This window comes from Enterobacter sp. HMSC16D10 (assembly GCF_001807145.1).
Taxonomy (GTDB): domain Bacteria; phylum Pseudomonadota; class Gammaproteobacteria; order Enterobacterales; family Enterobacteriaceae; genus Enterobacter; species Enterobacter roggenkampii.
This window is the reverse complement of the sequence record NZ_KV787905.1, coordinates 30585-88255: the sequence shown is the minus strand read 5'-3', so window position 1 is coordinate 88255 and position 57671 is coordinate 30585. Positions and strand designations below refer to the sequence as shown.

The following is a 57671-nucleotide window of genomic DNA, read 5'->3' as shown; positions in this document are numbered from 1 at the left end:
AGGGGAAATCGAGTTGTCATAACGTTCTGCATAGAGTGAAAACTGGGGCAACGTTAGCCGCCCGAACTTAAACGAATCCTCAACAGGCTGGACTGGAGGGCATTCCAGTCGGCGTTAACCGCACTAATTAACTCTATTCTGCTGTCAGGCGGCGCCACGTTCTGCGTTTCAATGAAGAAATCGTCGCCCTGGCGGTTGATCCGCACCAGTCCGTCCGGCGTGCGCATGATCCCTTTCACGCGATCGACGGGCGCAAGGCGGGCCCACTCCAGAATCCCGATAGTATCGAAAACGGTCTCAGCATCGAAAATCCATCCGCAGGCCTGGTATCCCTGGCCGCTGTTCAGGTTACGACGCCAGCGCTGGTGCTCCGGCAGGCTCAGGGCTGCCAGACCCTGCTTAACCGGATGGCTGTGCGCATGATCCGCGCTGGCAGGCAGCTCGGTGAGGTTCAGACGAGGCAGGTCAAGCAGGGTGCTATCAATATTCCCCTGGGTGGTCTGCACCCGCGTGCGATTGCCGCCAAAATGTTGCCACCACGCCTCCAGCGCGGCCTGGCTTTCAGGCGTGGCGCGATCTTCCTTGTTGGCGACGATAACGTCTGCCGAGGCGAGCTGATCGCGGAAGTTCTCGTTGGCCACCGCCTTGTCATCCAGAAGCTGACGCGGATCGAGCAGGCACAGTGTGGCGCGCAGATCGATCCACGGCTCGTAAACTGGGGCGGTCAGTAAATCGAGGATCTGCTTCGGGTGGCCCAGCCCGGTGGGCTCAATCAGCAGGCGGTCGGGTTTGCCCTGACGCAGCAGGGTATTGAGCCCCACCTGCATCGGCAGGCCATTGACGCAGCACATGCATCCGCCGGGGATCTCTTTAATCATCGCGCCGCTGGATGACAGTAACGCGCCGTCAATGCCCACCTCGCCAAATTCATTGACCAGCACGGCCCACTTCTCGGCCGGATCTTTATTCGCCAGCAGGTGGAGAATTGAGGTGGTTTTACCGCTGCCGAGAAAACCGGTGATGAGGTTGGTTTTGGTCACGTGCGCTCCGGATGAGAATGATGATGCGATAACACTGTTCTCTATCCTGGCGAAAAACGTGACCTGTGAGAAGGGGAAGGGCGAACGGAGGCTTTATCCGTTCGCGTTAAGCGCAACAATCGTTAAATATTTAACGTTTCGATAACAGCCTGACGTGCGCCGTGACGGGTGATGCGCTGATAGGCCTGGCTAACGGCCTCAACAAAAACACGATTGTGCGCGAGATCGTGACCAAACACTTCGCTCAGCCCCAGCAGCGCGGGGACGCGGTCGATGTCGCTGCTGGCGTTGACGATCGTGCGGATTTTATCGCTGAGGGGATCGCGAACGTCAATCGCGTTGCCGCGCTCGTCGGTGCCGCTGACGTAGCGTATCCAGCCTGCCACGCCCAGGGCCAGCAGCGGCCACGGCGTGTATCGCTCAAGATGAACGCGGATCCCGTCCAGCATTCTTTGCGGAAGCTTCTGGCTACCGTCCATCGCGATTTGCCAGGTCCGATGCTGGAGGGCCGGGTTGGCAAAGCGTTCGATTAGGCTATCGGCATACGCGGTGAGGTCGACATCCTTAATCCGTAACGTGGGGGCCTGCTCGTTCAGCATCAGCCGACGGGCGGCTTCTCGGAACGCTGTGTCCTCCATGCATTCATTAATATGCGCGTAGCCGGCAAGATACCCGAGATACGCCAGGAAAGAGTGGCTGCCGTTGAGCATGCGTAATTTCATCTGCTCCCACGGCAGAACATCCTGCACCATCTGGACACCCGCCACTTCCCACTCGGGACGGCCGGCGACAAAATTATCTTCTATTACCCACTGAATGAACGGCTCGCAGCTGATGGCGCACGGATCTTCCACGCCGAGCGCGTCGGTGATTTCCGCCAGCGAGGCCTCCGTCGCGGCGGGAACAATCCTGTCGACCATCGTTCCGGGGAAGCTTACGTGGCTATCGATCCATTCAGATAACCCTGCGGAACGTTTTTGCGCCATGCCCAGCACGGCGTTTTTCACCACGTGCCCGTTGTCCGGGATATTGTCGCAGGAGAGCACGGTAAAGGCAGGCAGGCCGCGCTCGCGGCGGCGGTGGAGCGCTTCGACCAGGATCCCAGGGGCGGAATGTGGCTCTGAGGGGTTTTCAAGGTCGTGGACGATCCGGGGGTTATTCAGGTCGAGTTTCCCGGTCGCGGGATCGATGCAATAGCCTTTCTCTGTGATGGTGAGCGAGACAATCACGACCTGAGGCTCGCAAAATTTCTCAATAATGGCGGGCAGGGAGTCCAGCTTTGCGTTCAGGCATTCATGGACGGCACCGACGATAATCGCTTCATTTCCTTCAGCCCCTTTTTCCAGCACGGTGAACAGATGATCCTGCGCGCGCAGCTGGCTCATCAGCACATCGCCGCTGAAGAGGCTAATCTCACAAATCCCCCAGTCGCCGCCTTTTTCATTCAGCACCCGATTTGTTAACAAGGCCTGGTGCGCACGGTGAAACGCGCCAAAGCCAAAGTGGACGATGCGGGAGCGCAGTTGCTGACGATCGTAGCGCGGTTGCTGAACCCGGGCAGGAAGGGCGGTGGACGCAATTGTCTTCATGAGATACACCTGATTAACCATTAATTAACAATGCCAGTGTAAAGTTATATGACAGCAAATAAAATTGGTGAGCCGTAAATATCCCCGTTATGTGAGTTTGATCAATCAATGTGTGGCGGTGTATTGACCCTTCGCGGTAAACATGTATGGTAGTCGTCATTGTAGTAACGCATATTGGTATAACAACTTAAGAGGGTGAGGCAATGGAACAAACCTGGCGTTGGTACGGGCCGAACGATCCGGTTTCTCTTGATGATGTGCGTCAGGCTGGCGCAACGGGTGTCGTCACGGCGCTGCATCATATTCCTAACGGTCAGGTCTGGCCGGTAGAGGAAATACAGACGCGTCAGGCGCTGCTGGCGGAGAAGGGATTAACCTGGTCTGTGGTAGAAAGCATTCCGGTTCACGAAGACATCAAAACCCATTCCGGAGAGTATCAGACCTGGATTGCCAACTATCAGCAGAGCATCCGTAACCTCGCGGCCTGCGGTATTGATACCGTTTGCTACAACTTCATGCCCATTCTGGACTGGACGCGTACAGACCTCGAATATCAAATGCCGGACGGCTCAAAAGCGCTGCGTTTCGATCAGATTGCCTTTGCGGCATTCGAACTGCACATTCTGAAACGCCCTGGCGCAGAAGCGGATTACACCGCGGAAGAGCAGCAGCAGGCGCGCGCGTGGTTTAACGCCGCCAGTGACGCAGACATCGAAAAGCTGACCCGTAATATTATTGCGGGCCTGCCGGGTGCCGAAGAGGGGTATACGCTGGATCAGTTCCGCGCCCGCCTGGCGGAATACGGCGATATTGATAAGCAGCAGCTGCGTGAAAACATGGCGTATTTCCTGCGCGCTATCGTGCCGGTTGCGGAAGAAGTAGGGGTTCGCCTGGCGGTACATCCGGACGATCCCCCGCGTCCTATCCTCGGCCTGCCGCGTATCGTGTCCACGATTGAAGATATGCAGTGGCTGAAAGAGATGGTCGACAGCATCTATAACGGCTTCACCATGTGTACCGGCTCCTACGGCGTGCGGGCGGATAACGACCTGGTGCGGATGATCGAAACCTTCGGCGATCGTATCCACTTCACGCATCTGCGCGCGACCTGCCGTGAAGAGAATCCAAAAACCTTCCACGAGGCGGCGCACCTGGGCGGCGATGTGAATATGGTCGCGGTGGTAGACGCCATTCTGGCGGAAGAGGCGCGTCGTAAGCAGGCTGGCGATGTGCGTCCTATCCCGTTCCGTCCGGATCACGGACACCAGATGCTGGACGATCTGCGTAAGAAAACCAACCCGGGCTATTCGGCGATTGGCCGTCTTAAAGGGATGGCGGAAGTGCGCGGCGTTGAGCTGGCGCTGAAGATGACGAAGTATCCGGAGCTGCTGTAACCGGAATTGCCGGGTGGCGGCTTCGCCTTACCCAGCCTACAAAAACACAAAAACCGGCTTCTGGGCCGGTTTTTTCGTTTGTCGGGTAAGCGTAGCGCCACCCGACAAACGCCGCAATCAGTCAGCGCGACCCATATAGCGTTTTTCTTCGATATGGATGCGGATTTTCTCGCCAGCAGAGAGGTATTCCGGCACCTGCACAACCAGGCCGGTGGTCAGGGTAGCCGGTTTGTTGCGGGCACTGGCGGATGCGCCTTTGATGCCTGGTGCCGTTTCAACGATTTCCAGATCGACGGTCTGAGGCAGTTCCAGCGCCAACAGCACGCCGTCCCAGGTCAGAACCTGCATGTCTGGCATACCGCCTTCCGGGATGAACAGCAGCTCTTCTTCAATCTGGTCTTTGGTGAAGATATACGGGGTGTAATCTTCTTTGTCCATGAACACATATTCGTTGCCGTCGATGTAGGAGAAATCAACATAGCGACGGGTCAGGGTCACGGTATCGACGATATCGTCCCCTTTAAAGCGCTCTTCCACCTTCAGGCCGGTACGCACATCGGCGAAACGCATTTTGTACAGCGTAGCTGCACCACGGGCGCTTGGTGCCTGAATATCGATATCTTTCACAATCAGCAATTTGCCGTTGTAATTCAGTACCATACCTTTCTTAATTTCGTTCGCTCTTGGCATTGCAGTAATCCTGTTTACGGGAGGTAAAAAATATCGCGCCAAATTACTCGCGCGCGGCCTTTCAGGCAAGAGGAATTCGTGGCTTTTGCTATCAATACACAAAAGGTGTTACTGTGCGCGCGATGCCCGACCGTACGGGCATTCGCCAGCGAAAGAGAGCATTTATGGATTGTCGTCCCGATTGTGGCGCGTGCTGTACTGCACCGTCCATTTCAAGCCCCATTCCAGGAATGCCCGAGGGCAAACCTGCCAATACCCGCTGCGTTCAGCTCTCGGAAACGAACCTGTGCATGATCTTTGGCTCACCGTTGCGCCCGAAGGTCTGCTCCGGGCTTCAGCCCACGGCTGAAATGTGCGGCAGCACGCGAGAGCAGGCGATAACGTACCTTCTTGAGCTGGAAGCGCTCACCGCGCCTTAAACGTCTTTAATCCTCGCCAGGCAGCCCATCGTCAGCGTACACATCACCAGCGCAATCCAGAACACCGTGTGATAGTTCCAGATTTCGGCCACGACACCGGCCATTGAACCGGCAATAATCCAGCCCACGCGGGTGGTATTAGTATAAAGGGTGGTGGCGGAGCCTGCCTGGCCCGGCATCAGATCCTGGAAATAAAGCATGCCTATCCCGGCGAGAATACCAATATAGATAGCGTTCAGCAGCTGTAACGCCAGCAACAGCCCCGGCGTATGTACCGTCAGCATGCCGAGATAGAACAGCAGACCGGCGACGGCGGCGATGCGCATTAAAAAACGTTTCCCGAAGCGCTTTGCGTAATAGCCTGCGATGAGCATGGTCGGGATCTCAAGCCCGGCTGCGGTGCCCATCATGATGCCCGCCAGCTTCTCCGGCAGGTGCAGTTCATTAATGATAAACAGCGGCATATTGATGATATACAGGCTGTTGGTGCCCCACATCAGCGTGCAGATCGCGAACAGGAGCAGGGCATCGCGGCGGTTACGGCGCGGCGCTTCCAGCACACCTGTTGCCACCTTGGGCTCTTTGCGCATGGACGGCAGGAAGAACCACACCAGCGCGCCGCACGCCACAAACGCGACTGCCGCGCTCAGGTACATCACCGTAAAGCCAAAACCCATCGCCAGCGCGTAGGCCAGCGGCGGGCCAATCACCCACGCCAGCGACACCTGTGCACGCAGGACAGAGCTGAACATCACCGCTTCACGTCCGGTATGGTCGGCGTGTTCGCGGGCAAGCGCAAACAGCTGTGGGTTAGCCGTCGAGCCAAAGCTGCTCAGGAATACCCCGACGAAAAGCAGAATGAAGTAGTTGCGGTTCCAGGCAAACAGAACGCAGGCCATGACCCCCAGCAGGCAGCAGAAAACGATCAGGCTTTTACGATCGCCTTTTCTGTCGGATCGCCCCGCCAGAAATTGACTGACCAGGATGCCGATGATGGCGCTTCCGGTAAAAAAGAAGCCAACCAGCGCCGGACGAACATGAACCTCATTGGTCAGAAATAAGCTCAGCGTCGGCGTCTGTAACGCACCGGCAATGCCCGTGAAAAAGGCAACAATCAGGAAGGCCGCTGAAGTCAAGTCAAAGGGCTTTGGCGAGGCAGCCGCAGGGGTGTTATGCATGTTTTATAATTAGCGAGTAGCAGAGAGGGGCGGAGTGTACGCCGTCAGCTAAAAAATAAACAGTGGGTGCGGTCAATGATGCCACGAAAAATCAAAATGGCATTTCAACTTGCATCTCACGCTGCTGACCTTAGCTGAAACTGACTTGCTGAACTTCAGCAAAATTCAGCTCAATGAAGAAGAAATGTGCTGTATCTCTAAATTCTGATATCAGAAAGACGAGTTTACTTGCAAGGTTCAGCAGAAAGCGCAAGACTTTTTGAAACGTTTCAGCGCTATCTTGTTTTAACAAACGGAGCAGGCTAGCGCATTTTTTCTCATTAAAGCTGAAACGATTCAAGTTCAGCAGGAGTGGAGAACCATGTTCCAGTTATCTGTTCAGGATATCCACCCGGGCGCTCAGGCCGGGGATAAAGAAGAGGCTATTCGCCAGGTTGCCGCTGCGCTTGTGCAGGCGGGTAACGTCGCGGACGGCTATGTCAACGGCATGCTGGCCCGCGAGCAGCAGACTTCAACCTTCCTCGGCAATGGCATTGCCATTCCGCACGGTACCACCGACACCCGCGATCAGGTGCTGAAAACCGGCGTTAAGGTGTATCAGTTCCCGCAGGGCGTGCTCTGGGGCGACGGTCAGGTGGCCTATGTGGCCATCGGTATCGCGGCAAGCAGCGATGAACACTTAGGTCTGTTGCGTCAGCTGACGCATGTTCTGAGCGATGACGCGGTGGCTGAACAGCTTAAATCTGCCACCACCGCGGAAGAGCTGCGCGCCTTGCTGATGGGCGAAAAACAGAGTGAAGCGCTGAAACTGGATAATGAAACGCTGACGCTGGATGTGGTTGCTTCCGATCTGGTGACGCTGCAGGCGCTGAACGCGGGTCGTCTGAAAGAAGCCGGCGCGGCGGATGCCACCTTTGTGACGCGCGTGATTAACGATAAGCCGTTGAATCTGGGTCAGGGCATCTGGCTGAACGACAGTGCTGAAGGCAACCTGCGCAGTGCGATTGCCGTGAGCCGTGCTGCCTCGGCATTTGAGGTAGAAGGCGAGCGCGCAGCCATGCTGGTGACCGTCGCGATGGCTGATGAACAGCCGGTTTCCGTGCTGAAGCGTCTTGGCGATCTGCTGCTGAACAACAAAGCTGAAAAACTGCTGAACGCTGATGCGTCCACCGTGTTGGCACTGCTGACCAGTGATGATGCGCTGACGGATGACGTGCTAACCGCGGAGTTCGTGGTGCGTAACGAGCACGGCCTGCATGCCCGTCCGGGCACCATGCTGGTGAATACCATTAAACAATTTGAGAGTGAGATTACCGTGGCGAATCTTGACGGCACGGGCAAACCGGCCAACGGCCGTAGTCTGATGAAAGTGGTCGCGCTGGGCGTGAAGAAAGGCCACCGTCTGCGTTTCACCGCGCAGGGTGCCGATGCTGAACAGGCGCTGAAAGCGATTGGCGATGCCATCGCGGCGGGTCTGGGGGAGGGCGCATAATGAGCAGACGTGTTGCGACTATTACGCTGAACCCGGCTTATGACCTGGTGGGGTTTTGCCCGGAAATTGAGCGCGGCGAAGTTAACCTCGTGCGTACCACCGGCCTGCATGCTGCGGGCAAAGGGATTAACGTCGCGAAAGTGCTCAAGGATCTCGGTATCGATGTCACCGTGGGCGGATTCCTCGGCAAAGACAACCAGGATGGTTTCCAGCAGCTGTTCAGCGAGCTGGGCATTGCCAACCGTTTCCAGGTTGTTCAGGGCCGTACCCGTATCAACGTTAAGCTGACGGAGAAAGACGGTGAAGTGACCGATCTGAACTTCTCTGGCTTCGAAGTGACGCCGTCAGACTGGGAACGCTTTGTCAACGACTCGCTGACCTGGCTGGGCCAGTTCGACATGGTGTGCGTCAGCGGCAGCCTGCCGTCCGGCGTCAGCCCGGAAGCGTTTACCGACTGGATGACGCGCCTGCGCAGCCAGTGCCCATGCATTATTTTTGACAGCAGCCGTGACGCGCTGGTTGCGGGCCTGAAAGCCTCGCCGTGGCTGGTGAAGCCGAATCGCCGCGAACTGGAGATCTGGGCGGGCCGTAAGCTGCCAGAATTAAAAGATGTGATTGACGCTGCCCATGCGCTGCGCGAGCAGGGTATCGCTCACGTGGTGATCTCGCTTGGTGCAGAAGGCGCGTTGTGGGTTAACGCGTCTGGCGAATGGATCGCCAAACCGCCGTCAATGGAGGTTGTGAGTACCGTTGGCGCAGGGGATTCCATGGTTGGCGGACTGATTTATGGTCTGCTGATGCGGGAATCCAGTGAACATACTTTACGTCTTGCCACTGCCGTTGCTGCCCTGGCCGTCAGCCAGAGCAATGTCGGTATTACCGATCGTACCCAGTTAGCCGCGATGATGGCGCGCGTTGACTTAAAACCTTTTAACTAACAGCAGGAGAGGAATAATGAAAACGCTGCTGATCATTGACTCCGGTCTCGGACAGGCACGCGCCTATATGGCGAAGACCTTGCTGGGAGCGGCGGCGAACAAAGCACATCTCGAGATGACTGATAACCCGGGCGATGCCGAACTGGCCATTGTCCTGGGCGACAACATCCCGGCTGACAGTGCGCTGAACGGCAAAAAAGTGTGGCTGGGCGATATTAATCGCGCGGTGGCACATCCGGAACTGTTCCTGAGCGAAGCGAAAGGTCACGCGTCTGTCTACAGCGCGCCTGTCGCGACGGCACCGGCTGTGGCCACGGGCCCGAAACGCATTGTGGCGGTGACGGCCTGCCCGACGGGGGTGGCTCACACCTTTATGGCGGCTGAAGCCATTGAAACCGAAGCAAAAAAACGCGGCTGGTGGGTAAAAGTTGAAACGCGCGGCTCCGTCGGTGCCGGCAATGCCATCACCCCAGAGGAAGTGGCTGAGGCCGATCTGGTGATTGTGGCGGCGGATATCGAAGTGGACCTGGCGAAATTTGCCGGTAAGCCAATGTACCGCACCTCCACCGGCCTGGCGCTGAAAAAGACCGCGCAGGAGTTTGATAAAGCGCTGGTGGAAGCGAAGCCGTATCAGGCAACCGGCGCGCGCCAGACCGCGACGGAAGGGAAGAAAGAGTCCGCAGGCGCCTATCGTCACCTGCTGACCGGCGTGTCTTACATGCTGCCGATGGTGGTCGCGGGCGGTCTGTGTATCGCGCTCTCGTTCGCGTTTGGTATCACGGCGTTTAAAGAAGAAGGAACGCTGGCGGCAGCGCTGATGCAGATCGGCGGGGGCTCAGCCTTCGCCCTGATGGTGCCGGTACTGGCGGGCTTTATTGCCTTCTCCATTGCTGACCGCCCGGGTCTGACCCCGGGTCTTATCGGCGGTATGCTGGCCGTGAGCACCGGTTCTGGCTTTATCGGCGGTATCATCGCGGGCTTCCTCGCCGGTTACGTCGCGAAGCTGATTAGCTCGAAGCTGAAGCTGCCGCAGAGTATGGAAGCGCTGAAGCCGATCCTGATCATCCCGCTGATTTCCAGCCTGGTGGTCGGCCTGGCGATGATTTACCTGATTGGTAAGCCGGTTGCAGGCATCCTGGCGGGTCTGACCCACTGGCTGCAGACCATGGGCACCGCGAACGCGGTTCTGCTGGGTGCAATCCTCGGCGGCATGATGTGTACCGACATGGGGGGGCCTGTGAACAAAGCGGCGTATGCCTTTGGTGTGGGCCTGCTGAGTACCCAAACCTACGCACCAATGGCAGCCATCATGGCGGCAGGCATGGTGCCTCCTCTGGCGCTCGGCCTGGCGACGATTATTGCCCGTCGTAAGTTCGATAAAGCGCAGCAGGAAGGCGGCAAAGCGGCGCTGGTTCTGGGTCTGTGCTTCATCACCGAAGGCGCGATTCCGTTCGCGGCGCGTGACCCAATGCGTGTGCTGCCGTGCTGTATCGCGGGTGGTGCGGTAACGGGTGCGATCTCCATGGCGATTGGCGCAAAACTGATGGCACCACACGGCGGTCTGTTCGTGCTGCTGATCCCTGGCGCCATCACCCCGGTACTGGGTTACCTGCTGGCGATTGTTGCCGGTACGCTGGTGGCGGGCCTCTCTTACGCGGTGCTGAAACGTCCGGAAGCGGAAGTTGTGGCGAAAGCAGCGTAAGCGATAAACAACAAAAAAGCCGGGTCGCATTACGCACCCGGCTTTTTTTATGCCGCCTGTTCAGCGGTTTGCTGTGCCTTCAGCCAGGCAATCTCTTCTGCCCAGATGTCCGGATTGATGGTTTCCAGCACCATCGGAATACCGTCGAAGCGAGCGTCCTGCATGATAAAGCGAAACGCATCGTGGCCAATGTTGCCTTCGCCCAGGCTGTGATGGCGGTCAACGCGGCTACCAAAGGCGCTTTTCGCATCGTTTAAGTGCATTCCACGCAGATATTTAAAGCCCACAATGCGCTCGAACTCATCAAACGTGTTTTTTGTTGCCTCGGTGGTGCGCAGGTCATAACCGGCGGCAAACGCGTGGCAGGTATCAATGCACACGCCGACGCGGGATTTGTCCTCCACGCCGTCGATAATCGCCGCCAGATGTTCGAACTTAAAGCCGAGGTTGCTGCCCTGACCAGCGGTGTTCTCAATCACCGCCGTCACGCCTTTGGTTTTATCCAGAGTGATGTTAATGGACTCGGCAATGCGCGCCAGGCAGGCATCTTCGTCGATCTGCATCAGATGGCTGCCCGGATGGAAGTTCAGCAGCGTCAGCCCCAGCTGTTCGCAGCGCTGCACTTCATCCAGAAACGCTTCGCGGGATTTTTCCAGCGCTTCTTCAACCGGGTGACCGAGGTTGATCAGGTAGCTGTCGTGGGGGAGGATCTGGCCGGGCCCGTAGCGGTATTTCTAACAGGCGGCTTTGAAATCATCAATCACCTCAGCGGTGAGCGGTGCGGCGCGCCACTGGCGCTGATTTTTGGTGAACAGGGCGAAAGCGGTCGCCTCAATTTCGGCGGCGCGAATGGCGGCATTCGCAAGGCCACCTGCAGCGCTAACGTGCGCTCCAACATATTTCATAAAGGGACTCCTGTTAACCCGAAATGCCTATGATAGCGGGTTAACAGGAGAAGGATGTAGTGGTTTATGCCATCAGGCTATGGACCGCGAGGTTAATTGCGCCACCGCCGACAATCAGCCAGATGAAGAGCACCAGCGCCATCAGCAGCGGTTTCGCACCGGCTTTTTTCAGCGCGCTGACGTGCGTGGTCACCCCCAGCGCCGCCATGGCCATCGCCAGCAGTACGGTATCCAGCGTCACCAGCATATCCACCACCGCTTTCGGCAGCAGGTGGAAGGAGATAAAGATAGCGACCACGATGAACAGGATCGCAAACCACGGAATGGTGATTTTGCTCTTCTCGCTGCCGCCAGCCGGTGCCAGCTGTTTAACCCGTGCGGCCAGGAAAATCAGGAACGGCGCCAGCATCATCACGCGCAGCATTTTGGCAATCACCGCCGCGTTTTCGGCGTCCGGGTTAATGGCATGTCCTGCTGCGACCACCTGGGCCACTTCGTGCATGGTCGAGCCGATATAGATGCCGTAGGTTTCCGGGCTAAACCAGTGGGCGACCAGCGGATACATGGCCGGGTAGAGGAAAATCGCCAGCGTACCGAAGATCACCACCGTCGCGACGGCAACCGTTACCTTGCTGGCTTCGGCTTTCACGACCGGTTCCGTGGCCAGCACCGCCGCTGCGCCACAGATACTGCTCCCGGCACCGATCAGCCAGCTGGTTTGCCTGTCCAGGCCAAACACTTTCTGACCGATAAAGCAGGCCAGTAAAAAGGTGCTGGTCAGGGTCAGAACGTCGATGGCGATCCCGCTCGCACCCACATCCGCAATCTGCGAAAAGGTGAGACGAAAGCCATAAAGAATGATCCCAAGACGCAGCAGATGCTGCTTGGCAAAGATCACGCCGCCGTCGCAGGATTTCCAGATATGTGGATAAACGGTGTTACCCACGACCATGCCGAGCAAAATGGCGAGCGTCAGCGCGCTGAAACCTGCGCCTGCGATGGCCGGGATGCTGCCGCCCCATAGCGCGACGGCGGTCACTGCGGCGCTGAGCGCAAGACCCGGCACGAAGTGCCACACTGTACGATGATGTTGTAAGGTGATTTCTGACATAACCTTCTCCTTTGTCTGGCTAAAGGTTACGGCGGTCTGGCTTAAAAATAAAATTGATTATATACTTATAATCAATCTATATAAGTGGTAAGCAACCATGCACATTACTTTGCGTCAGCTGGAAGTGTTTGCCGAGGTGCTGAAAAGCGGCTCGACGACCCAGGCGTCACAAATGCTGGCGCTCTCTCAGTCTGCGGTCAGCGCGGCGTTGACCGATCTTGAAGGACAGCTGGGCGTTCAGCTTTTTGACAGGGTAGGGAAGCGTCTGGTGGTCAACGAACACGGTCGTCTTCTTTATCCACGCGCGCTGGCGCTGCTGGAGCAGGCTATCGAAATCGAACAGCTGTTCCGCGAAGATAACGGCGCGATCCGCGTCTACGCCAGCAGCACTATCGGCAATTACATCCTGCCGGAGGTGATCGCCCGCTATCGTCGGGATTTCCCGACCCTGCCGCTGGAGATGAGCGTGGGCAATAGCCAGGACGTCATCAACGCGGTGATCGACTTCCGCGTGGATATCGGCCTCATCGAGGGGCCCTGCCACAACGTCGATATCATTGCCGAGCCCTGGCTGGAAGACGAGCTGGTGGTGTTTGCGTCCCCGGCCTCGTCATTATTGCAGGGCGAGGTGACGCTGGAGCGGCTGGCGCAGGCGCAGTGGATCCTGCGCGAGCAGGGCTCCGGCACGCGTGAAATTGTCGATTACCTGCTGCTGTCCCATCTGCCGCATTTCCAGCTGGGGATGGAATTGGGGAACTCAGAGGCGATTAAGCACGCGGTGCGCCACGGGCTGGGTATCAGCTGCCTTTCCCGGCGCGTTATTGCCGAACAGCTGGAAACCGGATCGCTGGTGGAAATTCCCGTTCCGCTCCCGAAACTGGTGCGCACGCTGTGGTGCATTCATCATCGCCAGAAACACCTTTCCAGCTCCCTGCAGCGTTTTCTGCGCTATTGCGAAATCTGACATCGTCCCTCACCCCAAAGGGAAGAGGGAAAAATTATGCTTTACTTATAATCCTGGCCGCGTCATGAAGCTCTCTTATAACTGAGTATTTCTGCCGGAAGGAACGCGGATCGTCTGCTACAATCGCGCCTCATTTATTAAATGGACAGCATTTTCATATGGTTTCAGAAATTAAAACCACAGAAGCGCCCACGCTACGTCGTGAACTCAAGGCGCGTCACCTGACGATGATCGCCATTGGCGGCTCCATCGGTACAGGTCTTTTCGTTGCCTCTGGCGCAACGATTTCGGCAGCCGGCCCGGGTGGGGCACTTTTCTCTTATATCCTGATTGGCCTGATGGTGTACTTCCTGATGACCAGTCTCGGCGAACTGGCCGCGTACATGCCGGTATCCGGTTCGTTCTCGACCTACGGTCAAAAATACGTTGAAGAAGGCTTCGGCTTCGCGCTGGGCTGGAACTACTGGTACAACTGGGCGGTCACCATCGCCGTTGACCTTGTCGCCGCACAGCTGGTGATGAACTGGTGGTTCCCGGATACGCCGGGCTGGATCTGGAGCGCCCTGTTCCTGGCCGTCATCTTCCTGCTGAACTACATCTCCGTGCGCGGTTTCGGCGAAGCGGAATACTGGTTCTCTTTGATCAAAGTGGCAACCGTCATCATCTTTATCGTCGTCGGTGTGGCGATGATCGTTGGTATTTTCAAAGGCGCTGAACCTGCGGGCTGGAGTAACTGGACAATAGGCGATGCGCCGTTTGCCGGTGGACTGTCGGCAATGATTGGCGTGGCAATGATTGTCGGCTTCTCCTTCCAGGGAACCGAGCTGATTGGCATTGCTGCCGGTGAGTCAGAGAACCCGGAGAAGAATATTCCGCGCGCGGTTCGTCAGGTCTTCTGGCGTATCCTGCTGTTCTATGTGTTCGCGATCCTGATTATCAGCCTGATCATTCCGTACACCGATCCAAGCCTGCTGCGTAATGACGTCAAAGACATTAGCGTCAGCCCGTTCACGCTGGTCTTCCAGCATGCCGGCCTGCTTTCAGCCGCAGCAGTGATGAACGCCGTTATCCTGACCGCCGTACTTTCTGCCGGTAACTCCGGAATGTACGCGTCCACCCGTATGCTCTACACGCTGGCATGCGACGGTAAAGCGCCGCGTATTTTCGCGAAGCTGTCCCGTGGCGGCGTACCGCGCAACGCACTGTACGCCACAACGGTGATTGCCGGCCTGTGCTTCCTGACCTCTATGTTTGGCAACCAGACGGTGTACCTGTGGCTGCTTAACACCTCCGGGATGACGGGCTTTATTGCCTGGCTGGGGATTGCCATTAGCCACTATCGTTTCCGCCGTGGCTACGTCAAACAGGGTTATGACGTTAATCAGCTGCCGTATCGCTCAGGGTTCTTCCCGCTGGGTCCCATTTTCGCCTTCATTCTGTGCCTGATTATTACGCTGGGACAGAACTATGAAGCGTTCCTGGCGGACACCATTGACTGGGGCGCCGTCACGGCAACCTACATTGGTATTCCGCTGTTCCTCGTCATCTGGTTTGGCTACAAGCTGACGAAAGGAACACACTTCGTTCGCTACAGTGAAATGGAATTCCCGGAACGATTTAAACAATAATCGCACTTCCTCTCTCTTTAGCCCGCTCGTTTGAGCGGGCTTTTTTATTTCCGCCCCCTGTAACAAAGATATATTTCTTAACAATTTAATTGATAATAATTATCGTTTGCTTTATCGTTATCAAAAATAAGCGTGTCACCGACCCACCGGAGATGTGGGCGGCAAGGAAGACGCTGTGAGCAATGATGATTTGATTGAGTTGTATTTACCTCATGGAGATATGGAATGTTTAGGTTGAATCCCTTCGTCAGGGGAGGACTTTGTGCGTCCGCAATGTCCCTGGCCCTGCCTGTTATCGCAGCGGAATCCGGCGACACAATGGTTGTCACGGCTTCCGCGACCGAGCAAAACCTGAAAGACGCACCGGCAAGCATCAGCGTGATTACCCAGGAAGATTTGCAGCGCAAACCCGTTCAGAACCTGAAAGATGTGTTACGGGATGTGCCGGGCGTGCAGCTCACGAGCGAAGGGGACAACCGTAAAGGGGTAAGTATTCGCGGGCTGGACAGCAGCTACACGCTGATCCTGATCGACGGCAAGCGCGTCAATTCCCGTAACGCGGTGTTCCGCCATAATGATTTCGACCTCAACTGGGTGCCGGTTGACGCCATCGAACGAATTGAAGTGGTGCGTGGGCCGATGTCCTCGCTTTATGGCTCCGATGCGCTGGGCGGCGTGGTGAACATTATCACCAAAAAAATCGGCCAGAAATGGACGGGCACCCTGAGCGCTGATTCCACAATTCAGGAACATCGCGATCGTGGTGATACGTACGACGGCCAGTTCTATACCAGCGGTCCGCTGGTGGACGGCCTGCTGGGGCTGAAAGCCTACGGTAGCCTCGCAAAGCGTGAGAAAGACGGTCAGCAGAAGTCCTCTACCACGGCGAGCGGTGAAACACCGCGCATTGAAGGCTTCACCAGCCGCGATGCGAATGTGGAGTTCGCCTGGACGCCGTCTGAAAATCACGACTTTACGGCGGGCTACGGTTTCGACCGTCAGGATCGTGACTCGGATTCCCTCGACAAAAACCGCCTTGAGCGTCAGAACTACTCTCTCAGCCACAACGGCCGCTGGGGCATCGGCAACAGCGAGCTGAAGGTTTACGGCGAGAAGGTGGATAACAAAAACCCGGGCAACAGCAATCCGATCACCTCCGAGAGCAACGCGGTAGACGGGAAATACGTGCTGCCGCTGGGCGACATCAACCAGCTGATGACCTTCGGCGGCGAATGGCGTCACGATAAGCTTAAGGATCCGGTCAACCTGACGGGCGGTTCCGGCAGCAGTACGTCGACAAGCCAGTATGCCCTGTTCCTGGAGGACGAGTGGCGGATTTTTGAACCTCTGGCGCTGACCACCGGCATCCGTATGGATGACCATGATACCTACGGCGACCACTGGAGCCCGCGCGCCTATCTGGTCTACAACGCGACCGATACCGTCACGGTGAAAGGGGGCTGGGCGACCGCGTTTAAAGCGCCGTCACTGCTGCAGCTGAGCCCGGACTGGGTCACCGGCTCGTGCCGCGGTGCCTGTGAGATTGTCGGTAACCCGGATCTGAAGCCGGAAACCAGCGAGAGCTTCGAATTCGGCCTGTACTACAGCGGGGAAGAGGGCTGGTTAGAGGGCGTGCAGGCCAGCGTGACCACCTTCCAGAATAACGTCGATGACCGCATCAGCATCAGCCGTACGGCCAATGCGAAGCAGGCGCAGAGCTACCCTAACTACGTTGGCCTGAATGCGGACGGTGAACCGATATTCCGCTACTACAACGTCAACAAGGCGCGCATCCGCGGGGTGGAGACCGAGCTGAAATTCCCGCTGGCGGACGACTGGAAAGTGACGCTGAACTACACCTACAACGACGGTCGTGATATCAGCAACGGCGGCAACAAGCCGCTGTCCGATCTGCCGTTCCACACGGCCAACGGGACCGTTGACTGGAAGGCGACGCAGGACTGGTCGTTCTATGTTCAGGGCAACTACACCGGTGAGAAACGCGCGCTGACCAGCAGCGACCCAACGCCGGGTGGCTATGTTATCTGGAATACCGGCGCCGCGTGGCAGGCAACCAAAAGCGTGAAGCTGCGCGCGGGCGTGCAGAACCTGCTGGACAAAGATCTGAGCCGCGACGATTACAGCTACACGGAAGATGGCCGTCGCTACTTTGTCGGCGTGGATTATAAGTTCTGATGTAGCCATGTGCCGGGTGGCGGCTGCGCCTTACCCGGCCTACATAAGGGCACAGGCCCGTAGGCCCGGTAAGCGAAGCGCCACCGGGCAAAACAGGCGGTGCTTATGCAAATAAATGCTCCGCATGGAAGCGGAGATGATCCTCAATAAATGACGCGATGAAGTAATAGCTGTGATCGTATCCCGGCTGAATGCGCAGCGTCAGCGGCCAGTCTTTCTGGCGTGCCGCTTCTGCCAGCACCGCAGGCTGCAGCTGACCGGCGAGGAACTGGTCCGCATCACCCTGATCGATAAGGGTAGGAATGGCTTCTTCAGCTTTGCTGGCCAGCATCAGCGCGCAGCTGTCCCATGCCTGCCATTTTTCCGCATCCTCACCCAGATAGTGTGTGAAGGCTTTCTGCCCCCACGGCACCTGTGTTGGGTTCACAATTGGTGCAAATGCCGACACGCTGACGTATTTCCCCGGATTTTTCAGCGCCATGATGAGCGCCCCGTGTCCGCCCATCGAGTGGCCGCTGATCGCGCAGCGCTCGCCAACCGCAAACTGCGACTGCACCAGCGCAGGAAGTTCATTGCGAAGGTAATCATACATGCGGTAGTGGCGCGCCCAGGGCTGCTCGGTCGCATTGAGATAAAACCCGGCGCCTTTGCCCAGGTCGTATCCGGCATCGTCGGCCACATCGTCGCCACGCGGGCTGGTGTCTGGCATCACCAGCGCAATGCCCAGCTCGGCGGCAATACGCTGCGCGCCCGCTTTGGTGGTGAAGTTTTCGTCGTTACAGGTCAGGCCGGAAAGCCAGAACAAAACCGGCGGGTTTTCCGTCGGCGGCAGGAAAATGCTGAACGTCATTGCACAGTTCAGAGAGGTGGAGTCGTGCCGCCAGCGCTGCTGTCGACCTTCAAAACAACGGTGCTCTTCGAGCAGTTCCATGCAGGGCTCCTTAATGAGAATGCGTATTCATAAAACCCATAATACAGCCTTTTCATTGACCTGTGAGTAACTTTCACTTTCGCCAGGCGGCGAGATGCTGCATCATAAATTTACTTTTCTTTAACAATTGGAGCGGTCATGGCGCTGCGTATTGCGCTCAGTGGGTTTGTCGTTCTGGTGGTGGCGATGGGGATAGGGCGCTTTGCCTTTACGCCTCAGGTACCGCTGATGATTGCTGCCGGACAGCTTACGCTGACCAGCGCGGGTCTGGTGGCGGCGATGAATTATCTGGGCTATCTGGTGGGTGCGTGGGATGCGATGCGTGCGCACCGCTTCGTTGAAACGCGCCTCTGGCTGGGCATCACCGGCGCGGTGGCGCTGACGCTGCTCTCCGCGGCAGCGGATAACGCCGTCGTGCACGGCCTGCTGCGCTTCGTGATTGGCTGCATGAGCGGCTGGTCGATGGTACTCATTGCCGCCTGGACCAACGAGCGGCTGGGGCAGCTGGGTAAACCGGGCCTGAGCGCTGCGGTGTTTGCCGGACCGGGGGCGGGCATTGCCCTGAGCGGGCTGCTCGCCGTCTATATTCAGGCGAAGTCCCTGTCGGCCGGGGCGGCATGGCAAATCTACGGCGTGCTGGCGCTGGTGCTGATTGCGCTGGAGGCGCGCTATCTGCCGCGATCCGGGCAGCTCCATCGACCCGGCACCGCGCCGGAGCCGCTGGTGCTGACGGCGGATTTAACGCGTCTGGTCTGGAGCTACAGCCTGGCCGGGTTTGGCTATATCCTCCCGGCGACCTTCCTGTCGCAAATGGCGGCCGTGCGTTTTCCCGGCAGCCTGTTTGCCCAGTTTGTCTGGCCGATTTTTGGTCTCGCTGCCGTGGTGGGCATCGCGCTCAGTATTCTGTTACGCCATACCTCAACGGCTAACCGCAGGCTGGCGATCGTACTGTGGTTACAGGGCGCAGGCGTGCTGGCGGCCTGGCTGCTGCCGGGGATTGGCGGGCTGCTGACGGGCGGGCTGCTGGTGGGGGGCGGCTTTTTGTGTGCCGTGCAGCTCTCTCTTTTATACGGCCGCGAGCTGGCGCCAAACCACACGCGTTATATGGCGGGCCTGCTCACCACCGGGTATGCGATTGGGCAGTTGATTGGTCCGGTCACCTCGGCGTTATCAACCTGGCTTACCCACCGGCTGGAGCCCGCGCTGGGGCTGGCGGGCATTGCGCTGTTTGTTGGAGGAGCGCTTGTCTGGAATCGTCACGCTGAAAGGCAACAGCAATCGCAATAATTATCGTCGTGAATACTGGATTATGTGCGCCGCCTCACGCACAATGAACGCATACTTTTGCCACAACGAGGGCAAAAGACGCCACACCTGCAGGAGAACAAAATGTCATCACTCAGTAAAGAAGCTGCCCTGGTCCACGAAGCCCTGGTTGCGCGCGGTCTTGAAACGCCACTGCGTCCGCCCGTACAGGATTTGGACAATGAAACCCGCAAGCGTCTGATTGCCGGTCACATGACCGACATCATGGAGCTGCTGAATCTCGATCTGAGTGACGACAGTCTGATGGAGACGCCGCACCGCATCGCGAAAATGTACGTCGACGAAATTTTCTCCGGCCTGGATTACGCCAACTTCCCGAAAATCACCGTCATTGAAAACAAGATGAAAGTGGATGAGATGGTAACGGTCCGCGATATCACGCTGACCAGCACCTGCGAACACCATTTCGTGACCATCGACGGTAAAGCGACCGTGGCGTATATCCCTAAAGACACGGTGATTGGCCTGTCGAAGATCAACCGCATCGTGCAGTTCTTCGCTCAGCGTCCGCAGGTGCAGGAGCGCCTGACCCAGCAGATCCTGACCGCGCTGCAAACGCTGCTGGGCACCAATAACGTGGCCGTCTCTATCGACGCGGTTCACTACTGCGTGAAAGCGCGCGGCGTGCGCGATGCCACCAGTGCGACAACCACAACCTCGCTGGGCGGTCTGTTTAAATCGAGCCAGAATACCCGCCAGGAGTTCCTGCGCGCCGTACGTCACCACAACTAAGTCTGACAGGGCAGGGACCATGGAGCGAAACGTCACGCTCGATTTTGTTCGCGGCGTCGCCATTCTCGGTATCCTGCTGCTTAATATCACCGCCTTCGGTTTGCCGAAGGCGGCTTATCTCAATCCCGCGTGGTATGGCGACATCACCCGCAGTGATGCCTGGACCTGGGCAATCCTCGATCTCTTTGCGCAGGTCAAATTCCTTACGCTCTTCGCCCTGCTGTTTGGCGCAGGCCTGCAGCTTCTCCTCAAACGTGGTACGCGCTGGATACAGTCGCGCCTGACGCTGCTGGTTATCCTCGGTTTTATCCATGGCCTGTTCTTCTGGGACGGCGATATTCTTCTCGCGTATGGGTTAGTCGGGCTCATCTGCTGGCGCCTCATTCGCGATGCGCACAGCGTTAAAAGCCTGTTCAACACCGGCGTGATGCTCTATGTCATGGGGCTTGGGGTACTGCTGCTGCTGGGGATGATCTCCGGGGAGACGACGAATCGTGCCTGGATCCCGGATGCCGCTAACCTGCAGTACGAACAGTTCTGGAAGCTGAAGGGCGGTACGGAAGCGATAAGCAACCGCGCGGATATGCTGGGGGATAACCTCCTCGCGCTGGGCGCGCAATACGGCTGGCAGCTGGCGGGCATGATGCTGATGGGCGCGTCACTGATGCGCACCGGCTGGCTGAAAGGGGAATTCAGCCTGCGTCACTATCGTCGCACAGGCGCCGGTCTGGTGCTGCTCGGCGTGCTGATTAACCTCCCGGCGGTGATAGCGCAGTGGCATATCCACTGGGATTACCGCTGGTGCGCGTTCCTGCTCCAGGTGCCGCGTGAACTGAGCGCACCGTTCCAGACCATCGGCTACGCGGCGCTGATCTACGGCTTCTGGCCCTCGCTTTCTCGTCTGTGGATGGTCAGCGCTATCGCCTGCGTGGGACGCATGGCGTTAAGCAATTACCTCCTGCAAACGCTAATCTGCACCACGCTTTTCTATCGCTTTGACCTGTTTATGAAATTCGACCGACTTACGCTGCTGGCGTTTGTTATTCCGGTCTGGGCAGTAAACCTGGCGTTTTCTGTTCTCTGGCTACGCTATTTCCGCCAGGGACCGCTGGAGTGGGTGTGGCGTCAGTTAACCGCACGTGCTTCAGGGATATCATTGAAAAATACATCCAGATAACGATCTGGATCACAATCATTAACAAAACGGATGTAAGCGTTTTCATGACTGTGAGCTTCTTCACGTAGTCCCCTTTCTCTCGCTGCCAAAATAGCCACCTTGCTAAACACAGGGGGTGTCTGTGAGTTGCTGCAATCCTTTGAAGGATGGTGAATATGATCACCATTCGTGACGTCGCCCGTCAGGCGGGCGTTTCTGTGGCTACCGTCTCACGCGTGCTGAACAATAGCGCGCTGGTCAGCCCTGAAACCCGAGAAACCGTAATGAAGGCCGTGACCCAGCTCGGGTACCGGCCAAATGCCAATGCCCAGGCGCTTGCGACGCAGGTCAGCGACACCATCGGCGTGGTGGTGATGGATGTCTCGGATGCCTTTTTCGGCGCACTGGTGAAAGCGGTCGATATGGTCGCCCAGCAGCATGAGAAATATGTCCTGATCGGCAATAGCTATCATGAGGCGGAAAAAGAACGCCATGCCATTGAAGTGCTGATCCGCCAGCGCTGTAACGCCTTGATTGTCCACTCAAAAGCCTTGAGCGATGAAGAGCTAACCGGATTGATGGAGCAGATCCCGGGCATGGTGCTGATCAACCGCATCGTCCCCGGCTATGCCCACCGCTGCGTCGGGCTGGATAACGTCAGCGGCGCCATGATGGCCACGAAAATGCTCATCAACAACGGGCATCAGCGGATCGGTTATCTGGCCTCCAGCCACGCGATTGAAGATGACGAACTGCGGCGCGAGGGGTGGCAGAACGCCCTGAAAGAGCATGGCATTACGCCATCCGAGAGCTGGGTGGGAACCGGCACGCCGGACATGCAGGGCGGTGAAGCGGCGATGGTAGAGCTGCTGGGCCGCAATCTGCAGCTGTCTGCGGTGTTTGCCTATAACGATAGCATGGCGGCAGGCGCCCTGACGGCGATGAAGGATAACGGCATTGCGGTGCCACAGCATTTATCACTCATTGGTTTCGATGATATTCCGATTGCCCGTTACACCGACCCGCAGCTGACAACCGTGCGCTACCCGATTGCCTCTATGGCGAAACTGGCGACTGAGCTGGCGTTACAGGGGGCCGCAGGCGTGCTGGATCCGGGGGCAACACACTGTTTCATGCCGACTTTAGTGCGTCGCCACTCCGTCGCGGCCCGGCAAATTGTGGTTCCGATCACTAACTGATTACATGTGGTGATGTAACCGTTTTCAATCTGTGAGTAAATTCACAGTATCTTAACAAGGCGCTGACTATGATGTCAGCGTTTTAGGGGCTGAAACGCTATGTAACAGTGATTATTCACTTTCACTATAGCCAATGTGCCGCAAACAACGAATAAAACGCATTTCTGGAGCGTTACCGAACACGGAAGAGAGAAATTTTATAAGTGAACCTCGGCTGTCAGTAACGTTTTATTAACATCTGCCCGCCGCTCGTTATTCACAAGAACTACCCTGCATAAAAAAAACCGGAGATACCATGAATAAGAAGGTGTTGACCCTGTCTGCTGTAATGGCAAGCATGCTTTTTGGTGCAGCAGCGCACGCTGCGGATACCCGTATTGGTGTGACCATCTATAAATACGACGACAACTTCATGTCTGTTGTGCGTAAAGCGATTGAGAAAGATGCGAAAGCAGCGCCAGACGTTCAGCTGCTGATGAACGACTCCCAGAATGACCAGTCCAAACAGAACGACCAGATCGACGTTCTGCTGGCGAAAGGCGTGAAAGCCCTCGCCATCAACCTGGTTGACCCGGCTGCAGCAGGCACGGTTATTGAAAAGGCGCGCGGCCAGAACGTGCCGATCGTCTTCTTCAACAAAGAACCTTCCCGTAAGGCGCTGGATAGCTACGACAAAGCGTATTACGTCGGTACCGACTCCAAAGAGTCCGGTATTATTCAGGGCGATCTGATCGCGAAACACTGGGCGGCGAACCCGAACTGGGACCTGAACAAAGACGGTCAGATTCAGTTCGTGCTGCTGAAAGGCGAACCTGGCCACCCGGATGCTGAAGCGCGTACCACCTACGTTATCAAAGAGCTGAACGACAAGGGCCTGAAAACCCAGCAGCTGGCGTTAGATACCGCGATGTGGGATACCGCTCAGGCGAAAGATAAGATGGACGCCTGGCTGTCCGGCCCTAACGCCAACAAAATCGAAGTGGTTATCGCCAACAACGATGCGATGGCAATGGGTGCGGTAGAAGCGCTGAAAGCACACAACAAATCCTCTATCCCGGTATTCGGCGTAGATGCGCTGCCAGAAGCGCTGGCGCTGGTTAAATCCGGTGCGATGGCCGGTACCGTGCTGAACGATGCCAACAACCAGGCGAAAGCCACCTTCGATCTGGCGAAAAACCTGGCCGATGGCAAAGGTGCGGCAGATGGCACCAACTGGAAAATTGACAACAAAATCGTTCGCGTACCTTACGTGGGCGTAGACCAGTCCAACCTGGCTGAGTTTATCGGTAAATAAAAGAGTTAACTTGTCTTCACTGGGCGCAACGAGTTGCGCCCTTTTATAACGCGATATGCGAGGCCAACAAGGTATAATTATGGTCAGCACAACAACTCAGTCATCCGGTGAATACCTGTTGGAAATGAGCGGTATCAACAAGTCATTTCCCGGCGTTAAGGCACTCGATAATGTTAATTTAAAAGTGCGTCCTCACTCTATTCATGCCTTAATGGGGGAGAACGGTGCGGGTAAATCAACATTATTAAAATGTCTTTTTGGGATCTATCAAAAAGATTCTGGCAGCATTCTTTTTCAGGGGAAAGAGATCGATTTCCATTCAGCGAAAGAAGCACTGGAAAACGGTATCTCGATGGTTCACCAGGAATTAAACCTGGTGCTGCAGCGTTCAGTCATGGATAACATGTGGTTGGGGCGTTATCCCACCAAAGGTGTTTTTGTCGATCAGGACAAAATGTATCGCGACACCAAGGCGATTTTCGACGAGCTGGATATTGATATCGATCCGCGCGCCCGTGTGGGAACATTATCCGTCTCCCAGATGCAGATGATCGAAATTGCCAAAGCGTTCTCCTATGATGCGAAAATTGTCATCATGGACGAACCGACATCCTCATTAACGGAAAAAGAGGTTAACCACCTTTTTACCATTATTCGTAAGCTGAAAGATCGCGGCTGCGGCATTGTGTACATCTCCCACAAAATGGAAGAGATCTTCCAGCTGTGCGATGAGATCACTATCCTGCGCGACGGCCAGTGGATCGCCACGCAGCCGCTGGAAGGGCTGGACATGGACAAGATCATCGCCATGATGGTCGGCCGTTCCCTGAATCAGCGCTTCCCGGATAAAGAGAACAAGCCGGGCGAAGTGATCCTGGAAGTGCGCAATCTGACCTCGTTACGTCAGCCGTCTATCCGCGATGTCTCCTTCGACCTGCACAAGGGTGAAATCCTGGGGATTGCTGGCCTGGTGGGGGCAAAGCGTACCGATATTGTGGAAACCCTGTTTGGCATTCGTGAGAAAGCCGAAGGCACCATTACGCTGCACGGTAAGAAAATCAATAACCACAACGCCAACGAAGCCATTAATAATGGTTTTGCGCTGGTGACGGAAGAGCGTCGTTCGACCGGTATTTATGCTTATCTGGATATTAACTTTAACTCGTTAATTTCTAACATTCGCAATTACAAAAACAAAGTCGGGCTGCTGGATAATTCCCGCATGAAAAGCGATACCCAGTGGGTGATTGACTCCATGCGCGTGAAAACGCCAGGCCACCGCACCCAGATTGGTTCGCTGTCAGGCGGTAACCAGCAGAAAGTGATTATTGGCCGTTGGTTATTAACGCAGCCCGAAATCCTGATGCTGGATGAGCCGACCCGCGGTATTGACGTCGGCGCGAAGTTTGAAATTTATCAGCTGATTGCCGAGCTGGCGAAAAAGAATAAAGGGATCATTATCATTTCTTCCGAAATGCCGGAACTGTTAGGGATCACGGACCGTATTCTGGTTATGAGCAATGGTCTCGTCGCCGGTATTGTTGACACCAAAACGACAACGCAAAACGAAATTTTGCGTCTTGCGTCTTTGCACCTTTAAGATCAGGGGCTCCTCATGAGTGCGTTAAATAAAAAAAGTTTTCTCACTTACCTGAAAGAAGGCGGTATTTACGTTGTTCTTTTAGTCTTGCTGGCAATCATCATTTTCCAGGACCCTACGTTCTTAAGCCTGCTGAACCTGAGTAACATTCTGACCCAGTCCTCCGTGCGTATTATCATTGCGCTGGGCGTGGCGGGCCTGATCGTGACCCAGGGGACGGACCTTTCTGCCGGTCGCCAGGTAGGTCTGGCGGCGGTTATCGCGGCAACCCTGCTGCAGTCAATGGAAAACGCCAACAAGGTCTTCCCGGAAATGGCCACCATGCCGATTTTCGTGGTGATCCTGATTGTCTGCGCCATCGGCGCGGTGATTGGTCTGATCAACGGTATTATCATCGCCTACCTGAACGTGACGCCATTCATCACCACCCTCGGTACGATGATCATCGTTTACGGTATCAACTCTCTGTACTACGACTTCGTCGGTGCTTCGCCCATCTCGGGCTTTGACAGCGGCTTCTCGACCTTTACGCAAGGGTTTATCGCGCTGGGCAGCTTCCGCCTGTCGTATATCACCTTCTATGCGCTGATTGCGGTCGCCTTCGTCTGGATCCTGTGGAACAAAACGCGCTTTGGCAAAAACATCTTCGCTATCGGCGGTAACCCGGAAGCGGCGAAAGTGTCCGGCGTAAACGTCGCCCTGAACCTGCTCATCATCTATGCCCTGTCCGGGGTGTTCTACGCCTTCGGCGGGATGCTGGAAGCGGGCCGCATCGGCTCTGCAACGAACAACCTTGGCTTCATGTACGAGCTGGATGCGATCGCAGCCTGCGTGGTGGGCGGCGTCTCCTTCAGCGGCGGCGTGGGTACCGTACTCGGCGTGGTGACCGGTGTGATCATCTTCACCGTCATCAACTACGGGTTGACCTACATCGGCGTGAACCCGTACTGGCAGTACATCATCAAGGGCGCCATCATTATCTTCGCGGTTGCGCTGGATTCACTGAAGTACGCCCGTAAGAAGTAATCGTCACTCGCCATACCCGGCCCGCTCACCGAGCGGGCTTTTTTATGCCCTATGCCAGATGGGACTCCTCCTGCGTCACAATGCGCTCAAACCAGTCGAGTTCAGAAAGCTTGCAGGCAACCCACTGTTCGGAAAAGGCGTCGCCCAGGCTGTCGGTGAGATACTGACAGCGGGCAAAGGCCTCAATCGCCTCCTGCTGGAACAGCGGCAGCTCGGGTTGGTCGTGCTGCGGCTCAGGGAGATCCCCCTCGTCGATAGGTTCCAGCCCGTACAGCATGCCGGTCAGGATAGTGGCTGTGACCAAATACGGATTCGCATCGGCCCCGGCCAGCCGGTACTCGATACAACGGTTGCTCTCATCCGAGCAGGGAATACGCAAGGCGGCGGAGCGGGTGTTATAGCCCCAGGAGTTAAAGACGGGTTCCGTCAGGTTTTTACGCAGGCGACGAAACGCGTTGACCCCCGGCGCAAGAATGGCGACGGAGGCGGGCATCAGCGCCAGCTGGCCCGCGATGCACAAGCGCATCATGCTGCTCAGCGCGTTCACCGGGGAGGCAAAAACGTTTTCGCCACGGCTGTTGTTCAAGCTGAAATGGATGTGCAAACCGCTGCCGGAAAGCTCGCTGAACGGCTTAGCCATAAAGTTGGCCTGAAGACCGTGCTTTTCAGCGACATAGCGGGTCAGGCGGCGCAGGGCCAGCACGTTATCACAGACCTCTACGACGCGCTGGCTGTGCTTCAGGTTTAATTCGTACTGTCCGGACTCGGCTTCCGCTACCACCCCTGACAGCGGGATGCGCTGAAGGTGCGCCAGCTGTTCCAGCTCGTCAAACAGCGCCGCATGCGCCGACGAGGTATCCATGTGAAAACAGCCCTGATTTTGCGGATCGCGTTCGCCCTGTCCCGTCAGGTAAAACTCGATTTCCGGGGCAATCACCGGGAAAAGGCCGTGCTGGTGGAAGCGGGCCACGACGTTCTGCAATATCGCGCGCGGCTCAAGCGGGCAGGGGTTACCGTCGCTGTCTTTCATCGTCAGCAGGATCTGCGCGGTGTGCTCCGGATCCTGCGGACAGGGGCGCAGAGAACCGGCGACCGGGACGCACAGCCGGTCGGGTTCATCATAAAGCGGGGCGGCGATGTTTCCCTTCTGGTCCATTGAGTAGACGGAAAGCGGAAAATAACAGCCTTTTTCCAGACTCAGCATGCTCTCCACCGAGAGGCGCTTGCCGCGCATCGTGCCGTTGATATCGTTCAGGTAAACGTCAACATGTTTCGTTTGCGGGTAACGTTCCAGATAATCGGCCACTTCCACGGCAACGTTGTGCTGCAGGGCGTCAATTTTTTCATCCAGCCAGAGGCCAGAATTCAGTGCGCCAGGGAGTGATAAGCCGGGAAAGTTAAAGTACGGGCGGAGACTTTTGAGGAAAAACGCATTCATTATCGAGTTCATAGTCATTCTTCAATGAAGCCGTAGCGGCAGTGAACTCAGCTTAAAAGAGCCGACGTAAAGGGGAGATAAAAAGCGTCAGGCCCGGCGTAAAGAAAGTATAAAGGCGGCTCTGTTATTTCTCTTTTTTCTGCATATCCAGCAGCTGCTCGGGCGTGACGGCCGGATAACCCTGCGCGTCTTCCGGCACTTCGTGCATCGCCGGAATCGGCACCAGCGGGCCTAAAAAGCGCGGTTCGCGCTTAAAGATATACAGATCGGCCAGGGCACCAAAGCGGGCGCCGAACTCGCGGACGCGCACGCTCAGCATATCTTTTGGCGACGGCACCGCGTAGCACTGCGCCTGAATGCCCATGTGCAGGGCGATAAACAGCGCGCGCTCGCAGTGGAAGCGCTGGGTGATGATGATGAAGTCGTTGGTGTCGAAGACTTTGCGCGTGCGGACGATGGAGTCCAGGGTGCGGAAGCCCGCGTAGTCGAGCACGATATCGGCAGGATCCACGCCCGCGGCAATCAGGTCCTTACGCATCGTCACCGGTTCATTGTAGCTTTGCAGAGCGTTATCGCCGCTCAGCAGCAGGTAGTTCACCTTGCCGCTGTTGTAGGCGTTCAGCGCGCCCTGAATGCGGTAACGGTAATACTGGTTGATGACGCCGGTGCGGTAATACTTGGCGGTGCCGAGCACCACGCCAACCTGACGATAGGGCAGGTCCTGCAGGTCGTCAAAGATATAGGGGGCGGTTTTCCAGCTCATCCACCGGTCGAGGCCGAGCACGATCAACAGCAGTATGCCGACCAGGACAGACAGGCTGTAAAAAACGCGCTTTAACATGCAGATGGCTCGTACCGAAGGTGAAATTTAACTCAGGCTACTTTACCCGCCTGGTTAGCGCAAGAAACAGCGACTCAACTGAGGGGTTTTTCAACAAACTGGCGGGCATTTCTGCCCGCCGGAAGGGTTACGCCAGCAGCACGCGGTCAATCGTCGTACAGCCCAGCGCTTTAAGCGTTGCGGCAGTGGCATCCCACTGAATCAGCGGCGCATCGGCAATTTCTGCCAGAATAGCGCGCTGAATATCAGGATAATCATAGCCGTTCAGGCTCAGCAGGTTGAGTGCGCCCTGCAGCGGCGGCAGCGTTGGGTTAAACGCGGCGTTTTCCGCATAGCTGCCGGTGAAGATTCGGCCATCGCGACACTGCAGCGCCACGCCGCTCGGGGACGTGCTGTACGGCGTGTGGCTCTTGTTGGCGGCGGTAATCGCCGCCTGGCTCAGGTCATCGCCGGACAGGGCGAAACCGTGGTCCTGCTCGTCCATCAGCAGGGTTTTGATCTCCAGATCTTTCGGGCCAAACGCGTCAGGCAGGTAATCCGCCAGCGTGTGCGGCGCGCGACCCGGCAGGTTGATGCGCAGCTGCAGCCCGCTGTTCAGCTCGTTCATAAACTGACGGCAGTGGCCGCAGGGGGTGTAGTTCACGGTAATGGCGCTCAGCGCTTTTTCACCGCGCAGCCAGGCGTGGCTGATGGCGCTCTGCTCGGCGTGAACGGTTTGCTGCATGGTTGCGCCCAGGAACTCCATATTGCCGCCGAAGTACCAGGTGCCGCTGACGCCGCGCGCAATGGCCCCGACGTTGAAGTGGGAGAGATCGGCCCGCGCGCAGGCGGCAGCCAGAGGAAGCAGTGCGAAAGCCAGCGCGTCTTCGTCCAGTCCCGTTGCCTGTTTCAGCATCGTGACCTGCTCCGCGGTCAGCAGGGCGGGGAAGTGCGCATCTGCCAGAACGGGAGCAAGGGCTGACTGCAAATTCTCTGCAAGCTGGGCGAAAGCAGCTTGAAAACGTGGGTGCATGGCGTTTGCCTCATAAAGGTTAATGGATCGGTAGTTTACGGAGCCGTCAGGGCTTTATATGTGATCCACTTCTCATTATGTATGCAACTTATGAAATCAAAATGAAATTTGCGCGACGCATCGCAAATTTTAGCCCATCACTACCAGAATCAGCGGGAAAATGAACGGGGCCAGCAGGGAGGTAATAATCCCGCAGATCACCAGCGCCAGGGAGCTAAACGCCCCTTCCTGATAATCCAGCTCCGCGCAGCGGGCAGTGCCCAGCGCGTGCGAGGCGGTGCCCATCGAGAGCCCCCGTGCCGCCTTAGTATGAATACGCATCGCGTTCAGCAGGGTGTGGCCAAACACCGCGCCGAGAATACCGACGAAAATGACGCACATCGCGCTGATGGCCGGAATGCCGCCGAGGCTGCCCCCAACCGCCATCGCGATAGGCGTGGTCACCGATTTAGGCAGGATTGACGCCGCAATCTGTGGGGAAGCGCCCATCAGCAGCGCCACCGACGTGCCGGTGATCATCGCCACCAGGCTACCCACAAAACAGATGGTAATGATGGATTTCCAGCGGGCGCGGATCTGGTGCAGCTGCTCGTATAAAGGAAACGCCAGCGCCACGACGGCAGGCTGCAGCAGGTCGTTTAAGATTTTGCTGCCGGCAAAGTAGCGTTCGTAAGGAATGCCGGTGAGCAGCAGGAACGGAATAATCACCACCATCGCCACCAGCAGGGGGTTCAGCAAGGGCATTTTGAAACGCGCGGCAAGCTTACGTGCGGCGAAAAAGACTGCAAGGGTGAGCGGCAGGGACCACCAGATATTGTCCATCATTTTTTTGTTTTCTCCCCAATCACGTTACGTTCGCCATGCACCAGATGTGAACTCCAGCTCACCACCAGGAAAACCACCAGCGTACTCACCGCGCAGGAAACAACAATCGGGCCGAACTGGGCTTTGAGCAAATCAAAATACTGCATGACCCCGACGCCGATAGGCACGAAAAGCAGCGCCATATAGCGAATGAGGACGAAGCAGCCGGGATTGACCCACTTTGCAGGCAGGATTTGCAGCGCCAGCAGCACGAAGAGGATCAGCATGCCGATAATGCTGCCGGGAATGGTGATGGGCAGCAGCGACGCGATGAAAATCCCGGCATACAGGCAGGCGTAAATCAGGACGAATGCGCGCAGATATTGCCAGATAATGTTCAATGATTTGCTCATGGTGATAGTCCTTGCTGAAACGCATTCATCATACAATTAAACCTAAAAATGTGCCACGGATCACATCATGAATTTTGAGCATACCAGACATTCCGGAATGGAACGTCCGGTATCACCTTACTGGTACAGGCTACAGTTTAGAGGAAAGGGATTGCGCTGGCGAAGTAACGCGCCAGAGAAGGCATCAGCGTCAGGTGGTCAGTTTATCGAGAAAAGAAAACAGCACCTGGTTCATTTCGCGATAATCATGCGAGCGGAGTTTTTCCGCCGTTTCGACAAAACGGAATTCACCCGCACGGCGAAGGTCATTCTGCGAATGCTCAATCAGCAACTCTACCACCTCCGGCGTTAGCTCCATATGGCACTGGAAACCGTAAACCCGTTCGCTGTACTGCACGATCTGGCGGGGACAGCCCTCGCTGTAAGCCAGAACCTTAGCCTGCGGCGTCAACCCAGGCATGTCGTTATGCCAGTGACCGACGTTCAGCACGCTGCCAAAGCCCTCAAACAGCGGGTTCGCCTTGCCTGCATCTGTGAGCCTGACGGGAAATTTGCCGATCTCTTTTTCCGGGCTGTGGCAAAACGCGGCGCCCAGCGCTTCGCCGATAAGCTGTGAGCCCAGACAAACGCCTATCACCGTTTTACCTGCCTCTATCGCGCGGCTGATGAGTGCCTTTTCCGCCTGCGCATCAAACCAGGGGCATTCCTCACGCGTGGTGGCGGGGGACTGCGGGCCTCCCATGATGATAAGCAGGTCTGTGCCCCCCAGCTCCTCAGGTAACGGATCGCCCTGATACACTCTGGTGTAGCTCAGACTGCAGCCGCGACTTTTCCCCCAGATTTCATAGGCGCCTGGCGCCTCGAAATGTTCATGAATAATAAAATGGATGTGCATTGCGTCTCTCTCTGGTTACGTGTACAAGCAGCATCATAAGAGGAAGGGGGGAATGTGAAATGCCAACCGTTATCGATAAAACGCCAATTCACGACGATGCCATCGGATGGTCAAGAGGGGCAATTCGCTATACGCGCGGCGAAATCGATCCGCCTCACCAGCATTCGCAGGGACAACTTTTGTTTGCCATCAAAGGGGTCATGCTGGTCGAAACCGGCAGCAAACGCTGGGTCATACCGCCGCAGCGCGCGCTGTGGATCCCTCCCTTTCAGGAGCATACCTACAGCGTGTTATCCGCAACGGAGCTTCGCGCGGTCTGGTTTAGCCCGGCACTGATTTCGCAATGCGAACCTTTTAAGTGGAAAGACGAGGTTCACGTGATTATGGCCACAGCGTTGTTCAAAGAGCTGATTGCCGGGCTGTTCAGCGGGGAATACCGGCCGGCAAGCCAGCGCAGCATGGCCGTTTTGCTGCTCGACATCCTCAGCGAGACGCAGCAGATTTCAGCCGAACTGCCGATGCCCGTGGATCAGCGCTTACATCGCGTGGCCTGTGACATCATTGCCAACAATCTCTGGGATCTCTCTCTGGAAAGGCTGGCGGAACGGGCCGCGATGTCAGAACGCACATTTTCACGTGCGTTTATCAACGATACCGGCTTTAGCTTCCGGGCCTGGCGACAGCGCGCAAGGATTTGTGCCTCGCTGGATCTCCTCGCCAACGGATACCCGGTTAAGCAGGTGGCCTGGATGCTGGGGTTTTCCGGCCCGGCGGCATTTGCGGCGGCGTTTCGCGCTATTGTTGGGGCAACGCCGGGTGACTTTCTGCCTGAACAGAAGCGCTTCCCAGCGATATAGAGAGCGGCTACTATAGCGCGTCTTTTTTCACAGGTACTGCTATGCGTGTTTTACTGGCCCCAATGGAAGGCGTGCTCGACTCCCTCGTGCGCGAGCTTCTGACCGAGGTGAACGACTACGATCTCTGCGTGACGGAGTTTTTGCGCGTGGTGGATATGCTGTTGCCGGTAAAATCCTTCTTCCGGCTTTGCCCCGAGCTGCACAACCAGAGCCGAACCTCTTCCGGCACGCTGGTGCGGATTCAGCTGCTCGGCCAGTACCCGGAATGGCTGGCGGAAAACGCCGCCCGCGCGGTTGAGCTGGGCTCTTACGGGGTGGATCTCAACTGCGGCTGTCCGTCTAAGCTGGTGAACGGCAGCGGCGGCGGGGCGACGTTGCTGAAAGATCCTGAGCTGATTTACCGCGGCGCGAAAGCCATGCGCGAGGCCGTGCCCGCGCATTTGCCGGTGACGGTAAAGGTTCGGCTGGGATGGGACAGCGATGCCCGACAGTTCGAGATCGCCGATGCGGTGCAGCAGGCCGGGGCCACCGAGCTGGTGGTGCATGGCCGCACTAAAGAAGATGGCTACAAAGCCGATCGCATAAACTGGCAGGCGATCGGTGAGATCCGCAAACGCCTCTCCATTCCGGTGATCGCCAACGGCGAAATATGGGATTACGAGAGCGCGCAGGCCTGTCTGCAGGCCACCGGCTGCGATGCGGTAATGATCGGCCGCGGCGCGCTGAATGTGCCCAACCTCAGCCGGGTGGTGAAATATAACGAACCGCGTATGCCCTGGGCAGATGTCGTCACGCTGCTGCAAAAATACAGCCGTCTGGAAAAGCAGGGCGATACCGGTTTGTATCACGTCGCGCGTATTAAGCAGTGGCTGAGTTATTTACGCAAAGAGTACGAGGAAGCGCTGGAATTATTTCAGGAGATTCGTACTTTACAGACGTCGGCTGATATTGCGCGGGTGATTCAGTCCAAATAATAAGCGTTAAATTGCTCACACTTTTTTAAAACAGAAAACAGTTCAGGTTTTCAACGTGGCGCGACGGTGTTAAGGTGCCACTGTTTTCAACGCAGGATTGTGACTGGTTAACAGGCAAAACCTAAGCGTTCCACAGCATTTTCGCTGTGGGGCGCTTAGGTTTTTTTTTGCCTGTCATTTACGCAGGAGAGATATTTGGCTTAGCGCTTTTTAATGATTCTTAAAAAAAGAAATAGCGACAGGAAATAGAAAAATTTCCTGCGGCCGGTTACGCACTCAATACTCAATCACAGGTTGTTATCATGGCATATAAAAATAAACTCTATGCGTTCGCCTTATTGGCGATATCCCCGCTGTCGATGGCGCAAGACTGGAACGGTACGGTATTAGGGTTTGAAGCTCCGCCAGAGCCTGTGCTGGGCGAAATGCTTGGCATACGTAAAATCCTTAACGATAACGGTTTTACCTATAACCTCGGATACCTGAATGAAATTGGCTGGAACGGCGGTGGCGGATATAACCACGACTCCCACGTGGCCTATATTGACCAGTTCGCGCTGACCTTCAACCAGGATCTGGAGCGCTGGACCGGTATCCCGGACGCGCGTATCGAGGGGAACATCGTCAACCGCAACCACAATGACGATCTCACCACCAAACGCGTGCAGGACCCGCGCGTCAACTTCAACGATCTGACCCAGGAGAGCTGGGGCGGGCAGTCGATTACCCGTCTGGGCTGGCTGACCTTTGCCCGCAGCTTTGACGACCGGCGTCTGACCTGGCGCATCGGGATGATGAACAAGGTGCAGACCTTCGATCAAATTATCCCCTGTGATTTTCAGCTGCTGTCCCAGTGCGGCGGAAAGTCAGCCAACTCGCTCACCTGGAACAACTGGAACGTCCACACCTGGGGAACCACGCTTGCGTATAAACTCACGCCGACGCTAACCCTGAAGGGCGGCGTGATGGAGCAAAATCCGCAGGCCGCCAGCCGCAGCCATGCCTGGAGCTGGTCGACGAAGGGCAGCAAAGGGGTCTTACTGCCGGTTGAAATCGAAGCGCGTCCGCTGATTAACGGCCTGCCGGGCGCGTACAACCTGGGCGTGGTGTTTACCAACGCGCCGCAAACCGATCTCTATCGCGGCAAATCCGGCGGGGCGGGCGCGACGGACCCGGACGGATTCGATACCCACAGCCGGACCTGGTTCATGTACGCCGGGCTGAACCAGCAGCTTACGCAGCATCAGGATGACCCGAATCGCGGGTTGAGCTCCTCGTTCAGCATGAGCCTTGCGGATCAGCGCACTAACTACATGCATCAGGTTTACGCCGCCTCGCTGCGCTACCGCGGGCTGTTTGATGCGCGACCGGAAGACTGGATTGGCTTTGGCTTAACCTGGATTGATATGAGCAGCCAGTACGCGCGCAACCAGCGTTACCTGAACAGCCTGAGCGGCGTGAGCGACTACAACAATCCGGCCTGGCACCCGGTGCCGGGCCATTCCCTGAACGGCGAGTTTTACTACCGCTTTCGTCCGGTGTCATGGCTTGAACTGCAGCCGGGCATTCAGTACTGGCACCATCCCGGCGGGGTCAGCCGCACCCAGGATGCCTGGGTCACCGAGCTGAAAACGGTGGTGACCTTCTGATATCACGGTAGCAAGTTCGATCCGCGTCACGTTTCTGACGCGTGACGCATTGAGGCTACGAATGAAACTGATAGAGTGCCAGAACTGGATTGTTACTGCTTAGGCAGGCAAAACCTGATTTTCTGGCATCTGCCGGAGGTCAGGTTTTTTTGTTTCTGGGGTTCAGATGAAAATCGCCAAGATACTCAATAATAACGTGGTGGTTGTTCAGGATGAGCGCGGGCGCGAACAGGTGGTGATGGGCCGTGGGCTGGCCTTTCAGAAGCGCGTCGGTGAAGCGCTGGATACCGCGCGGGTTGAAAAGGTGTTTGCGTTACAAAGCGATGAACTGGTGCGTCGGCTCGGGGAGCTGCTGAGTCAAATTCCGCTGGAGGTGATGACCACCTGCGACCGCATCATCGGGCTGGCGGCGCAGCGGCTGGGCAAGCTGCAGGAGAGCTTGTATATCACCCTCACCGATCACTGCTACTTTGCGATTGAGCGGCAGAAGAACGGGTTGGCCATCAAAAACGTGCTGCTGTGGGATATTAAACGGCTGTATCCGAAGGAGTTCGAATTAGGGCAGGAGGCGCGGGCCATTATCGCCAGACGCCTTAACGTCGAACTGGAGGAGGATGAGGCCGGTTTTATCGCGCTGCATCTGGTCACCGCGCAGCTGAACAGCGAAATGCCGGAGGTGATGCACGTGACGCGGGTGATGCAGGAGATCCTGCAGCTGGTGAAGTATCAGCTGCAGCTTGAGTATGACGAAGAGTCGCTCAGCTACCAGCGTTTCGTCACCCACCTGAAGTTTTTTGCCCAGCGGATGCTCACCCGCACCGTGGTGGAAGATGACGATGTCTCGCTGCATACCGCAGTCAAAGACAACTACGCGAAGGCGTGGAAATGCGCCGAGAAAATCGCACAGCACCTGAATAAAAGCTATCAGCGTGAGCTGACAACCGAAGAAATTATGTTCCTCGCCATTCATATCGAGCGGGTGAGAAAAGAGGGGCGTTAAGCCTCAAAACAGGATTGTTACTGCATCACGCAGGCAAAACCTGAGCGCGGCCTTCGTCAGAAGGTCGTTCTCGGGTTTTTTTATTTTTGTACTCAGTCAACAGGTGCCTGCGGGCATCGGATGTAAGGAAATCGAGATGGAATACCAGGCGTTAGCGAAGGATATTCTCGGCCACGTTGGCGGAAAAGAGAACATCGTCAGTCTTGTGCACTGCGCGACCCGGCTTCGCTTCAAACTGAAAGAGAATCAACGGGCGGATGCGGAAGGGCTCAAGAAAAACCCGGGCGTGATCATGGTGGTCGAAAGCGGCGGCCAGTTTCAGGTGGTGATTGGCAACCACGTTCACGACGTCTGGCAGGCAGTGCGCAATGAAGCAGGCCTGACCGACGACGCCCCTGTCGTGGAAGAGAAGGGCGAAAAGGGGAACCTGCTGGGCCGCCTGATTGACATCGTCTCCGGGATCTTTACCCCATTTATTGGCATTCTGGCCGCGTCCGGTATTCTGAAGGGGCTGCTGGCGCTGGCCGTGGTCTGCGGCTGGCTCACGACCGAGAGCGGCACGTATAAAATCTGGTTTGCCGCCAGCGATGCGCTGTTTTTCTTCTTCCCGCTGGTGCTGGGCTATACCGCCGGGAAAAAGTTCGGCGGCAACCCGTTTATTACCATGGTGATCGGCGGGGCGCTCACCCATCCGGTGATGATTGCGGCGTTCAACGCCAGCCAGCAGCCGGGCGCGGTATCGGAAGCCTTTTTGGGCATCCCCGTCACGTGGTTCAACTACAGCTCGTCGGTGATCCCGATTATTCTCGCCGCGTGGGTCAGCTGCTGGCTGGAAAAACAGAGCACCAGGCTGCTGCCTTCCTCGATGAAAAACTTCTTCGCGCCGCTGATCTGTCTGGGCGTGACCGTGCCGCTGACTTTCCTCGTTATCGGGCCGCTGGCGACCTGGCTGAGCCAGATGCTGGCGAACGGCTATCAGACTGTTTACGTTCTGGCACCGTGGCTGGCGGGCGCGGCGATGGGCACGCTGTGGCAGGTCTGCGTTATTTTTGGCCTGCACTGGGGGCTGGTGCCGCTGATGATCAACAACCTGGCGGTGCTGGGGCATGACTCCATGCTGCCCATGCTTTTGCCTGCGGTGTTTGGCCAGGTGGGGGCGGCGCTGGGCATTTTCCTGCGTACCCGCGATGCGCGTCAGAAAATGCTGGCCGGTTCATCCGTGACGGCAGGTATTTTTGGTATCACCGAACCCGCAGTGTATGGCGTAAACCTGCCGCTGCGCCGTCCGTTTATCTTTGGCTGCGTGGCTGGCGCTATCGGCGGGGCGATTGTCGGCTTCAGTGACACCCACGTTTACTCCTTCGGCTTCGCCAATATCTTTACCATCGCCCAGATGATTCCGCCGGGCGGCGTGGACGCCACGCTGTGGGGAGGCATTATCGGCACGGTGGTGGCGCTGGTACTGAGCTGCGGCCTGACGCTGCTCGCCGGTATGCCAGGAAACACCGCGCCAGAGAATGTGGTCTCCGCGGGCGAAAACGATGTGCTATCGCCGATGACCGGTACCGTTCTTGCTCTCGACCAGGTGCCGGATACCACGTTTGCCAGCGGCCTGCTGGGCAGCGGCGCCGCGATTATTCCCTCCGATAACAAAGTGGTTGCCCCGTTTGCCGGTGTGGTGGCTTCGCTGTTCCAGACCAAACACGCCATCGGCCTGCTCAGTAACAGCGGGATTGAAGTGTTGATCCACGTGGGTATCGACACCGTGAAGCTCGACGGCAGGCCGTTTACCGCCCATGTGAAGGTCGGTGACAAGGTGCAGCCCGGCGATCTGCTGCTGGAGTTTGACCGACAGGCGATTATCGATGCCGGATACGACCTGGCGACCCCGATTATTATCAGTAACAGCGACGAGTATCGCGAGGTGGCGACCGTGGCGGCAACGTCCGTCATTGCCGGTGCGCCGTTACTCAGCGTCAGTCATCAATAACAGGAGAACGTGATGAAAACTTTCCCGGACGATTTTTTATGGGGCGGCGCGGTTGCCGCGAATCAGGTAGAGGGGGCGTATCTGGAGGAGGGGAAAGGGCTGTCCACCTCTGACGTTCAGCCGCAGGGTGTCTTCGGCCCGGTAGTTGAGCGCGTCCCTGGGGACAGCAGCATCAAGGATGTCGCCATCGACTTCTATCATCGCTACCCGGAAGACATCAAGCTGTTCGCCGAGATGGGCTTTAGCTGCCTGCGCGTCTCCATTGCCTGGACCCGCATTTTTCCGAACGGTGACGAGCAGCAGCCGAACGAGGCGGGGCTGGCGTTTTACGACCGGCTGTTTGACGAGCTGGCCGCACACAACATCACGCCGCTGGTGACGCTGTCGCACTATGAAATGCCGTGGGGGCTGGTGAAGCAGTACGGCGGGTGGGGCAGCCGTCAGACTATCGGCTTCTTTGAGCGCTATGCCCGTACCGTGTTTGCGCGCTACAAAGAGAAGGTCAAGCTGTGGCTGACCTTCAACGAGATCAATATGTCTCTGCACGCGCCGATGACCGGCGTCGGTCTGCCGGAAACCAGCAGCAAAGGGGAGGTGTACCAGGCGATCCACCACCAGCTGGTGGCCAGCGCGCTGGCGGTGAAGGCCTGCCATGAGATTATCCCGGATGCCAGAATCGGCAACATGCTGCTGGGCGGCCTGATGTATCCGCTGACCTGCAAGCCGGAAGATGTTCTGGAGACGCTGCAGGAAAACCGCGCGTGGCAATTCTTTGGCGACGTGCAGTGCCGTGGCGCCTACCCGGGGTATATGCAGCGCTTCTTCCGCGACAACGGCATTCAGCTAGAGGTCACGGACGCCGACCGCGAGGCGCTGAAATCTACCGTCGATTTTATCTCCTTCAGCTACTACATGACGGGCTGCGTCACCGCGGATGAAGCCCTCAACCAGCAGGCGCGCGGCAATATCCTGAGCATGGTGCCAAACCCGCATCTGGCCAGTTCCGAATGGGGCTGGCAGATTGACCCCATCGGCCTGCGTACCCTGCTAAACGTACTCTGGGATCGCTATCAGAAGCCGCTGTTTATCGTGGAAAATGGCCTCGGGGCGAAGGATAAACCGGACGCAGACGGCACGGTGCAGGACGACTACCGCATCAGCTATCTCAACGATCACCTGGTGCAGGTGCGGGAAGCCATTGAAGACGGCGTTGAGGTGATGGGCTACACCAGCTGGGGGCCCATCGATCTGGTAAGCGCATCAAAAGCTGAACTCTCTAAGCGCTACGGCTTTATTTACGTCGATCGCGATGACAGCGGGAAAGGCACGCTGGCGCGCAGCCGTAAGAAAAGTTTCTACTGGTATAAAGAGGTTATTGCGACAAAAGGCGCTTCGCTGAAAGTTTAATAAAGCGATCAACCTGACAGGGGATGTTCACCCTGTCGGGTTGATTATTTTTTATTTGCATAATTCAATTTAAATAATAATTTTGGTGAATATTTTTCCGTATATTTAAATCTATGACAATTTACGCATTGCCACGCATTACTAAAAAAATAAAGAGAATCAAGCGTAATTTGCGCCTTTATTTTTTGAGTTTATGGCGTCATGAAACGTTCTCTTATTTTATCTCTGAGTGCTCCCTTCGTTTTTATTCTGGCTGCCTGTGCGCCTGAACATGCCACGGTATCTCCCATTAAAACGCAAACCACGGCGGCGTCGGTGAATACGGTTCTGAATCATCAGGACTGGCCGAAAAATGAGTGGTGGAAAGCATATAACGATCCGGAACTTAACGGGCTTATTGCGAAAGCATTAAGCGATGCGCCGGATATGCAGATTGCCCGTCAGCGCATTACGCTTGCGGAAGCCCAGGCCAAAGCGGCTATGGCTGCCGACGGTCCGCAGATTGATTTTTCAGCGGATGCCGAACGTCAGAAAATGTCCGCCGAGGGGCTGATGGGGCCCTTTGCCATTACCGACCCGGCGGCAGGGACAACCGGGCCGTGGTACACCAACGGCACCTTTGGCCTGACGGCAGGCTGGGATCTCGATCTGTGGGGAAAAAATCGCGCGCAGGTCGAAGCCCGGATTGGCAAAGTGAATGCGCAAAAAGCGGAGCTGGAGCAGACCCGTCAGCTGCTGGCCAGCAGCGTGGCGCGGCTCTACTGGGAGTGGCAAACGCAGGCCGCCGTGGGGGAGGTCCTCGCGCAGATTAAACATGAGCAGGACAATATTATCGGTGCCGATCGCGAGCTGTATCAGCACGGGATCACCTCCTCCGTGGAGGGCGTTGAAACGGATATCAACGCCAGCAAAACCGAAGAGCAGCTGGCCGAAGTCAACGGGAAAATGAAAGCCATTGAGGCGCGCCTGGTCGCGCTGACGAACGCCTCCTCCGTGAAGCTGACGCGGCACGCTTTGCCAACGGTGGAAGCCTCGCTACCGTCGACGCTCGGCTATGAACTGCTGGCACGCCGTCCGGATCTGCAGGAGGCGCACTGGTATATCGAAGCCTCCATGAGCGAAGTGGAGGCCGCCAGAGCGGCGTTTTATCCTGACGTGAACCTGATGGCGTTCTTACAGCAGGATGCCCTCCATCTGAGCGATCTGTTCCGTTCGTCCGCGCAGCAGATGGGCGTGACCGCCGGGCTGACGCTGCCGATTTTCGACAGCGGCAGGCTTAACGCCGGGCTGGATATCGCTCAGGCGCAGAACAACCTTTCAGTAGCCAACTACAACAAAGCGGTGGTAGAGGCCGTCAATCAGGTGGCACACACGGCCAGTGAAGTCGAAACGCTCATGGCGAAAAACAGCCACCAGCAGCAGGTTGAAAAAGATGCGGCACGGGTTGTAGCGCTGGCGCAGGCGCGTTTCAGCGCGGGGATCGTTGCGGGCTCCCGGGTCAGTGAAGCCAGAATACCGGCCCTCAAAGAGCACCTCGAAGGACTGCTGCTGAAGGGGCAGTATGTAGACGCCACGCTGCAGCTGACCTCCGCGCTGGGCGGTGGCTATCATCATGGCTAAAAAAGGTCATTAACTATACTTACCTCTTTGCAGTTTTTCAGGAGGTGAGTATGACCAGAGTAGCGATTGTGACCGCATCGGATTCCGGGATCGGTAAAACCACGGCCCTGATGCTGGCAGAGCGCGGGTTTGATATTGGCGTCACCTGGCACTCGGATGAGAAAGGGGCGCTGGAAACCTGCCGTGAAGTCGAAGCGCAGGGGCAGCGCGCGGAGGCTGTCCACCTTGATTTAAGCACCCTGCCGGAAGGCGCTGAGGCCATAGAGACGCTGATTGCGCGCTTTGGCCGGCTGGACGTGCTGGTCAATAATGCAGGGGCGATGACCAAAGCGCCATTCCTCGAGATGCCGTTTGACGACTGGCGGAATATTTTCATCGTCGACGTGGACGGTGCGTTTCTCTGTTCACAGATAGCCGCAAGGCAGATGGTGAAGCAGGGGGAAGGGGGACGGATTGTGAACATCACCTCGGTGCATGAACACACGCCTCTGCCGCAAGCGAGTGCCTACACGGCGGCTAAACACGCGCTCGGCGGGTTAACCAAATCCATGGCGATGGAGCTGGTGAAGCACAACATTCTGGTGAACGCCGTCGCGCCGGGTGCGATTGCCACGCCGATGAACGACATGGACGACAGCGAAGTGAAGGAAGGCTCCATGCCGGAAATCCCGCTGGCAAGGCCGGGCCACACGAAAGAGATTGCCAGCCTGGTGGCGTGGCTGTGTGACAGCGACGCCAGCTATACAACAGGGCAATCGTTTATCGTCGACGGGGGCTTTATGCTGGCGAACCCGCAGTTTAAGCCGGAGGGATAGATTCCCCTCTCCCTGTGAGAGAGGGTATTTTTAGTTCCCTCTCCCTGTGGGAGAGGGTTAGGGTGAGGGCATCAGGCCGCACTCACTCCTCATCCCGCGTCTTTTCACGGTGCTTCAGCCACAGTCGCACCGCAATCACCGCCACAACCACCAGAATCAACCACGCCCAGTGCTTCAGGTGCTGGTCGAGATTATGCAGCCAGGGCGCAATCACTTCCCCCCCTACATAGCCGAGCGTCGTAAAGATCAGCGCCCAGGCAATCGCGCCCACAATATTGAGCGGCAGAAAAATTTTGGGCGGCAGATGGCTGGCGCCAATCAGTATCGGCCCGATAATGCGAAAGCCATACATAAAGCGCGTGCCAATGACGAACAGGTAGGGATGACGTTGAATGAGCCGCTGAGCGCGGCGGATTTTCTTCTGATGCTTTGCGAAACGCTTGAGCAGCGTGGGCCCAAAGCGCAGCCCCAGAAAGTAGAGCAGCTGATCGCCTATCATCCCGCCCAGCGCGACCGCGGCAACAACCAGCGGGAACTTCAGTAACCCCTGATGCGCGGCGACGCCCCCTAACAGCGTGATGGTTTCACCTTCTGCCACGCTGCCGATGACCAGCGCGGCATAGCCATATTGCTCAATGAGTGCGTTAATATCCATTACGTAACGGTTTTCTCCCTCTGCGTGCCTCGTTTAATCATATACCCCTTGAATCAACGGCGGGGAAATCAACGGAAATTTCCCACTGTACATAAAATAATCTAAAGCCTGCATTATACTTAAGGTATCGCTGACGGGCCGACAACAAGGGGGCGCTATGAACCATGTCTGGGGACTTTTCTCCCATCCCGATCGTGAAATGCATGTCATTAAAAGTGAGAACGAAACGGTCTCGCATCATTACACGCACCACGTGCTGCTGATGGCCGCGGTGCCGGTAATATGCGCTTTTATCGGAACGACACAAATCGGCTGGAACTTCGGTGACGGCACCGTGGTTCAGCTTTCCTGGTTTACCGGACTCTATCTTGCCATCATCTTTTATGGCCTGATGCTGGCGGGGGTGGCGGTCATGGGGCGCGTCATTCACTGGATGGCGCGTAACTATCCGCAGCGTCCATCGCTGGCGCACTGTATGGTCTTTGCCGGGTATGTCGCGACCCCGCTGTTCTTAAGCGGTATTGTTGCGCTCTATCCACTGGTCTGGCTGTGCGCGCTGATCGGTACCATTGCCCTCTTTTACACCGGTTATCTGCTGTATCTGGGGGTTCCTACCTTCCTGAATATCAATAAAGAAGAGGGGCTGAGCTTCTCGAGCTCAACGCTCGCCATCGGGGTGCTGGTGCTGGAGGCGCTCCTGGCGCTGACGGTGATTCTTTGGGGTTATGGATACCGTCTCTTCTGAGTTCACTGCATTGCTGGCGTAAATGCCAGCAATGCAGCATCCGTTCACGATTATCCTCTGGCGACAACGCCCGCTGACGGCTATGATGCCGAAGCCAGCCTGTGTTTATCCAACAACCCAGGCGGTGTACGTCATAACGTGCGTGAATAATTATCAGAAGTCTCACCATGCTGAAATTCCGAGTCTCTTTACTTAGCCTGGCGCTGTTGCTGGGTGCGTCCGCAGTCGTACCGGCCGTCGACAAAACGCCCGCGGTGACCACCGCTGCTGCTCAGCCGCAAATTGCGTCCGGCAGCGCGATGATTGTCGATCTCAACACCAATAAGGTGATCTACGCCAGCCATCCGGACCTGGTGCGACCGATCGCCTCAATTACCAAATTAATGACCGCGATGGTGGTGCTTGATGCCCATCTGCCGCTGGACGAAAAACTGAAAGTGGATATTAGCCACACGCCGGAGATGAAAGGGATCTACTCCCGCGTGCGGCTGAACAGTGAGATCAGCCGTAAAAATATGCTGCTGCTGGCGCTGATGTCGTCTGAAAACCGCGCGGCGGCGAGCCTGGCGCACCACTATCCGGGCGGCTACGACGCGTTTATCCGCGCGATGAACGCCAAAGCCAAAGCGCTGGGGATGAACAATACGCACTATGTGGAACCGACGGGGCTGTCGATCAACAACGTCTCCACGGCGCGCGATCTGACGAAACTGCTGATTGCCAGCAAACAGTACCCGCTGATTGGTCAGCTCAGTACCACCCGTGAAGAGATGGCGACCTTTGCGAACCCGGCCTATACGCTGCCGTTCCGCAATACTAACCATCTGGTATACCGGGATAACTGGAATATTCAGCTAACGAAAACCGGCTTTACCAACGCGGCGGGACACTGTCTGGTGATGCGCACCGTATTTAACGGTAAGCCGGTGGCGCTGGTAGTGATGGATGCCTTCGGCAAATATACGCACTTCGCGGATGCGAGCCGCCTGCGGACCTGGATTGAAACAGGAAAAGTGCAGCCTGTCCCGGCCGCGGCATTGACGTATAAAAAGCAGAAAGCGGAGCAGATGGCGACGGCGCAGAACGACTGAGCCGTCTGTCAGTGCCGGGTGGCGGCTTTGCCTTACCCGGCCTACAAACACTAAAAACGGTAACCCAGGTTACCGTTTTGCGTTTATTCCGGCAGCGTCCAGTCACCATCGTTGAGCGGGCGCTGCATAATCACCGTATCCCGCCAGTCGCCTTTCTTGTAGCCTACGCTGCGCAGCTGACCGACAATCACGAAACCATGTTTTTTATGCAGACGTAACGAGCCGGCATTGTTATTGCCATCTCCTACCACGGCAATCATCTGCCGCCACGGCCCTTGCTCGCAGCGTGCGATCAGCGCATCCATCAGTGCCGTGCCAAAACCGCGCCCGGTGATGCTGGCATCCACGTAAATCGACTCTTCCAGGGTATAGCGGTAGGCGTGTCGCGGTCGGTAAGGGGTGGCATAGCAGTAGCCCACCACAATGCCGCGGTACAGCGCGATAAGCCACGGTAAACCGTTCTCCGCCACGCTTTTCATGCGATGACGCATTTCGTCAATAGTCGGGGGGACTTCTTCAAATGACGCGCGCCCGTGAAGCACATGCCAGGCATAGATCGCGGCAATGGCATGCACATCATCGGGACGGGCGTCGCGCACTTCCAGCTCGGTCTCGGATAAAACATCAATAGCCGACATGATGTGCCTGCTCCTCTTATCGAAGGCCGGAGAAACGTTTCTCCGGCGATAAGCGGTTACTCTATTACGATTAAGGAGCGCTTAACAATCTCTCAAATTTGGCTGTAGGAATTAATCAGACGTTTGCGTTATGTGCCGCTCCGCGTCTGCGCTCTCTTTCCAGTATTTCTTCCGCGTTGTTTTACCGATGCCGGGATTCATGCTGTTTGTAGGGTCATTCGCGCGATAAAACTGCTTAAGTGCGTCAGGGGCTTTATAAAGATGTCCGACGTTGTGTTCCGCAGGATATTGTGCGCCGCGTTCACGCAGAAGGGCGAGCATCTGCTCCTTCAGTTCGTGTGCATCGACCCCTTTCTTGACGATGTAATCCTGATGGAAGACATAGCACATAAAGTGACCGTAATAGAGCTTGTGCACCAGCTTGCTGTCGATTTCCGGCGGCAGGTGTTCAAACCACTCGGTGTCGTTACGCCGCAGGGCGATATCGAGCGCCAGAATATCTTCCACCTCTTCGGAATGTACCGCCTGATATCGGATGGCGGCCCCTGCGGCGGCAAAGCGGTGCAGGAAGGCTTTGCTGCCCTCTTCAGGCGTACAGGCAAAGAAATCCCCTTCGGCGGTTTTAAAGAATTCGGTCAGCCAGGCCTGCGCTTCGGCGATCCCGTCTCCGGCCATTTTCAGCAGCAGGTGATGTTCGTACTTGTCGCGCCAGGTTTTCATCCTCTCCGGTAAATGCGCCGGGAAAACGTTGCCCAGCTTCTGCATAAAGCGGTCGGTGAAGTGGGGTTTGAACAGCGACACTTTCTCCAGCATCGCGTCGGTACGGCCCTTCATGGTGAAGAAGAACGGCATTTTGTCGGTGCCGAGCTTGTCGATCATCAGGAACGTGTCTTTGCCGTAGCGCTCGGCGATGTCGTAAATGTCCCGGTGCATGTATTCGCCCGCCACCGGCAGGTGGGTGAATTCGCCCAGAATATGACGACGGATCTCCGTCAGAACCTCAGGCTGGTTGGTGCCGATGTAGAATACCTGCTGCTTTTTCTCGGCCGGGAAGGTGTCGAGACGCACCGCAAAAACGGCCAGCTTGCCCGCGCAGCCGGAGGATTCAAACAGGCGATCCGGGTCGGCGTTATAGCGCGCCGGCGTATCGGCGTTGATATCCCGCACGCGGGTCACGTAGTCATGATCGTGCGCATGGCGACCGTCGTGCTGAACGTCTTCGTCCTTCACGCGATCGTCGTCGAGCTTGCTGAGGATCTGTTCTGGCGTGACGCCGAGATCGATTCCCAGGTGGTTCACCAGCGTCAGCTTGCCGTTTTCGTCAATACGGGCAAACAGGGACATCTCGGTATAGGCGGGGCCACGCTGCACCAGCGAGCCACCGGAGTTATTGCAGATCCCACCGACCACCGAGGCGCCAATGCAGGAGGAGCCGATCACCGAGTGCGGTTCGCGGCCCAGCGGCTTAAGCGCTTTCTCGAGGGAGTAGAGTGTCGTGCCGGGGAACGCGAGCACCTGCTCGCCCTTGTCCAGCAGGTGCAGCTTGTCGAGGCGCAGGGTGCTGATAATCACGATGTCACGATCGTAATCGTTGCCGTTCGGCGTGGAGCCTTCGGTCAGGCCGGTGTTGGCCGCCTGCATTAAAATAATCTTGTCGGCGGCGACGCAGGCGCTCAGGACGCGCCACAGCTCCAGCAGCGTGCCGGGGAAAACCACCGCCAGTGCCTCGCCCTGACCGGAGCGGAAGCCCTTGCGGTAGCGGGCGGTTTTAGCCGGGTCGGTAAGCAGGTGAGAGGAGCCAACCAGGCGCGACAGTTCGTTAATAAAGGTTTTGTTATCGTCAGTTCGAACAGAAGACATCTTCCACTCCTTGTGGTGGGGCAAATTTCTCGCTGTAAAGCATAGCGCGATTAACTGTTAAGCGGTCGAGTATTCACGAGAAAAATCAGAGAATAACCCTGCAACGATCGGAGGGTTTGTGGCACACTGCGCTTTTCGCACGGTATGGCCGAGATCGTCCGGCGGTTATTGATGAGAGAGTAAAACGACATGAAATGGCTATGTTCTGTAGGTGTCGCCGTCAGCCTGGCGCTGCAACCTGCGCTGGCAGAGGATTTGTTTGGCAATCACCCGCTCACGCCTGAAGCGCGGGACGCGTTTGTCACGGAATTGCTCAAGAAAATGACGGTCGATGAGAAAATCGGCCAGCTGCGTCTGATCAGCGTCGGCCCGGATAACCCGAAAGAGGCCATCCGCGAGATGATCAAAGACGGGCAGGTAGGGGCCATCTTTAATACCGTCACCCGCCAGGACATCCGCAAGATGCAGGACCAGGTGATGGATCTCAGCCGCCTGAAAATTCCCCTGTTCTTTGCCTACGACGTGGTGCACGGCCAGCGTACCGTCTTTCCCATCAGCCTCGGCTTAGCGTCTTCCTTTAACCTCGACGCGGTGAAAACCGTCGGGCGCGTGTCGGCTTATGAAGCGGCGGACGACGGCCTGAACATGACCTGGGCGCCCATGGTGGACGTCTCGCGCGATCCGCGCTGGGGCCGCGGCTCGGAAGGCTTTGGTGAAGATACGTATTTAACCTCCACGATGGGTAAAACCATGGTGGAAGCGATGCAGGGCAAAAGCCCGGCGGACCGCTACTCGGTGATGACCAGCGTCAAGCACTTTGCGGCCTACGGCGCGGTGGAGGGCGGTAAAGAGTACAACACCGTCGACATGAGCCCGCAGCGCCTGTTCAACGACTACATGCCGCCGTACAAGGCAGGGCTGGATGCGGGCAGCGGCGCGGTGATGGTGGCGCTGAACTCGCTGAACGGCACGCCTGCAACCTCTGATTCCTGGCTGCTGAAAGACGTGCTGCGCGACCAGTGGGGCTTTAAGGGCATCACCGTTTCCGACCACGGCGCGATTAAAGAGCTGATCAAACACGGTACCGCCTCCGATCCGGAAGACGCGGTGCGCGTCGCGCTCAAGTCCGGCATCAACATGAGCATGAGCGACGAGTATTACAGCAAATACCTGCCGGGGCTGGTGAAGAGCGGCAAGGTGACGATGGCGGAGCTGGACGATGCCACCCGTCACGTGCTGAACGTGAAATACGACATGGGGCTGTTTAACGATCCGTACAGCCACCTGGGTCCGAAAGACTCCGACCCGGCAGATACCAATGCCGAAAGCCGCCTGCACCGCAAAGAGGCGCGAGACGTCGCGCGCGAAAGCCTGGTGCTGCTGAAGAACCGCCTCGACACGCTGCCGCTGAAAAAATCCGGCACCATTGCCGTGGTGGGTCCGCTGGCCGACAGCAAGCGCGACGTCATGGGCAGCTGGTCTGCCGCGGGCGTGGCTGACCAGTCCGTGACCGTGCTGACCGGTATCAAGAGTGCCGTTGGTGAAAACGCCAAAGTGGTTTACGCCAAAGGGGCGAACGTCACCAACGATAAAGACATCGTGACCTTCCTCAACCAGTACGAGGAAGCGGTGAAGGTCGATCCGCGCACGCCGAAGGAGATGATTGACGAAGCGGTGAACGCCGCGAAGCAGTCTGACGTCGTTGTAGCGGTCGTGGGTGAAGCGCAGGGTATGGCGCACGAAGCCTCCAGCCGTACCGATATCACCATTCCACAGAGCCAGCGCGATCTGATCGCCGCCCTGAAAGCCACCGGCAAGCCGCTGGTGCTGGTGCTGATGAACGGTCGTCCGCTGGCGCTGGTGAAGGAAGACCAGCAGGCTGACGCCATTCTGGAAACCTGGTTCGCCGGTACCGAAGGCGGTAACGCCATCGCCGACGTGCTGTTTGGCGATTACAACCCGTCGGGCAAGCTGCCGATGTCCTTCCCGCGCTCCGTCGGGCAGATCCCGGTTTACTACAGCCACCTGAATACCGGTCGCCCGTACAACGCCGACAAGCCGAACAAGTACACCTCTCGCTACTTCGACGAAGCTAACGGCCCGCTCTATCCGTTTGGTTACGGCCTGAGCTACACCACTTTCAAGGTCTCCGACGTGAAAATGTCGGCGCCGACCCTGAAGCGTGACGGCAAGGTCACCGCCAGCGTTGAGGTGACCAACACCGGCAAGCGCGAAGGGGCTACGGTGATCCAGATGTACGTGCAGGATGTCACCGCGTCGATGAGCCGTCCGGTGAAACAGCTGCGCGGCTTCGAGAAGGTCACGCTGAAGCCGGGGGAAACCAAAACCATCAGCTTCCCGATCGACGTGGATGCGCTGAAGTTCTGGAACCAGCAGATGAAATACGATGCGGAACCGGGCAAATTTAACGTCTTTATCGGCATGGACTCCGCCCGCGTGAATAAAGGCGAGTTCGAGCTGCTGTAACCTTTCCCTCCTTTGCCTCCCCCCGTCCTGCGGGGGAGGCGTCTTACCTTATGCTAAAAAGGCATTTTGACGGTTAATTCCGCCGTTTTAAGCTACGCTTTTCTCTCAAGCCTCTGAAAAAGGCAGCAAAAAAATGAGGATAGCGGAATGACGATTGCAAAGGGGATGTTGGGATCTGCGGTGTTACTGGCGGCGCTGAGCCTGCCGTTACAGGCGGCGGAGCCGGTAAAAGTGGGTTCGAAGATCGATACCGAAGGCGCGCTGCTCGGCAATATCATCTTGCAGGTGCTGGAAAGCCACGGCGTGAAAACGGTCAATAAAGTCCAGCTCGGCACCACGCCCGTCGTGCGCGGCGCGATAACCTCCGGCGAGCTGGATATCTACCCGGAATACACCGGCAACGGCGCATTCTTCTTCAAAGATGAAAACGATCCGGCATGGAAAAACGCCAAAGCCGGGTATGAGAAAGTCAAAAAACTCGACGCGGAACAGAACAAACTGGTCTGGCTGACCCCGGCGCCGGCCAACAATACCTGGACTATCGCCGTGCGCAAGGACGTGGCGGAGAAAGGGAAGCTGACTACCCTGGCGGATCTCAGCCGCTACCTGAAAGAGAAGGGCGACTTTAAGCTTGCGGCGTCGGCGGAGTTTATCGAGCGTCCTGACGCGCTGCCCGCGTTTGAAAAAGCCTACGACTTCAAGCTCGACCAGGCGCAGCTTCTCTCGCTGGCGGGCGGGGATACCGCGGTGACCATCAAAGCGGCGGCACAGCAAACTTCCGGCGTTAACGCGGCCATGGCCTACGGCACCGACGGCCCGGTGGCGGCGCTTGGCCTGCAGACCCTGACCGATCCAAAAGGCGTACAGCCAATTTACGCGCCGACCCCGGTGGTGCGTGAGGCGGTGCTGAAAGCGTACCCGGACATTGCAGAATGGCTCAAACCGGTCTTCGAAAAGCTGGATGAAAAAACGCTGCAGCAGCTGAATGCCAGCATTGCCGTCGAGGGGCTGGATGCCAAAAAAGTGGCCGCCGACTTCCTGAAACAACAAGGGCTTGTGAAGTAACGGGAAAAGGCTGTGCCAATAAAATGTCATAACCGCGTCCTGCTGCTGCTGGCCTGCGTGGCCATCGCAGCGGTCGCGTTACCGTTTGTCAACGTTGCCCCAAACCGCCTGATGTCGGGGGAGGGCAAAGCGCTCTGGCAGGTCTGGTCGTTTACGCCGGGGTGGCTGGCGGCGGCGCTGGGCGCGTGGGTGATCCTGTCGCTCTGGCAGGGACGCCCGGCCCAGTGGCTGACGCTGCTTCTCTCTGAAGGGCTGTTTATTCTCCTGTTCTGGAGCGCCGGGCTGGCGGCGACGCATATGGCCTCGGCGGAAAGCCCGCTGGCGAGAACCACTATCGGCAGCGGCCTGTGGCTGTGGCTGGCGCTCTGCCTGCTGGCCTGTAGCGATGCGATTCGTCGACTCATCCCCAGCGCCGTCTGGCGATGGGTGCTCAATGCGCAGATATGGTGTATTCCTTTACTCCTGCTGTTCAGCGGGGAGCTGAACAACCTCTCGCTGTTAAAAGAGTACGCCAACCGTCAGGAGGTGTTTGATGATGCCCTCGCGCAGCACCTGACGATCCTCTTCGGTACGCTCTTTCCGGCGCTTCTGGTTGGGATCCCCCTTGGCATGTGGTGCTATCGCCATCCTTCACGCCAGGGCGGGGTTTTTACCGTGCTCAACGTTATCCAGACCATTCCTTCCGTCGCGCTGTTTGGCCTGCTGATTGCGCCGCTGGCCGGGCTGGTGAAGTCGTTTCCGGCGCTGGGAATGCTGGGAATAGCCGGAACGGGATTAACGCCCGCGCTTATCGCGCTGGTGCTGTATGCCCTGCTGCCGCTGGTACGCGGCGTGGTCGCGGGCTTAGGTCAGGTCGCACCTGACGTGCTGGAAAGCGCCCATGCGATGGGAATGAGCGCGCGGCAGTGTTTCTGGAAAATTCAGCTGCCGCTGGCGCTGCCCCTGCTGTTGCGCAGCCTGAGGGTGGTGGCGGTCCAGACCGTCGGCATGGCGGTGATTGCGGCGCTGATTGGCGCGGGCGGCTTTGGCGCGCTGGTCTTCCAGGGGCTGCTGAGCAGTGCCCTGGATCTGGTGTTATTGGGCGTGGTGCCCACGATTGCGCTGGCGGTGGTCGTCGACGCACTGTTTGCCTTATGGCTCGCGCTGCTCGGGAGAAGAGCCAATGATTGAATTTCATGATGTCAGTAAAACCTTTGCCGGTCGCCCCGCGGCGAGCCACCTGAACCTGAACTTTGCCGAGGGGGCGTTTTCCGTGCTGATTGGCACCTCCGGGTCGGGCAAATCCACCACCCTGAAGATGATCAACCGGCTGGTGGAGCATGACAGCGGGCTGATCCGCTTTGCCGGGGAAGAGATCCGCAGCCTGCCGGTGCTGGAGCTGCGCCGTCGGATGGGCTATGCCATTCAGTCCATCGGCCTGTTTCCGCACTGGACGGTGGCGCAGAACATTGCCACCGTGCTGCAGCTGGAGAAATGGTCGCGGGCGAAAATCGCCGAACGTGTTGATGAGCTGATGGCTCTGCTGGGGCTAGAGCCTGCGCTGCGCGACCGCTATCCGCACCAGCTTTCCGGCGGGCAGCAGCAGCGCGTGGGCGTGGCGCGCGCGCTGGCGGCCAACCCGCAGGAGCTGCTGATGGATGAACCCTTTGGTGCGCTGGATCCGGTCACGCGCGGGGCGCTGCAGGTGGAGATGACCCGCATTCACCGCATTCTCGGACGCACGATCGTGCTCGTGACGCACGATATTGATGAAGCCCTGCGCCTGGCTGACCATCTGGTGCTGATGGATCATGGCGAAGTGGTGCAGCAGGGCTCGCCGCTTGAGCTGTTAACCTGGCCGAAGAACGACTTTGTGCGCGAGTTTTTTGGCCGCAGCGAATTGGGCGTCAGGCTGCTCTCCCTGCGAACGGTGAGCGACTATATGCGTCGGGAGGCGGCGCCGGTGAGCGGCGAACCGCTGCAGGCGCAGATGAGCCTGCGGGATGCGCTCTCCGCGTTTGTCGCGCGCCAGTGCGAAGTATTGCCCGTTTCGGATGCCCGGGGCGCGCCGTGCGGCACCTTACACTTTCGCGATCTGCTGGCCGGGGAGGTGACGCGTGAAGGCACTGCGTGATCCGCTTCTCTGGCTGGTAGCGCTCTTTGTCGGCTTACTGTTTCTGATGCCCCACAGCGCGGCGCTGTTTAACGGTCTCTTTCCCAGGCTGCCGCGGCCGGTGTATCAACAGGAGAGCTTCATTAATCTCGCCCTGGCGCATCTCTGGCTGGTGGCGCTCTCAAGCGCCATCGCGGTTGTGCTGGGCGTGGGGGCGGGCATCGCGGTCACGCGGCCCGCGGGCCGGGAGTTTCGCCCGCTGGTGGAGACGATTGCGGCCATCGGACAGACGTTTCCCCCGGTGGCGGTGCTGGCGATAGCGGTGCCGGTGATGGGCTTTGGCCAACAGCCTGCCATCATTGCGCTGATTCTGTACGGCGTATTGCCGGTGCTGCAGGGCACGCTGGCGGGCCTCGCGGCGGTACCTGCGTCCGTGCTGAGCGTGGCGGAAGGGATGGGGATGAGTCGCGGTCAGCGGCTGCGCAAGGTTGAACTGCCGCTAGCGGCACCGGTTATCATTGCCGGGATCCGCACGTCGGTCATCATTAACATCGGGACGGCGACCATTGCGTCGACGGTCGGCGCTAATACGCTGGGCACGCCGATCATTATCGGCTTAAGCGGGTTTAATACGGCGTATATTGTGCAGGGAGCGCTGCTGGTTGCGCTGGCGGCAATCGTCGTCGATCGCGCTTTTGAGCGGCTGGCGCTGTACCTCAGCCGACACCGCCGCGAACAATAAACGAGTATCCTGCCAGCATCACGCCGCCGATACCGCTTACGGCCATCAGGACAAAAAGGGTAATAATGGCCAGTTTGGTTGCCTTCATCATGTGCTCCTGTTGTTAACGGAACAATTATACGGTGAAGCGCAGCTGTTAATGAACCATTAAATGCCGTTATGGCTCATCCGGACCGAGGGAATAGACCGGGTAACCATTCTCACGCCATTCCGTCAGCAGCTGTTGCTGCGAGGCGGACGGCACTTCGCCACACCAGACCAGCAGGGTCTGGCCGTCGAAAAACTCAGGTCTGAGCTGCGCCAGCGAGTGCGCCAGAACATCCACGCGCCAGCCCTTCTGGGTGGCAATCCACGCTTCCAGCCACAGGCGGGTGGTGTCGTGTACGTTCCAGCCGACAACCAGCGCATCTTTTCCGGCTTTGTTCTTCGCTGAGGCAAGGCAGACGGCAATGTAGTTGATCAGCACGCCGTCGAGCATGCTGAGCAGCGCCTGCAGGGTGGACTGCTGGCACTGCAGGCGTCGCCGGAGCGGAATGAAAAGATGGGATATCAGCGTCTGCGCCGGGTAATCGCGACCCTGCTCTTTTATCCATCCACGCAGGCGCTGCAGGTTGCCCGCCTGCAGGAGCCGCAGCAGGGTTTCCTGTTGTTCGCGCCAGAGATGTTGCGTATCCGGGTCGTCGTGGCTCAGCAGGGACTTCACTTTCCCAACCTGCACGCCGTTGTCGATCCAGCTTTTGATTTCGCGAATGCGGTCGATATCGTCATCATTAAAAAGGCGATGCCCACCGTCGGTCCTCTGCGGTTTGAGTAATCCATACCGTCGCTGCCACGCCCGTAGGGTAACGGGATTGATATCACAAAGGAGTGCCACTTCACCGATCGTGTAAAGCGCCATATTCGCCCCCTGGCTTACGCGTCCCCAGCTTAACTGTAGACCCACTTTGCCGAACCAGGAAGAATTGATTGTTTTTTGCACAAAGAATGCGAAGCGTATGCGATATTCTGAAAAAGGTGTGATAACGGGCACGATTTTGCGCTTTTTTGGGATGCTTCAAAGAAAGTTGAGCCGCATCCGTGTATGTTACGCGTTTTTTAGCGTGTGCGGTTTTGAGTATGTACGAGTTTAACCTGGTGCTGCTGTTGCTTCAGCAGATGTGCGTGTTTCTGGTCATTGCCTGGCTGATGAGCAAAACGCGCCTGTTTATCCCGCTGATGCAGGTCACCGTCCGTCTGCCGCACAAATTCCTCTGCTACGTCGTATTTTCCATATTCTGCATTATGGGGACCTGGTTTGGTCTTCATATCGAAGACTCTATTGCCAATACGCGCGCTATCGGCGCGGTGATGGGCGGGCTGCTCGGCGGTCCCGTCGTCGGGGGGCTTGTCGGTTTAACCGGGGGGCTGCATCGCTATTCCATGGGCGGGATGACGGCGCTGAGCTGTATGATCTCCACGATCGTTGAAGGGCTTCTCGGCGGTCTGGTGCACAGCTATATGATTAAGCGAGGTCGCCCGGACAAGGTATTTAGTCCGCTGACCGCCGGTGCCATTACCTTTGTGGCCGAAATGGCGCAGATGGCGATCATTCTGCTGATTGCCCGTCCGTTTGAGGATGCGCTGCACCTGGTCAGCAGCATTGCCGCTCCGATGATGGTGACCAATACCGTGGGCGCGGCGCTGTTTATGCGCATTCTGCTCGACAAGCGCGCCATGTTTGAGAAGTACACCTCGGCCTTTTCCGCCACGGCGCTGAAGGTTGCCGCCTCGACGGAAGGGATCCTGCGCCAGGGGTTTAACGAAGAGAACAGCATGAAGGTGGCCCAGGTGCTCTACAAGGAGCTGGATATCGGCGCGGTGGCGATAACCGATCGGGAAAAGCTGCTGGCCTTTACCGGCACCGGCGACGATCACCATCTGCCGGGCAAGCCGATCTCCTCAGCCTATACGCTGCGCGCCATCGAAACCGGCGAGGTGGTGTATGCCGACGGTAACGAAGTGCCTTACCGCTGTTCGCTGCATCCCCAGTGCAAGCTGGGCTCCACGCTGGTGATTCCGCTTCGCGGCGAGAATCAGCGGGTGATGGGCACCATCAAGCTGTATGAGGCGAAAAACCGTCTGTTCAGCTCCATCAACCGCACGCTGGGGGAGGGGATCGCCCAGCTGCTGTCCGCGCAAATCCTCGCCGGGCAGTATGAGCGGCAGAAAGCCCTGCTGACGCAGTCGGAGATTAAGCTGCTGCATGCGCAGGTCAATCCGCATTTCCTGTTCAACGCCCTCAATACGCTTAAAGCGGTGATCCGCCGCGACAGCGATCAGGCCGCGCAGCTGGTGCAGTTTCTGTCGACCTTTTTCCGCAAGAACCTGAAGCGGCCGTCGGAGATCGTGACCCTCGCCGATGAGATTGAGCACGTGAATGCCTATCTGCAGATTGAGCAGGCGCGTTTCCAGTCGCGTCTGCAGGTGTCGCTCTCCGTGCCGGACGAGCTGGCGTATCAGCATCTTCCGGCCTTTACCCTGCAGCCGATTGTCGAAAACGCCATTAAGCACGGTACATCACAGCTGCTGGGAAGGGGGGAGATAACCATTGCCGCCAGCCGATTCAACCATCACCTGGTGCTGGATATTGAAGATAATGCCGGGCTTTATCAGCCTTCCGCCTCCGGCGGTTTAGGAATGAGCCTGGTGGATAAACGCCTGCGCGCCCATTTTGGCGATGACTGTGGCATTACCGTCGCCTGCGAGCCCGACCGATTTACCCGTATTACCGTACGACTGCCGCTGGAGGAAAACGCATGTTAAGAGTGCTGATTGTGGATGACGAGCCGCTGGCACGGGAAAACCTGCGCGTTCTGCTGCAGGAGCAGCCGGATATTGAGATTGTGGGGGAGTGCGCGAACGCCATTGAGGCTATCGGCGCGGTGCACAAGCTGCGCCCGGACGTGCTGTTCCTCGATATTCAGATGCCCCGCATCAGCGGGCTGGAGATGGTCGGCATGCTTGACCCGGAACATCGTCCCTACATCGTGTTTCTGACGGCGTTCGACGAATATGCCGTTAAGGCCTTTGAGGAGCATGCGTTTGATTATTTACTCAAGCCGATTGAAGAGAAGCGTCTGGATAAAACGCTCACCCGTTTACGCCAGGAGCGCACCGTGCAGGACGTCACGCTGCTGGCGGATAACCAGCAGCCGCTGAAGTTTATCCCCTGCACCGGGCACAGCCGGATCTATCTTCTGCAGATGGATGATGTGGCCTTTGTCAGCAGCCGCCTGAGCGGGGTATTTGTTACCAGCGCGGAAGGGAACGAAGGGTTTACCGAGCTGACCCTGCGCACGCTGGAGAGCCGCACGCCGCTGATTCGCTGTCACCGCCAGTACCTGGTGAATATGGCACATCTGAAGGAGATCCGCCTGGAAGATAACGGCCAGGCCGAGCTGGTGCTGCGCGCCGGGCAAACCGTCCCGGTCAGCCGCCGCTACCTGAAGAGTTTGAAAGAGGCGATTGGGCTGTAAAGCTGGTACACTGCGCGCCATTGCATCATCGACATTCGAAGGCACTATGCTAAGTAACGATATTCTTCGTAGCCTGCGCTACACCCTGAAAGCGAACAATAACGACATGGTGCGCATTCTTGCGCTGTCCGACATGGAATCCACGTCTGCCAGTTTTGACACGTGGATGACCAAAGAAGACGAAGAGGGGTTTGTCCGCTGTCCTGATATCATTCTGTCGGGCTTCCTGAACGGCCTGATTTACGATAAGCGTGGCAAAGATCCTGCCGCGCCAGAGCTGGCGCTGGAGCGTCGGGTGAACAACAACACGGTGCTGAAAAAGCTGCGTATCGCGTTCTCGCTGAAAACGGACGATATCGTGGCGATCATGACCGAGCAAAAATTCCGCGTATCCGTGCCGGAAGTGACCGCCATGATGCGCGCACCGGATCATAAAAACTACCGCGAGTGTGGCGACCAGTTCCTGCGTAATTTCCTGCGCGGGCTGACCCACCGGGTGCATCACCCGAAGGCGTGATGTTTAGCCGGGTGGCGGCTTCGCCTTACCCGGCCTACA

General features: G+C 57.3%; 50 protein-coding genes and 2 pseudogenes (1 of these 52 only partly in view). 33 read left to right on the top strand and 19 right to left on the bottom strand.

Annotated elements, in window-relative coordinates:
* The 3 genes from HMPREF3143_RS20560 to HMPREF3143_RS20550 form a co-directional block, all read right to left on the bottom strand.
* A protein-coding gene (locus HMPREF3143_RS20560) for a phosphatase PAP2 family protein (RefSeq protein WP_021241518.1) crosses the window boundary here: on the bottom strand, positions 1–20 show its 5' portion. It extends 694 nt beyond the left edge of the window; only the first 20 of its 714 coding nucleotides appear in the window; the start codon lies at positions 18–20; its stop codon lies beyond the left edge, outside the window.
* Between the two features lie 33 nt (positions 21–53).
* On the bottom strand, positions 54–1040 hold the full coding sequence (locus tag HMPREF3143_RS20555; protein WP_008500943.1) for a CobW family GTP-binding protein: 987 nt from the start codon (positions 1038–1040) through the stop codon (positions 54–56).
* A gap of 122 nt (positions 1041–1162) precedes the next feature.
* On the bottom strand, positions 1163–2629 hold the full coding sequence (locus HMPREF3143_RS20550; RefSeq protein ID WP_070534229.1) for a mannitol dehydrogenase family protein: 1467 nt from the start codon (positions 2627–2629) through the stop codon (positions 1163–1165).
* A 203-nt stretch (positions 2630–2832) separates the two neighbouring features.
* On the opposite strand from HMPREF3143_RS20550, the gene uxuA reads away from it, so the two are divergent.
* Positions 2833–4023: a mannonate dehydratase gene (gene uxuA / locus HMPREF3143_RS20545; RefSeq protein WP_070534228.1), complete on the top strand. Its 1191-nt coding sequence runs from the start codon at positions 2833–2835 to the stop codon at positions 4021–4023.
* A gap of 117 nt (positions 4024–4140) precedes the next feature.
* Here uxuA and yeiP read toward each other — a convergent pair whose 3' ends face one another.
* On the bottom strand, positions 4141–4713 hold the full coding sequence (yeiP, locus tag HMPREF3143_RS20540; RefSeq protein WP_008500940.1) for an elongation factor P-like protein YeiP: 573 nt from the start codon (positions 4711–4713) through the stop codon (positions 4141–4143).
* A 164-nt stretch (positions 4714–4877) separates the two neighbouring features.
* On the opposite strand from yeiP, the gene HMPREF3143_RS20535 reads away from it, so the two are divergent.
* The gene (locus tag HMPREF3143_RS20535) at positions 4878–5132 is read left to right on the top strand and encodes a YkgJ family cysteine cluster protein (protein ID WP_021241515.1); all 255 of its coding nucleotides are present in this window, start codon (positions 4878–4880) and stop codon (positions 5130–5132) included.
* Here HMPREF3143_RS20535 and setB read toward each other — a convergent pair.
* Positions 5129–6310 (bottom strand): sugar efflux transporter SetB, encoded by a 1182-nt coding sequence (gene setB, locus HMPREF3143_RS20530; protein WP_023294042.1) that lies wholly within the window; start codon positions 6308–6310, stop codon positions 5129–5131. The genes HMPREF3143_RS20535 and setB overlap by 4 nt on opposite strands.
* 361 nt (positions 6311–6671) lie before the next feature.
* Between setB and fruB the strand changes: the two genes are divergently transcribed.
* The 3 genes from fruB to fruA are packed head-to-tail and all read left to right on the top strand — an operon-like array spanning position 6672 to position 10442.
* A complete protein-coding gene (gene fruB / locus HMPREF3143_RS20520) occupies positions 6672–7802 on the top strand; it encodes a fused PTS fructose transporter subunit IIA/HPr protein (RefSeq protein ID WP_008500937.1) in 1131 nt (376 codons plus the stop codon).
* On the top strand, positions 7802–8740 hold the full coding sequence (fruK, locus tag HMPREF3143_RS20515) for a 1-phosphofructokinase (RefSeq protein WP_008500936.1): 939 nt from the start codon (positions 7802–7804) through the stop codon (positions 8738–8740). Before fruB ends, fruK begins: the two co-directional genes overlap by 1 nt.
* A gap of 16 nt (positions 8741–8756) precedes the next feature.
* Positions 8757–10442 (top strand): PTS fructose transporter subunit IIBC, encoded by a 1686-nt coding sequence (fruA, locus tag HMPREF3143_RS20510; RefSeq protein WP_070534227.1) that lies wholly within the window; start codon positions 8757–8759, stop codon positions 10440–10442.
* 47 nt (positions 10443–10489) lie between these two features.
* Here fruA and nfo read toward each other — a convergent pair.
* Together nfo and HMPREF3143_RS20500 are read right to left on the bottom strand one after the other, a co-directional pair.
* Positions 10490–11347 (bottom strand): annotated as a pseudogene (gene nfo, locus HMPREF3143_RS20505) (deoxyribonuclease IV).
* Between the two features lie 64 nt (positions 11348–11411).
* On the bottom strand, positions 11412–12458 hold the full coding sequence (locus HMPREF3143_RS20500; RefSeq protein ID WP_070534226.1) for a YeiH family protein: 1047 nt from the start codon (positions 12456–12458) through the stop codon (positions 11412–11414).
* A gap of 97 nt (positions 12459–12555) precedes the next feature.
* On the opposite strand from HMPREF3143_RS20500, the gene yieE reads away from it, so the two are divergent.
* The 3 genes from yieE to cirA all read left to right on the top strand — a co-directional run bounded on the left by yieE (position 12556) and on the right by cirA (position 17246).
* Positions 12556–13422 carry a DNA-binding transcriptional regulator YeiE gene (gene yieE, locus HMPREF3143_RS20495; protein ID WP_008500932.1) on the top strand — a complete coding sequence of 289 codons (867 nt, stop codon included), beginning with the start codon at positions 12556–12558 and terminating at the stop codon, positions 13420–13422.
* A 158-nt stretch (positions 13423–13580) separates the two neighbouring features.
* A complete protein-coding gene (locus HMPREF3143_RS20490; RefSeq protein ID WP_008500931.1) occupies positions 13581–15050 on the top strand; it encodes an amino acid permease in 1470 nt (489 codons plus the stop codon).
* Positions 15051–15275: 225 nt separating this feature from the next.
* Positions 15276–17246: a catecholate siderophore receptor CirA gene (gene cirA, locus HMPREF3143_RS20485; RefSeq protein ID WP_023344552.1), complete on the top strand. Its 1971-nt coding sequence runs from the start codon at positions 15276–15278 to the stop codon at positions 17244–17246.
* Between the two features lie 103 nt (positions 17247–17349).
* Here cirA and fghA read toward each other — a convergent pair whose 3' ends face one another.
* On the bottom strand, positions 17350–18177 hold the full coding sequence (gene fghA, locus HMPREF3143_RS20480; protein WP_070534225.1) for an S-formylglutathione hydrolase: 828 nt from the start codon (positions 18175–18177) through the stop codon (positions 17350–17352).
* A 138-nt stretch (positions 18178–18315) separates the two neighbouring features.
* Between fghA and HMPREF3143_RS20475 the strand changes: the two genes are divergently transcribed.
* The 7 genes from HMPREF3143_RS20475 (at position 18316) to mglC (ending at position 26510) form a co-directional block, all read left to right on the top strand.
* Entirely contained in the window at positions 18316–19464 is a 1149-nt protein-coding gene (locus HMPREF3143_RS20475) for a YbfB/YjiJ family MFS transporter (protein WP_070534224.1), read from the top strand.
* A 102-nt stretch (positions 19465–19566) separates the two neighbouring features.
* The gene (folE, locus tag HMPREF3143_RS20470; protein WP_008500927.1) at positions 19567–20235 is read left to right on the top strand and encodes a GTP cyclohydrolase I FolE; all 669 of its coding nucleotides are present in this window, start codon (positions 19567–19569) and stop codon (positions 20233–20235) included.
* A 19-nt stretch (positions 20236–20254) separates the two neighbouring features.
* Positions 20255–21412, top strand: a complete 1158-nt coding sequence (gene yeiB / locus HMPREF3143_RS20465) for a DUF418 domain-containing protein YeiB (RefSeq protein ID WP_070534223.1) — start codon at positions 20255–20257, stop codon at positions 21410–21412.
* A 155-nt stretch (positions 21413–21567) separates the two neighbouring features.
* Complete coding sequence (galS, locus tag HMPREF3143_RS20460; RefSeq protein WP_070534222.1) at positions 21568–22590, top strand: HTH-type transcriptional regulator GalS; 1023 nt, start codon at positions 21568–21570, stop codon at positions 22588–22590.
* A gap of 295 nt (positions 22591–22885) precedes the next feature.
* Positions 22886–23884 (top strand): galactose/glucose ABC transporter substrate-binding protein MglB, encoded by a 999-nt coding sequence (gene mglB / locus HMPREF3143_RS20455; protein ID WP_008500923.1) that lies wholly within the window; start codon positions 22886–22888, stop codon positions 23882–23884.
* Positions 23885–23963: 79 nt separating this feature from the next.
* Entirely contained in the window at positions 23964–25484 is a 1521-nt protein-coding gene (gene mglA / locus HMPREF3143_RS20450) for a galactose/methyl galactoside ABC transporter ATP-binding protein MglA (protein ID WP_008500922.1), read from the top strand.
* 15 nt (positions 25485–25499) lie between these two features.
* Positions 25500–26510, top strand: coding sequence for a galactose/methyl galactoside ABC transporter permease MglC (mglC, locus tag HMPREF3143_RS20445; RefSeq protein ID WP_008500921.1), 1011 nt, complete (start codon positions 25500–25502; stop codon positions 26508–26510).
* Positions 26511–26559: 49 nt separating this feature from the next.
* On the opposite strand, the gene HMPREF3143_RS20440 is transcribed toward mglC, so the two are convergent.
* The 6 genes from HMPREF3143_RS20440 to HMPREF3143_RS20415 form a co-directional block, all read right to left on the bottom strand.
* A complete protein-coding gene (locus tag HMPREF3143_RS20440) occupies positions 26560–27948 on the bottom strand; it encodes a glutamine synthetase family protein (RefSeq protein WP_070534221.1) in 1389 nt (462 codons plus the stop codon).
* Positions 27949–28072: 124 nt separating this feature from the next.
* Entirely contained in the window at positions 28073–28789 is a 717-nt protein-coding gene (gene sanA, locus HMPREF3143_RS20435) for an outer membrane permeability protein SanA (protein ID WP_008500918.1), read from the bottom strand.
* 127 nt (positions 28790–28916) lie between these two features.
* Positions 28917–29801, bottom strand: coding sequence for a cytidine deaminase (gene cdd, locus HMPREF3143_RS20430; RefSeq protein ID WP_025913187.1), 885 nt, complete (start codon positions 29799–29801; stop codon positions 28917–28919).
* Positions 29802–29930: 129 nt separating this feature from the next.
* Positions 29931–30626, bottom strand: a complete 696-nt coding sequence (locus HMPREF3143_RS20425) for a CidB/LrgB family autolysis modulator (RefSeq protein WP_032675200.1) — start codon at positions 30624–30626, stop codon at positions 29931–29933.
* The gene (locus HMPREF3143_RS20420; protein ID WP_014884558.1) at positions 30623–31018 is read right to left on the bottom strand and encodes a CidA/LrgA family protein; all 396 of its coding nucleotides are present in this window, start codon (positions 31016–31018) and stop codon (positions 30623–30625) included. The genes HMPREF3143_RS20425 and HMPREF3143_RS20420 overlap by 4 nt, the downstream gene beginning before the upstream one ends.
* Positions 31019–31208: 190 nt before the next feature.
* The gene (locus tag HMPREF3143_RS20415; protein WP_070534220.1) at positions 31209–31913 is read right to left on the bottom strand and encodes a type 1 glutamine amidotransferase; all 705 of its coding nucleotides are present in this window, start codon (positions 31911–31913) and stop codon (positions 31209–31211) included.
* A gap of 59 nt (positions 31914–31972) precedes the next feature.
* Between HMPREF3143_RS20415 and HMPREF3143_RS20410 the strand changes: the two genes are divergently transcribed.
* The 8 genes and pseudogenes from HMPREF3143_RS20410 to HMPREF3143_RS20375 all read left to right on the top strand — a co-directional run bounded on the left by HMPREF3143_RS20410 (position 31973) and on the right by HMPREF3143_RS20375 (position 42225).
* Positions 31973–32770 (top strand): AraC family transcriptional regulator, encoded by a 798-nt coding sequence (locus HMPREF3143_RS20410; protein WP_070534219.1) that lies wholly within the window; start codon positions 31973–31975, stop codon positions 32768–32770.
* A gap of 41 nt (positions 32771–32811) precedes the next feature.
* Complete coding sequence (dusC, locus tag HMPREF3143_RS20405; RefSeq protein ID WP_008500912.1) at positions 32812–33744, top strand: tRNA dihydrouridine(16) synthase DusC; 933 nt, start codon at positions 32812–32814, stop codon at positions 33742–33744.
* Positions 33745–34046: 302 nt separating this feature from the next.
* Positions 34047–35393 (top strand): carbohydrate porin, encoded by a 1347-nt coding sequence (locus HMPREF3143_RS20400; RefSeq protein ID WP_070534218.1) that lies wholly within the window; start codon positions 34047–34049, stop codon positions 35391–35393.
* Positions 35394–35559: 166 nt separating this feature from the next.
* Positions 35560–36393: a BglG family transcription antiterminator LicT gene (gene licT, locus HMPREF3143_RS20395; RefSeq protein ID WP_023293816.1), complete on the top strand. Its 834-nt coding sequence runs from the start codon at positions 35560–35562 to the stop codon at positions 36391–36393.
* A 24-nt stretch (positions 36394–36417) separates the two neighbouring features.
* Positions 36418–38383 (top strand): annotated as a pseudogene (gene bglF, locus HMPREF3143_RS20390) (PTS beta-glucoside transporter subunit IIABC).
* Between the two features lie 12 nt (positions 38384–38395).
* On the top strand, positions 38396–39790 hold the full coding sequence (locus tag HMPREF3143_RS20385) for a glycoside hydrolase family 1 protein (protein WP_070534216.1): 1395 nt from the start codon (positions 38396–38398) through the stop codon (positions 39788–39790).
* 201 nt (positions 39791–39991) lie between these two features.
* Entirely contained in the window at positions 39992–41410 is a 1419-nt protein-coding gene (gene mdtQ, locus HMPREF3143_RS20380; protein ID WP_008500907.1) for a multidrug resistance outer membrane protein MdtQ, read from the top strand.
* Positions 41411–41460: 50 nt separating this feature from the next.
* Positions 41461–42225, top strand: a complete 765-nt coding sequence (locus HMPREF3143_RS20375) for an SDR family oxidoreductase (RefSeq protein ID WP_084832206.1) — start codon at positions 41461–41463, stop codon at positions 42223–42225.
* An 82-nt stretch (positions 42226–42307) separates the two neighbouring features.
* Here the strand turns inward: HMPREF3143_RS20375 and HMPREF3143_RS20370 are convergent, their stop codons facing one another.
* Positions 42308–42880, bottom strand: coding sequence for a DedA family protein (locus HMPREF3143_RS20370; protein WP_008500905.1), 573 nt, complete (start codon positions 42878–42880; stop codon positions 42308–42310).
* A gap of 157 nt (positions 42881–43037) precedes the next feature.
* Between HMPREF3143_RS20370 and HMPREF3143_RS20365 the strand changes: the two genes are divergently transcribed.
* Entirely contained in the window at positions 43038–43625 is a 588-nt protein-coding gene (locus tag HMPREF3143_RS20365; protein ID WP_008500904.1) for a Yip1 family protein, read from the top strand.
* Positions 43626–43792: 167 nt separating this feature from the next.
* Positions 43793–44716, top strand: a complete 924-nt coding sequence (gene pbpG, locus HMPREF3143_RS20360; protein ID WP_070534214.1) for a D-alanyl-D-alanine endopeptidase — start codon at positions 43793–43795, stop codon at positions 44714–44716.
* A gap of 83 nt (positions 44717–44799) precedes the next feature.
* Here the strand turns inward: pbpG and HMPREF3143_RS20355 are convergent, their stop codons facing one another.
* Both HMPREF3143_RS20355 and dld read right to left on the bottom strand, forming a co-directional pair.
* Positions 44800–45354, bottom strand: coding sequence for a GNAT family N-acetyltransferase (locus HMPREF3143_RS20355; RefSeq protein ID WP_008500902.1), 555 nt, complete (start codon positions 45352–45354; stop codon positions 44800–44802).
* Positions 45355–45465: 111 nt separating this feature from the next.
* Positions 45466–47214, bottom strand: coding sequence for a D-lactate dehydrogenase (dld, locus tag HMPREF3143_RS20350; RefSeq protein ID WP_044597911.1), 1749 nt, complete (start codon positions 47212–47214; stop codon positions 45466–45468).
* Between the two features lie 189 nt (positions 47215–47403).
* Here dld and bglX point away from each other — a divergent pair, with 189 nt between their 5' ends.
* From bglX to HMPREF3143_RS20325, 5 genes are all read left to right on the top strand, one after another.
* On the top strand, positions 47404–49701 hold the full coding sequence (gene bglX, locus HMPREF3143_RS20345) for a beta-glucosidase BglX (protein ID WP_070534213.1): 2298 nt from the start codon (positions 47404–47406) through the stop codon (positions 49699–49701).
* Between the two features lie 147 nt (positions 49702–49848).
* The gene (locus HMPREF3143_RS20340; protein WP_021241490.1) at positions 49849–50766 is read left to right on the top strand and encodes a glycine betaine ABC transporter substrate-binding protein OsmF; all 918 of its coding nucleotides are present in this window, start codon (positions 49849–49851) and stop codon (positions 50764–50766) included.
* 12 nt (positions 50767–50778) lie between these two features.
* Complete coding sequence (locus HMPREF3143_RS20335; protein WP_008500898.1) at positions 50779–51936, top strand: ABC transporter permease; 1158 nt, start codon at positions 50779–50781, stop codon at positions 51934–51936.
* A complete protein-coding gene (locus HMPREF3143_RS20330) occupies positions 51929–52879 on the top strand; it encodes an ABC transporter ATP-binding protein (RefSeq protein WP_070534212.1) in 951 nt (316 codons plus the stop codon). Before HMPREF3143_RS20335 ends, HMPREF3143_RS20330 begins: the two co-directional genes overlap by 8 nt.
* Positions 52863–53600: an ABC transporter permease gene (locus HMPREF3143_RS20325; protein WP_070534211.1), complete on the top strand. Its 738-nt coding sequence runs from the start codon at positions 52863–52865 to the stop codon at positions 53598–53600. Before HMPREF3143_RS20330 ends, HMPREF3143_RS20325 begins: the two co-directional genes overlap by 17 nt.
* Here HMPREF3143_RS20325 and HMPREF3143_RS25205 read toward each other — a convergent pair.
* Positions 53575–53688 carry a protein YohO gene (locus tag HMPREF3143_RS25205; protein WP_008500895.1) on the bottom strand — a complete coding sequence of 38 codons (114 nt, stop codon included), beginning with the start codon at positions 53686–53688 and terminating at the stop codon, positions 53575–53577. The genes HMPREF3143_RS20325 and HMPREF3143_RS25205 overlap by 26 nt on opposite strands.
* Before the next feature lie 69 nt (positions 53689–53757).
* Positions 53758–54498 carry an HTH-type transcriptional regulator MlrA gene (mlrA, locus tag HMPREF3143_RS20320; protein WP_008500894.1) on the bottom strand — a complete coding sequence of 247 codons (741 nt, stop codon included), beginning with the start codon at positions 54496–54498 and terminating at the stop codon, positions 53758–53760.
* A 218-nt stretch (positions 54499–54716) separates the two neighbouring features.
* On the opposite strand from mlrA, the gene HMPREF3143_RS20315 reads away from it, so the two are divergent.
* The 3 genes from HMPREF3143_RS20315 to HMPREF3143_RS20305 are packed head-to-tail and all read left to right on the top strand — an operon-like array spanning position 54717 to position 57632.
* Positions 54717–56402 (top strand): sensor histidine kinase, encoded by a 1686-nt coding sequence (locus HMPREF3143_RS20315; protein ID WP_025913217.1) that lies wholly within the window; start codon positions 54717–54719, stop codon positions 56400–56402.
* Positions 56396–57115, top strand: coding sequence for a two-component system response regulator BtsR (gene btsR, locus HMPREF3143_RS20310; RefSeq protein ID WP_070534210.1), 720 nt, complete (start codon positions 56396–56398; stop codon positions 57113–57115). Before HMPREF3143_RS20315 ends, btsR begins: the two co-directional genes overlap by 7 nt.
* 46 nt (positions 57116–57161) lie before the next feature.
* Complete coding sequence (locus HMPREF3143_RS20305) at positions 57162–57632, top strand: YehS family protein (RefSeq protein ID WP_008500891.1); 471 nt, start codon at positions 57162–57164, stop codon at positions 57630–57632.
* Positions 57633–57671 lie beyond the last annotated feature (39 nt).

Bases quoted from the DNA above. Each gene is read 5' to 3' on its own strand.
- cdd (WP_025913187.1), bottom strand. From the start codon at position 29,801: ATGCACCCACGTTTTCAAGCTGCTTTCGCCCAGCTTGCAGAGAATTTG.
- HMPREF3143_RS20400 (WP_070534218.1), top strand. From the start codon at position 34,047: ATGGCATATAAAAATAAACTCTATGCGTTCGCCTTATTGGCGATATCC.
- mlrA (WP_008500894.1), bottom strand. From the start codon at position 54,498: ATGGCGCTTTACACGATCGGTGAAGTGGCACTCCTTTGTGATATCAAT.
- cirA (WP_023344552.1), top strand. From the start codon at position 15,276: ATGTTTAGGTTGAATCCCTTCGTCAGGGGAGGACTTTGTGCGTCCGCA.
- mdtQ (WP_008500907.1), top strand. From the start codon at position 39,992: ATGAAACGTTCTCTTATTTTATCTCTGAGTGCTCCCTTCGTTTTTATT.
- galS (WP_070534222.1), top strand. From the start codon at position 21,568: ATGATCACCATTCGTGACGTCGCCCGTCAGGCGGGCGTTTCTGTGGCT.
- bglX (WP_070534213.1), top strand. From the start codon at position 47,404: ATGAAATGGCTATGTTCTGTAGGTGTCGCCGTCAGCCTGGCGCTGCAA.
- HMPREF3143_RS20385 (WP_070534216.1), top strand. From the start codon at position 38,396: ATGAAAACTTTCCCGGACGATTTTTTATGGGGCGGCGCGGTTGCCGCG.
- folE (WP_008500927.1), top strand. From the start codon at position 19,567: ATGTCATCACTCAGTAAAGAAGCTGCCCTGGTCCACGAAGCCCTGGTT.
- yeiB (WP_070534223.1), top strand. From the start codon at position 20,255: ATGGAGCGAAACGTCACGCTCGATTTTGTTCGCGGCGTCGCCATTCTC.
- HMPREF3143_RS20355 (WP_008500902.1), bottom strand. From the start codon at position 45,354: ATGTCGGCTATTGATGTTTTATCCGAGACCGAGCTGGAAGTGCGCGAC.
- HMPREF3143_RS20315 (WP_025913217.1), top strand. From the start codon at position 54,717: ATGTACGAGTTTAACCTGGTGCTGCTGTTGCTTCAGCAGATGTGCGTG.
- HMPREF3143_RS20375 (WP_084832206.1), top strand. From the start codon at position 41,461: ATGACCAGAGTAGCGATTGTGACCGCATCGGATTCCGGGATCGGTAAA.
- fruB (WP_008500937.1), top strand. From the start codon at position 6,672: ATGTTCCAGTTATCTGTTCAGGATATCCACCCGGGCGCTCAGGCCGGG.
- HMPREF3143_RS20475 (WP_070534224.1), top strand. From the start codon at position 18,316: ATGGCGCTGCGTATTGCGCTCAGTGGGTTTGTCGTTCTGGTGGTGGCG.
- HMPREF3143_RS20370 (WP_008500905.1), bottom strand. From the start codon at position 42,880: ATGGATATTAACGCACTCATTGAGCAATATGGCTATGCCGCGCTGGTC.
- fruA (WP_070534227.1), top strand. From the start codon at position 8,757: ATGAAAACGCTGCTGATCATTGACTCCGGTCTCGGACAGGCACGCGCC.
- mglB (WP_008500923.1), top strand. From the start codon at position 22,886: ATGAATAAGAAGGTGTTGACCCTGTCTGCTGTAATGGCAAGCATGCTT.
- mglA (WP_008500922.1), top strand. From the start codon at position 23,964: ATGGTCAGCACAACAACTCAGTCATCCGGTGAATACCTGTTGGAAATG.
- HMPREF3143_RS20425 (WP_032675200.1), bottom strand. From the start codon at position 30,626: ATGATGGACAATATCTGGTGGTCCCTGCCGCTCACCCTTGCAGTCTTT.
- HMPREF3143_RS20440 (WP_070534221.1), bottom strand. From the start codon at position 27,948: ATGAATGCGTTTTTCCTCAAAAGTCTCCGCCCGTACTTTAACTTTCCC.
- HMPREF3143_RS20500 (WP_070534226.1), bottom strand. From the start codon at position 12,458: ATGTCAGAAATCACCTTACAACATCATCGTACAGTGTGGCACTTCGTG.
- fghA (WP_070534225.1), bottom strand. From the start codon at position 18,177: ATGGAACTGCTCGAAGAGCACCGTTGTTTTGAAGGTCGACAGCAGCGC.
- HMPREF3143_RS20410 (WP_070534219.1), top strand. From the start codon at position 31,973: ATGCCAACCGTTATCGATAAAACGCCAATTCACGACGATGCCATCGGA.
- HMPREF3143_RS25205 (WP_008500895.1), bottom strand. From the start codon at position 53,688: ATGAAGGCAACCAAACTGGCCATTATTACCCTTTTTGTCCTGATGGCC.
- mglC (WP_008500921.1), top strand. From the start codon at position 25,500: ATGAGTGCGTTAAATAAAAAAAGTTTTCTCACTTACCTGAAAGAAGGC.
- pbpG (WP_070534214.1), top strand. From the start codon at position 43,793: ATGCTGAAATTCCGAGTCTCTTTACTTAGCCTGGCGCTGTTGCTGGGT.
- yeiP (WP_008500940.1), bottom strand. From the start codon at position 4,713: ATGCCAAGAGCGAACGAAATTAAGAAAGGTATGGTACTGAATTACAAC.
- dusC (WP_008500912.1), top strand. From the start codon at position 32,812: ATGCGTGTTTTACTGGCCCCAATGGAAGGCGTGCTCGACTCCCTCGTG.
- HMPREF3143_RS20420 (WP_014884558.1), bottom strand. From the start codon at position 31,018: ATGAGCAAATCATTGAACATTATCTGGCAATATCTGCGCGCATTCGTC.
- HMPREF3143_RS20490 (WP_008500931.1), top strand. From the start codon at position 13,581: ATGGTTTCAGAAATTAAAACCACAGAAGCGCCCACGCTACGTCGTGAA.
- licT (WP_023293816.1), top strand. From the start codon at position 35,560: ATGAAAATCGCCAAGATACTCAATAATAACGTGGTGGTTGTTCAGGAT.
- btsR (WP_070534210.1), top strand. From the start codon at position 56,396: ATGTTAAGAGTGCTGATTGTGGATGACGAGCCGCTGGCACGGGAAAAC.
- HMPREF3143_RS20365 (WP_008500904.1), top strand. From the start codon at position 43,038: ATGAACCATGTCTGGGGACTTTTCTCCCATCCCGATCGTGAAATGCAT.
- HMPREF3143_RS20550 (WP_070534229.1), bottom strand. From the start codon at position 2,629: ATGAAGACAATTGCGTCCACCGCCCTTCCTGCCCGGGTTCAGCAACCG.
- HMPREF3143_RS20415 (WP_070534220.1), bottom strand. From the start codon at position 31,913: ATGCACATCCATTTTATTATTCATGAACATTTCGAGGCGCCAGGCGCC.
- dld (WP_044597911.1), bottom strand. From the start codon at position 47,214: ATGTCTTCTGTTCGAACTGACGATAACAAAACCTTTATTAACGAACTG.
- HMPREF3143_RS20535 (WP_021241515.1), top strand. From the start codon at position 4,878: ATGGATTGTCGTCCCGATTGTGGCGCGTGCTGTACTGCACCGTCCATT.
- HMPREF3143_RS20340 (WP_021241490.1), top strand. From the start codon at position 49,849: ATGACGATTGCAAAGGGGATGTTGGGATCTGCGGTGTTACTGGCGGCG.
- HMPREF3143_RS20305 (WP_008500891.1), top strand. From the start codon at position 57,162: ATGCTAAGTAACGATATTCTTCGTAGCCTGCGCTACACCCTGAAAGCG.
- yieE (WP_008500932.1), top strand. From the start codon at position 12,556: ATGCACATTACTTTGCGTCAGCTGGAAGTGTTTGCCGAGGTGCTGAAA.
- fruK (WP_008500936.1), top strand. From the start codon at position 7,802: ATGAGCAGACGTGTTGCGACTATTACGCTGAACCCGGCTTATGACCTG.
- sanA (WP_008500918.1), bottom strand. From the start codon at position 28,789: ATGTTAAAGCGCGTTTTTTACAGCCTGTCTGTCCTGGTCGGCATACTG.
- HMPREF3143_RS20330 (WP_070534212.1), top strand. From the start codon at position 51,929: ATGATTGAATTTCATGATGTCAGTAAAACCTTTGCCGGTCGCCCCGCG.
- uxuA (WP_070534228.1), top strand. From the start codon at position 2,833: ATGGAACAAACCTGGCGTTGGTACGGGCCGAACGATCCGGTTTCTCTT.
- setB (WP_023294042.1), bottom strand. From the start codon at position 6,310: ATGCATAACACCCCTGCGGCTGCCTCGCCAAAGCCCTTTGACTTGACT.